This is a genomic window from Klebsiella sp. JN_Kp127 (assembly GCF_040062505.1).
In the GTDB taxonomy this organism is placed as follows: Bacteria; Pseudomonadota; Gammaproteobacteria; order Enterobacterales; family Enterobacteriaceae; genus Klebsiella; species Klebsiella quasipneumoniae.
This window is the reverse complement of record NZ_JBEAHS010000054.1, coordinates 114,216-169,869: the sequence shown is the minus strand read 5'-3', so window position 1 is coordinate 169,869 and position 55,654 is coordinate 114,216. Positions and strand designations below refer to the sequence as shown.

Annotated in this window: 56 protein-coding genes, 1 tRNA gene, 2 pseudogenes and 1 other annotated feature (2 of these 60 only partly in view); of the genes and pseudogenes, 29 read left to right on the top strand and 30 right to left on the bottom strand. The window is 57.4% G+C overall.

Annotated elements, in window-relative coordinates; translation table 11 throughout:
* On the top strand, nt 1-518 hold the 3' portion of the coding sequence (gene mscK / locus ABLV04_RS24885; RefSeq protein ID WP_044521298.1) for a mechanosensitive channel MscK. The gene continues 2,830 nt to the left of window position 1, outside the view; the window shows 518 of its 3,348 coding nt (coding positions 2,831-3,348); the start codon falls outside the window, past its left edge; it ends in the stop codon at nt 516-518.
* A gap of 35 nt (nt 519-553) precedes the next feature.
* On the opposite strand, the gene ABLV04_RS24880 is transcribed toward mscK, so the two are convergent.
* The 3 genes from ABLV04_RS24880 to priC form a co-directional block, all read right to left on the bottom strand.
* A complete protein-coding gene (locus ABLV04_RS24880; protein WP_348816261.1) occupies nt 554-1,453 on the bottom strand; it encodes an Rpn family recombination-promoting nuclease/putative transposase in 900 nt (299 codons plus the stop codon).
* Between the two features lie 67 nt (nt 1,454-1,520).
* Nucleotides 1,521-1,694, bottom strand: a complete 174-nt coding sequence (gene rsmS / locus ABLV04_RS24875) for a pleiotropic regulatory protein RsmS (protein ID WP_004204742.1) — start codon at nt 1,692-1,694, stop codon at nt 1,521-1,523.
* 12 nt (nt 1,695-1,706) lie between these two features.
* Nucleotides 1,707-2,234 (bottom strand): primosomal replication protein N'', encoded by a 528-nt coding sequence (gene priC / locus ABLV04_RS24870; protein WP_180266065.1) that lies wholly within the window; start codon nt 2,232-2,234, stop codon nt 1,707-1,709.
* A gap of 69 nt (nt 2,235-2,303) precedes the next feature.
* On the opposite strand from priC, the gene ABLV04_RS24865 reads away from it, so the two are divergent.
* From ABLV04_RS24865 to ABLV04_RS24825, 9 genes are all read left to right on the top strand, one after another.
* A complete protein-coding gene (locus ABLV04_RS24865) occupies nt 2,304-2,681 on the top strand; it encodes a DUF454 family protein (protein WP_004204740.1) in 378 nt (125 codons plus the stop codon).
* 150 nt (nt 2,682-2,831) lie between these two features.
* Entirely contained in the window at nt 2,832-3,383 is a 552-nt protein-coding gene (apt, locus tag ABLV04_RS24860; RefSeq protein WP_023288650.1) for an adenine phosphoribosyltransferase, read from the top strand.
* A 92-nt stretch (nt 3,384-3,475) separates the two neighbouring features.
* Nucleotides 3,476-5,383 carry a DNA polymerase III subunit gamma/tau gene (gene dnaX, locus ABLV04_RS24855; protein WP_072420837.1) on the top strand — a complete coding sequence of 636 codons (1,908 nt, stop codon included), beginning with the start codon at nt 3,476-3,478 and terminating at the stop codon, nt 5,381-5,383.
* Nucleotides 4,716-4,780, top strand: a sequence feature (DnaX frameshifting element). (Overlaps the previous gene by 65 nt.)
* A 57-nt stretch (nt 5,384-5,440) precedes the next feature.
* Entirely contained in the window at nt 5,441-5,773 is a 333-nt protein-coding gene (locus ABLV04_RS24850; protein WP_008805448.1) for a YbaB/EbfC family nucleoid-associated protein, read from the top strand.
* Nucleotides 5,773-6,378 carry a recombination mediator RecR gene (gene recR / locus ABLV04_RS24845; RefSeq protein ID WP_002892177.1) on the top strand — a complete coding sequence of 202 codons (606 nt, stop codon included), beginning with the start codon at nt 5,773-5,775 and terminating at the stop codon, nt 6,376-6,378. The genes ABLV04_RS24850 and recR overlap by 1 nt, the downstream gene beginning before the upstream one ends.
* Nucleotides 6,379-6,489: 111 nt before the next feature.
* Entirely contained in the window at nt 6,490-8,364 is a 1,875-nt protein-coding gene (htpG, locus tag ABLV04_RS24840; RefSeq protein WP_023288652.1) for a molecular chaperone HtpG, read from the top strand.
* Between the two features lie 222 nt (nt 8,365-8,586).
* Nucleotides 8,587-9,231, top strand: a complete 645-nt coding sequence (adk, locus tag ABLV04_RS24835; RefSeq protein ID WP_002892184.1) for an adenylate kinase — start codon at nt 8,587-8,589, stop codon at nt 9,229-9,231.
* A 128-nt stretch (nt 9,232-9,359) separates the two neighbouring features.
* Complete coding sequence (gene hemH / locus ABLV04_RS24830) at nt 9,360-10,322, top strand: ferrochelatase (protein ID WP_023288653.1); 963 nt, start codon at nt 9,360-9,362, stop codon at nt 10,320-10,322.
* 63 nt (nt 10,323-10,385) lie between these two features.
* A complete protein-coding gene (locus tag ABLV04_RS24825; protein ID WP_032454205.1) occupies nt 10,386-11,690 on the top strand; it encodes an inosine/guanosine kinase in 1,305 nt (434 codons plus the stop codon).
* Nucleotides 11,691-11,724: 34 nt separating this feature from the next.
* On the opposite strand, the gene ybaL is transcribed toward ABLV04_RS24825, so the two are convergent.
* Complete coding sequence (gene ybaL / locus ABLV04_RS24820; RefSeq protein WP_023288655.1) at nt 11,725-13,401, bottom strand: YbaL family putative K(+) efflux transporter; 1,677 nt, start codon at nt 13,399-13,401, stop codon at nt 11,725-11,727.
* A gap of 225 nt (nt 13,402-13,626) precedes the next feature.
* On the bottom strand, nt 13,627-14,847 hold the full coding sequence (locus tag ABLV04_RS24815) for an MFS transporter (protein WP_023288656.1): 1,221 nt from the start codon (nt 14,845-14,847) through the stop codon (nt 13,627-13,629).
* Nucleotides 14,848-15,216: 369 nt separating this feature from the next.
* Between ABLV04_RS24815 and ushA the strand changes: the two genes are divergently transcribed.
* Entirely contained in the window at nt 15,217-16,869 is a 1,653-nt protein-coding gene (gene ushA / locus ABLV04_RS24810; protein WP_180266066.1) for a bifunctional UDP-sugar hydrolase/5'-nucleotidase UshA, read from the top strand.
* An 87-nt stretch (nt 16,870-16,956) separates the two neighbouring features.
* Here ushA and ybaK read toward each other — a convergent pair whose 3' ends face one another.
* The 3 genes from ybaK to copA all read right to left on the bottom strand — a co-directional run bounded on the left by ybaK (nt 16,957) and on the right by copA (nt 21,064).
* Nucleotides 16,957-17,436, bottom strand: coding sequence for a Cys-tRNA(Pro)/Cys-tRNA(Cys) deacylase YbaK (ybaK, locus tag ABLV04_RS24805; RefSeq protein WP_004204728.1), 480 nt, complete (start codon nt 17,434-17,436; stop codon nt 16,957-16,959).
* A 201-nt stretch (nt 17,437-17,637) separates the two neighbouring features.
* On the bottom strand, nt 17,638-18,432 hold the full coding sequence (locus ABLV04_RS24800; protein WP_023288658.1) for a TraB/GumN family protein: 795 nt from the start codon (nt 18,430-18,432) through the stop codon (nt 17,638-17,640).
* Between the two features lie 130 nt (nt 18,433-18,562).
* The gene (copA, locus tag ABLV04_RS24795) at nt 18,563-21,064 is read right to left on the bottom strand and encodes a copper-exporting P-type ATPase CopA (RefSeq protein WP_180266067.1); all 2,502 of its coding nucleotides are present in this window, start codon (nt 21,062-21,064) and stop codon (nt 18,563-18,565) included.
* A 106-nt stretch (nt 21,065-21,170) separates the two neighbouring features.
* On the opposite strand from copA, the gene cueR reads away from it, so the two are divergent.
* Nucleotides 21,171-21,581, top strand: a complete 411-nt coding sequence (gene cueR / locus ABLV04_RS24790) for a Cu(I)-responsive transcriptional regulator (protein ID WP_004204725.1) — start codon at nt 21,171-21,173, stop codon at nt 21,579-21,581.
* Here cueR and ABLV04_RS24785 read toward each other — a convergent pair.
* The 4 genes from ABLV04_RS24785 to ABLV04_RS24770 are packed head-to-tail and all read right to left on the bottom strand — an operon-like array spanning nt 21,578 to nt 25,826.
* Nucleotides 21,578-22,294, bottom strand: coding sequence for a DUF3142 domain-containing protein (locus ABLV04_RS24785; protein WP_048334205.1), 717 nt, complete (start codon nt 22,292-22,294; stop codon nt 21,578-21,580). The genes cueR and ABLV04_RS24785 overlap by 4 nt on opposite strands.
* Nucleotides 22,264-24,432 carry a hypothetical protein gene (locus ABLV04_RS24780; protein ID WP_147733621.1) on the bottom strand — a complete coding sequence of 723 codons (2,169 nt, stop codon included), beginning with the start codon at nt 24,430-24,432 and terminating at the stop codon, nt 22,264-22,266. Before ABLV04_RS24780 ends, ABLV04_RS24785 begins: the two co-directional genes overlap by 31 nt.
* 21 nt (nt 24,433-24,453) lie before the next feature.
* Nucleotides 24,454-24,912, bottom strand: coding sequence for an NfeD family protein (locus ABLV04_RS24775; RefSeq protein ID WP_348816260.1), 459 nt, complete (start codon nt 24,910-24,912; stop codon nt 24,454-24,456).
* Nucleotides 24,909-25,826, bottom strand: a complete 918-nt coding sequence (locus ABLV04_RS24770; RefSeq protein ID WP_004204723.1) for an SPFH domain-containing protein — start codon at nt 25,824-25,826, stop codon at nt 24,909-24,911. The genes ABLV04_RS24775 and ABLV04_RS24770 overlap by 4 nt, the downstream gene beginning before the upstream one ends.
* Before the next feature lie 140 nt (nt 25,827-25,966).
* Between ABLV04_RS24770 and fetA the strand changes: the two genes are divergently transcribed.
* On the top strand, nt 25,967-26,644 hold the full coding sequence (gene fetA / locus ABLV04_RS24765) for an iron ABC transporter ATP-binding protein FetA (RefSeq protein ID WP_023288661.1): 678 nt from the start codon (nt 25,967-25,969) through the stop codon (nt 26,642-26,644).
* A complete protein-coding gene (fetB, locus tag ABLV04_RS24760) occupies nt 26,631-27,413 on the top strand; it encodes an iron export ABC transporter permease subunit FetB (protein WP_004204721.1) in 783 nt (260 codons plus the stop codon). Before fetA ends, fetB begins: the two co-directional genes overlap by 14 nt.
* Nucleotides 27,414-27,519: 106 nt before the next feature.
* On the opposite strand, the gene ABLV04_RS24755 is transcribed toward fetB, so the two are convergent.
* Genes ABLV04_RS24755 through tesA form a run of 3 tightly spaced genes read right to left on the bottom strand, consistent with a single transcriptional unit; the run spans nt 27,520 to nt 29,855 of the window.
* The gene (locus tag ABLV04_RS24755; protein ID WP_023288662.1) at nt 27,520-28,374 is read right to left on the bottom strand and encodes a co-chaperone YbbN; all 855 of its coding nucleotides are present in this window, start codon (nt 28,372-28,374) and stop codon (nt 27,520-27,522) included.
* A gap of 58 nt (nt 28,375-28,432) precedes the next feature.
* Entirely contained in the window at nt 28,433-29,242 is an 810-nt protein-coding gene (locus ABLV04_RS24750) for an SDR family oxidoreductase (protein WP_072096484.1), read from the bottom strand.
* Nucleotides 29,232-29,855 carry a multifunctional acyl-CoA thioesterase I/protease I/lysophospholipase L1 gene (gene tesA, locus ABLV04_RS24745; protein WP_050533146.1) on the bottom strand — a complete coding sequence of 208 codons (624 nt, stop codon included), beginning with the start codon at nt 29,853-29,855 and terminating at the stop codon, nt 29,232-29,234. Before tesA ends, ABLV04_RS24750 begins: the two co-directional genes overlap by 11 nt.
* Between tesA and ybbA the strand changes: the two genes are divergently transcribed.
* Together ybbA and ybbP are read left to right on the top strand one after the other, a co-directional pair.
* Complete coding sequence (gene ybbA / locus ABLV04_RS24740; protein WP_032454210.1) at nt 29,826-30,512, top strand: putative ABC transporter ATP-binding protein YbbA; 687 nt, start codon at nt 29,826-29,828, stop codon at nt 30,510-30,512. The two genes, tesA and ybbA, sit on opposite strands and share 30 nt — an antisense overlap.
* Complete coding sequence (gene ybbP / locus ABLV04_RS24735) at nt 30,509-32,923, top strand: putative ABC transporter permease subunit YbbP (protein ID WP_147733624.1); 2,415 nt, start codon at nt 30,509-30,511, stop codon at nt 32,921-32,923. The genes ybbA and ybbP overlap by 4 nt, the downstream gene beginning before the upstream one ends.
* Here the strand turns inward: ybbP and ABLV04_RS24730 are convergent.
* Entirely contained in the window at nt 32,900-33,013 is a 114-nt protein-coding gene (locus ABLV04_RS24730; RefSeq protein ID WP_032428640.1) for a hypothetical protein, read from the bottom strand. The genes ybbP and ABLV04_RS24730 overlap by 24 nt on opposite strands.
* A gap of 91 nt (nt 33,014-33,104) precedes the next feature.
* Here ABLV04_RS24730 and ABLV04_RS24725 point away from each other — a divergent pair, with 91 nt between their 5' ends.
* On the top strand, nt 33,105-34,250 hold the full coding sequence (locus ABLV04_RS24725) for a porin (protein WP_180266069.1): 1,146 nt from the start codon (nt 33,105-33,107) through the stop codon (nt 34,248-34,250).
* 117 nt (nt 34,251-34,367) lie between these two features.
* On the opposite strand, the gene mnmH is transcribed toward ABLV04_RS24725, so the two are convergent.
* The 6 genes from mnmH to ppiB form a co-directional block, all read right to left on the bottom strand.
* Nucleotides 34,368-35,444, bottom strand: a complete 1,077-nt coding sequence (mnmH, locus tag ABLV04_RS24720) for a tRNA 2-selenouridine(34) synthase MnmH (RefSeq protein ID WP_180266070.1) — start codon at nt 35,442-35,444, stop codon at nt 34,368-34,370.
* Nucleotides 35,445-35,554: 110 nt separating this feature from the next.
* Entirely contained in the window at nt 35,555-36,622 is a 1,068-nt protein-coding gene (gene purK, locus ABLV04_RS24715) for a 5-(carboxyamino)imidazole ribonucleotide synthase (protein WP_023288669.1), read from the bottom strand.
* The gene (gene purE / locus ABLV04_RS24710; protein ID WP_004151322.1) at nt 36,619-37,128 is read right to left on the bottom strand and encodes a 5-(carboxyamino)imidazole ribonucleotide mutase; all 510 of its coding nucleotides are present in this window, start codon (nt 37,126-37,128) and stop codon (nt 36,619-36,621) included. Before purE ends, purK begins: the two co-directional genes overlap by 4 nt.
* Before the next feature lie 96 nt (nt 37,129-37,224).
* Complete coding sequence (locus ABLV04_RS24705; protein ID WP_348816259.1) at nt 37,225-37,563, bottom strand: hypothetical protein; 339 nt, start codon at nt 37,561-37,563, stop codon at nt 37,225-37,227.
* Between the two features lie 107 nt (nt 37,564-37,670).
* Entirely contained in the window at nt 37,671-38,393 is a 723-nt protein-coding gene (lpxH, locus tag ABLV04_RS24700; protein ID WP_180266071.1) for a UDP-2,3-diacylglucosamine diphosphatase, read from the bottom strand.
* 3 nt (nt 38,394-38,396) lie between these two features.
* Entirely contained in the window at nt 38,397-38,891 is a 495-nt protein-coding gene (ppiB, locus tag ABLV04_RS24695) for a peptidylprolyl isomerase B (protein ID WP_004151319.1), read from the bottom strand.
* 175 nt (nt 38,892-39,066) lie between these two features.
* Between ppiB and cysS the strand changes: the two genes are divergently transcribed.
* The gene (gene cysS, locus ABLV04_RS24690; protein WP_004204706.1) at nt 39,067-40,452 is read left to right on the top strand and encodes a cysteine--tRNA ligase; all 1,386 of its coding nucleotides are present in this window, start codon (nt 39,067-39,069) and stop codon (nt 40,450-40,452) included.
* A gap of 45 nt (nt 40,453-40,497) precedes the next feature.
* Here cysS and ybcJ read toward each other — a convergent pair whose 3' ends face one another.
* Nucleotides 40,498-40,710: a ribosome-associated protein YbcJ gene (ybcJ, locus tag ABLV04_RS24685; RefSeq protein ID WP_004143016.1), complete on the bottom strand. Its 213-nt coding sequence runs from the start codon at nt 40,708-40,710 to the stop codon at nt 40,498-40,500.
* Between the two features lies 1 nt (nt 40,711).
* Nucleotides 40,712-41,578 (bottom strand): bifunctional methylenetetrahydrofolate dehydrogenase/methenyltetrahydrofolate cyclohydrolase FolD, encoded by an 867-nt coding sequence (folD, locus tag ABLV04_RS24680; protein ID WP_004143017.1) that lies wholly within the window; start codon nt 41,576-41,578, stop codon nt 40,712-40,714.
* 340 nt (nt 41,579-41,918) lie between these two features.
* Here folD and ABLV04_RS24675 point away from each other — a divergent pair.
* Nucleotides 41,919-41,995: transfer RNA gene (locus ABLV04_RS24675), tRNA-Arg, on the top strand.
* Between the two features lie 15 nt (nt 41,996-42,010).
* On the opposite strand, the pseudogene ABLV04_RS24670 reads toward ABLV04_RS24675, so the two are convergent.
* A pseudogene (locus tag ABLV04_RS24670) lies at nt 42,011-42,142 on the bottom strand (integrase); the annotation flags it as partial.
* 8 nt (nt 42,143-42,150) lie between these two features.
* Here ABLV04_RS24670 and ABLV04_RS24665 point away from each other — a divergent pair.
* Nucleotides 42,151-42,344, top strand: a pseudogene (locus tag ABLV04_RS24665) (hypothetical protein); the annotation flags it as partial.
* A gap of 705 nt (nt 42,345-43,049) precedes the next feature.
* Here the strand turns inward: ABLV04_RS24665 and ABLV04_RS24660 are convergent.
* The 3 genes from ABLV04_RS24660 to ABLV04_RS24650 form a co-directional block, all read right to left on the bottom strand.
* Nucleotides 43,050-43,457: a hypothetical protein gene (locus ABLV04_RS24660; RefSeq protein ID WP_072199144.1), complete on the bottom strand. Its 408-nt coding sequence runs from the start codon at nt 43,455-43,457 to the stop codon at nt 43,050-43,052.
* A complete protein-coding gene (locus ABLV04_RS24655) occupies nt 43,454-44,023 on the bottom strand; it encodes a Panacea domain-containing protein (RefSeq protein WP_040215292.1) in 570 nt (189 codons plus the stop codon). Before ABLV04_RS24655 ends, ABLV04_RS24660 begins: the two co-directional genes overlap by 4 nt.
* A 571-nt stretch (nt 44,024-44,594) precedes the next feature.
* Nucleotides 44,595-44,843 carry an AlpA family phage regulatory protein gene (locus tag ABLV04_RS24650; protein WP_180266072.1) on the bottom strand — a complete coding sequence of 83 codons (249 nt, stop codon included), beginning with the start codon at nt 44,841-44,843 and terminating at the stop codon, nt 44,595-44,597.
* Between the two features lie 936 nt (nt 44,844-45,779).
* On the opposite strand from ABLV04_RS24650, the gene ABLV04_RS24645 reads away from it, so the two are divergent.
* Nucleotides 45,780-46,073, top strand: coding sequence for a hypothetical protein (locus tag ABLV04_RS24645; RefSeq protein WP_032454273.1), 294 nt, complete (start codon nt 45,780-45,782; stop codon nt 46,071-46,073).
* A 394-nt stretch (nt 46,074-46,467) separates the two neighbouring features.
* Nucleotides 46,468-46,869: a hydroxyisourate hydrolase gene (uraH, locus tag ABLV04_RS24640; protein WP_008805473.1), complete on the top strand. Its 402-nt coding sequence runs from the start codon at nt 46,468-46,470 to the stop codon at nt 46,867-46,869.
* Between the two features lie 78 nt (nt 46,870-46,947).
* On the opposite strand, the gene ABLV04_RS24635 is transcribed toward uraH, so the two are convergent.
* A complete protein-coding gene (locus ABLV04_RS24635) occupies nt 46,948-47,118 on the bottom strand; it encodes a hypothetical protein (protein WP_023288674.1) in 171 nt (56 codons plus the stop codon).
* Between the two features lie 324 nt (nt 47,119-47,442).
* On the opposite strand from ABLV04_RS24635, the gene ABLV04_RS24630 reads away from it, so the two are divergent.
* Nucleotides 47,443-47,583, top strand: coding sequence for a hypothetical protein (locus ABLV04_RS24630; RefSeq protein WP_032428644.1), 141 nt, complete (start codon nt 47,443-47,445; stop codon nt 47,581-47,583).
* 45 nt (nt 47,584-47,628) lie between these two features.
* Nucleotides 47,629-48,933 carry a citrate synthase gene (locus ABLV04_RS24625; RefSeq protein ID WP_135734484.1) on the top strand — a complete coding sequence of 435 codons (1,305 nt, stop codon included), beginning with the start codon at nt 47,629-47,631 and terminating at the stop codon, nt 48,931-48,933.
* A 72-nt stretch (nt 48,934-49,005) separates the two neighbouring features.
* On the opposite strand, the gene ABLV04_RS24620 is transcribed toward ABLV04_RS24625, so the two are convergent.
* Nucleotides 49,006-49,872 carry a GNAT family N-acetyltransferase gene (locus tag ABLV04_RS24620; protein WP_180266073.1) on the bottom strand — a complete coding sequence of 289 codons (867 nt, stop codon included), beginning with the start codon at nt 49,870-49,872 and terminating at the stop codon, nt 49,006-49,008.
* Between the two features lie 509 nt (nt 49,873-50,381).
* Between ABLV04_RS24620 and ABLV04_RS24615 the strand changes: the two genes are divergently transcribed.
* From ABLV04_RS24615 to cadA, 5 genes are all read left to right on the top strand, one after another.
* Entirely contained in the window at nt 50,382-51,302 is a 921-nt protein-coding gene (locus ABLV04_RS24615) for a Kdo(2)-lipid IV(A) acyltransferase (protein WP_023288677.1), read from the top strand.
* Nucleotides 51,303-51,402: 100 nt separating this feature from the next.
* On the top strand, nt 51,403-51,675 hold the full coding sequence (locus tag ABLV04_RS24610) for a DUF1471 domain-containing protein (protein WP_002892402.1): 273 nt from the start codon (nt 51,403-51,405) through the stop codon (nt 51,673-51,675).
* Nucleotides 51,676-51,965: 290 nt separating this feature from the next.
* Nucleotides 51,966-53,534, top strand: coding sequence for a lysine decarboxylation/transport transcriptional activator CadC (cadC, locus tag ABLV04_RS24605; protein WP_065805892.1), 1,569 nt, complete (start codon nt 51,966-51,968; stop codon nt 53,532-53,534).
* 365 nt (nt 53,535-53,899) lie between these two features.
* Complete coding sequence (gene cadB, locus ABLV04_RS24600; RefSeq protein WP_023288679.1) at nt 53,900-55,234, top strand: cadaverine/lysine antiporter; 1,335 nt, start codon at nt 53,900-53,902, stop codon at nt 55,232-55,234.
* 82 nt (nt 55,235-55,316) lie between these two features.
* A protein-coding gene (gene cadA / locus ABLV04_RS24595; protein WP_023288680.1) for a lysine decarboxylase CadA crosses the window boundary here: on the top strand, nt 55,317-55,654 show its 5' portion. 1,810 nt of this gene lie beyond the right edge of the window; only the first 338 of its 2,148 coding nucleotides appear in the window; it begins with the start codon at nt 55,317-55,319; the stop codon falls past the right edge of the window.

The following is a 55,654-nucleotide window of genomic DNA, read 5'->3' as shown; positions in this document are numbered from 1 at the left end:
ATACGGTGACTATCGGCACCTTCTCCGGTACGGTAAGCAAAATCCGTATTCGCGCCACCACCATCACCGACTTCGATCGCAAAGAGGTGATCATCCCGAACAAGGCGTTCGTTACCGAGCGCTTGATCAACTGGTCGCTCTCCGACACCGTGACCCGCGTGGTGATCCGCCTCGGCGTCGCCTACGGTTCCGATCTGGATAAGGTGAAGGAGGTGCTGCTGAAGGTCGCGCACGATCATCCGAAAGTGATGCAGGAGCCAGCGCCAGCGGTCTTCTTCACCACCTTCGGGGCCAGTACCCTGGATCATGAACTGCGTCTGTATGTCCGTGAACTGCGCGATCGCAGCTACACGGTGGATGAGCTCAACCGCGCCATCGACCGTCTGTGCCGGGAGAATGACATCAACATTGCCTTTAACCAGCTGGAAGTCCATCTGCGAAATGAAAAGGGCGACGAGGTCACGGAAGTGAAGCGGGACGGAAAGGGTGACGATTTAGCGCCCTCCGTCGCGTCTTAACTGAAAAGGGGCGGCGCAAAGCCGCCCCTGCTGCATCAGGGCGTCAGCGCGGCGAGCTCTTCGTCGCTAAGCCCGGTGAGTTCCCGCACGATTTGACGTTCGAGGCCGCGCGCCAGCATTCTGGCGGCGATGCTGCGAGTGGCTTCCTGTTCGCCCTCCTGCTGCCCCTGTTTACGGCCTTTCTCTTCCAGCCATTCGGCAATGGTCATCATCAGCTCCTTATGTCTGGGCGACTGCGCCGCCAGCGCGCGGATCAGCGCCCCCGGATGTTCCGTGGTACCCGCCTGCAACATATAGCGCAGCAGCGTATTTAACTGCGCTTCTGTCAGATAGCCTTGCGTCATCAGCGCAATCAGCGGCACCTGCAGCTCGGCCAGATCGCGATGGCGGATATGCTTTTGCAACAGCTCCAGCATGGCCATACGCCGATGACGGACGATCTGATTATCTGGCATAACGGTGAGGTCCACCAGCGGAAAATCACCGCTATAGAGCGCCTTCGCCAGCGCCGGTTCGGCGAATAGCTGTTGCCAGTTGCGGGGCCAGGGCCAGGGGCTGACCTTGCCGTGATAAAACAGAATTGGCACCACCAGCGGCAGCGTGTCGTGGCCAGCGTCCAGATGACGCTGCATGGCGGCCAGCGCGTAGCGCAGCAGGCGAAACGCCATCAGCTTGTCCGGGGTACTCTGGTGCTCAATCAGCGCGTAAACATAGCCCGGTCCGTGGCGGGTGCGCAGTGAGTAAAGGATATCGGAATAGCTGGCGCACAGGTCCTCTTCAACAAAGCTACCGGAGACCAGCTGCAGTGAATCCAGCTCGCAAATTGCCAGAAACGGCGCGGGCAGATACAGCTGCAGGAAATCCTTCGCCACCGCCTGATGCATCAGCATCTGGCGAGAAACCGCATCGTGCGGGGTTTGACTGACCTTTTCCATCAATATTGCCTCCATCGGCGTCATGCGCAGAGGACCACTCTGCCAGCACGTCGTCGTGGGCAACATCTTACTTCTGCGGCGTTTGCGAGGCGCTTTCCGCGTTTTTTAACTTGTTTGCATAATCCCGCCTGACAATTTCCAGCGCGTCCAGCACCGTTTGCGCCGGGATCTGATGCGACTCCAGCAACATGATTAAATCGACGGCCAGTTTGACCTCATCGGGGGCATTTTCCAGCGACATCAGACTCTCCTGTTAGCGCGTCAGCCGCGCCAGTACGTTTTCAATCTTGTCCAGCGCCTGTCTACAGCGCGCCAGCCGCCCGCTGTAGACCTCGACTTCGCTGGCCAGCCGCTGCTGCTCGTCAAGGCTGGTAGCCTGCGTCAGCTGGCGCTGGCGTTGGTCGCGCATCGCCAGCAGGCGGCGCTCATACTCCTGATGCTGCAGGCGACGGCGCTGCCAGCGGCTCAGCGTTGGCGAGGCATAGTCCCAACTGCGCAGCGACCAGGTGGCGGTTTCGCGACGCAGCGCGGCGATTTGCGCCGCCAGCCGCTCGGCGATCCAGGCTACCTGCGGCAGCTGCTGGCGCTCGACGGCCTGGCGGAGCTGGCTGAAGTTGTGTTGGGCTTCCGCCAGATAGGCCTGCATCAGCGTGCTGCGGGTGTGGAAGAGCTGGCGGTCAAAGCGCGGGCTGAGGGTCGCGTGCTCCGCCAGCGGCGCCACCAGCGCGGCCAGCTCGCTGAGCTGATTGTTCAGCGTTTGTAAAAGTTGAGCTGTTTTCACCCGCCCCCTCCATTTTCCATCAGCCAACTGTGCTACAGTAGCCGTATCTGTTTGATAACGATTCGCATTATGCCACCTGTTATTTTAACCATTATCGGCTGGCTGGCGGTAGCGCTGGGTACGCTGGGCGTTTTCTTACCGTTGCTGCCGACGACGCCGTTTATTCTGCTCGCCGCCTGGTGCTTTGCCCGCTCATCGCCGCGCTTTCACCAGTGGCTGCTGTATCGCTCATGGTTCGGCGGCTATCTTCGCCACTGGCAGCAGTACCGCGCCATGCCCCGCGGCGCCAAACCGCGCGCCATTGCCATGATCGTGGCGACTTTTGCTATTTCACTGTGGCTGGTTAAGCTTACGTGGGTGCGCATTATGCTGTTGGTCATTCTGGCCTGTCTGCTGATCTTTATGTGGCGCATTCCGGTGGTTGACGCAAAGCAACAAAAGCACTGATGCGCAATAATGCCTGTTGCAATTGTTGCTGACAGCCAGTAAATTCTGGCGTTTTCGAGCGCGGGTAAGCCTGGTCAAAGGTTAAACAAATGTTTCTTTGGCCCCTTTTGCACGCCCGTGGGTAACACCGTTTCAATCAGGCATACACTTATGACCGCAACTGCACAGCAGCTTGAATATCTGAAGAACAGCATCCAGAGTATCGAGGATTATCCAAAACCTGGCATTCTTTTCCGCGATGTCACCAGTTTACTGGAAGACCCGAAAGCTTACGCGCTCAGCATTGAACTGCTGACCGAGCGCTACAAAGACGCGGGAATTACCAAAGTGGTAGGGACTGAGGCGCGTGGCTTCCTTTTCGGCGCACCGGTTGCGCTGGCGCTGGGCGTGGGCTTTGTTCCGGTACGCAAGCCGCGTAAGTTGCCGCGTGAAACCATCGCTGAGAGCTATGAGCTGGAGTACGGCACCGATCAGCTGGAGATCCACGTTGACGCCATCAAACCGGGCGACAAAGTGCTGGTGGTGGACGATCTGCTGGCGACCGGCGGAACCATCGACGCGACGGTCAAACTGATCCGCCGTCTCGGCGGCGAAGTACAGGATGCCGCTTTCATTATCAATCTCTTCGATCTGGGCGGCGAACAGCGCCTGGAGAAGCTGGGGGTCCACTGCTACAGTCTGGTGCCGTTCCCGGGCCACTAAGCAAATCCCTCCACATAGCCTCGCCGATCGGGCGGGGCTGTGATAGCATGACCCCTTCGTGATTTCACCTTCCAGCGTTTCAGAGCCAGCCCATGAGTTATCAGGTCTTAGCCCGTAAATGGCGCCCACAAACCTTTGCTGACGTCGTCGGCCAGGAACATGTGCTGACCGCACTGGCGAACGGCTTGTCGTTAGGGCGCATTCATCACGCTTATCTCTTTTCCGGTACCCGCGGGGTCGGTAAGACTTCCATCGCCCGCCTGCTGGCGAAAGGGTTAAACTGTGAAACCGGCATCACCGCCACCCCCTGCGGCGTGTGTGATAACTGCCGGGAAATAGAACAGGGGCGCTTTGTCGATCTGATTGAGATTGACGCCGCCTCGCGAACCAAAGTCGAAGATACTCGCGACCTGCTGGATAACGTCCAGTACGCGCCGGCCCGCGGCCGCTTTAAGGTCTATCTCATCGACGAAGTCCATATGCTGTCGCGCCACAGCTTCAACGCGTTATTAAAGACGCTGGAGGAGCCGCCGGCGCACGTCAAATTCCTGCTGGCGACGACGGATCCGCAGAAGCTGCCAGTGACGATCTTATCCCGCTGCCTGCAGTTCCACCTGAAGGCGCTGGACGTTGAACAGATCCGCCATCAGCTGGAGCATATTCTTGGCGAAGAGCAGATTGCCTTCGAGCCCCGCGCGCTGCAGCTTCTGTCGCGCGCCGCCGACGGCAGTCTGCGTGATGCCTTAAGTCTGACCGATCAGGCTATTGCCAGTGGAGAAGGGCAACTGACGGCGGCGTCGGTGAGCGCCATGCTCGGCACCCTCGATGACGATCAGGCGCTGTCGCTGATTGAAGCCCTGGTCGCCGCCGATGGCGAGCGGGTCATGGCGGGCGTCAATGACGCCGCCGCGCGCGGCGTTGAATGGGAGGCGCTGCTGGTGGAGATGCAGAGCCTGCTGCACCGCATCGCCATGGTTCAGCTGTCCCCTTCGGCGCTGGGCGCGGACATGGCCGCGGTCGAAGTGCGAATGCGCGAACTGGCGCGCACCGTACCGCCGGGCGACGTTCAGCTCTACTACCAAACGCTGCTGATTGGCCGCAAAGAGCTGCCCTATGCCCCGGACCGGCGGATGGGCGTCGAAATGACGCTGCTGCGCGCCCTGGCGTTTCATCCGCGTAAGCCGCTGCCCGAGCCGGAGGTGCAGCCGGCACTGGCCGCCGCGCCCGCGCCGCGCCAGCCGGTTTCCCCCGCAGCGCCGCCGCCGCAGCCGTCGCAGAGTTTGCCGCCGACCACCAGCCAGGTGCTGGCGGCCCGCAGCCACCTGCAGCGCAGCCAGGGAGCAACCACCCCAAAAAAGAGTGAACCGGCAGCCGCTTCCCGCGCGCGGCCGGTGAATAACGCTGCGCTGGAGCGACTGAGTTCGATTACCGAGCGCGTCCAGGCTCGTCCGGCCGCGGCGGCGCTGGAGCAGGCCCCGGCGAAGAAAGAGGCCTATCGCTGGAAGGCGACGACGGTGGTTGAAGAGACCAAAGTCGAAGTCGCCACGCCTAAAGCGCTGAAAAAAGCGCTGGAGCATGAAAAAACGCCGGAGCTGGCGGCTAAGCTTGCCGTTGAAGCGGTCGAGCGCGACAGCTGGGCGGCGGAAGTGAGCCAGCTGGCGGTACCGAAGCTGGTCGAGCAGGTGGCGCTCAACGCGTGGAAAGAGCAGGAGGGCAATCGCGTCTGTCTGCATCTGCGCCCCAGTCAGCGCCACCTCAATTCCGCCGGCGCGCAGCAAAAGCTGGCTGAAGCGCTGGGGGTGTTGTACGGTACGCCGGTTGAATTGACCATCGTGGAAGACGATAATCCCGCGATGCGCACGCCGCTGGAGTGGCGGCAGGCTATTTATGAAGAGAAGCTCGCGCAGGCGCGCGACGCGATTATTGCGGATAATAACATTCAGACCCTGCGTCGTTTCTTCGACGCCGATCTGGATGAAGAGAGTATCCGCCCCATTTGACTGCAAGTTTGACTTGCAGTCAGTACCTTTAATGATGACTGACTGAGAGAGAAGCCTATGTTTGGTGGAAAAGGCGGCCTGGGTAACCTGATGAAGCAGGCCCAGCAGATGCAAGACAAAATGCAGAAGATGCAGGAAGAGATCGCTCAGCTGGAAGTGACCGGCGAGTCCGGTGCAGGTCTGGTGAAAGTGACCATCAACGGCGCGCACAACTGCCGCCGCGTGGAGATCGACCCAAGCCTGCTGGAAGATGACAAAGAGATGCTGGAAGATCTGGTGGCTGCCGCGTTCAACGACGCCGCGCGCCGTATCGAAGAGACCCAGAAAGAGAAGATGGCTTCCGTCTCTGCCGGTATGCAGCTGCCGCCAGGCTTCAAGATGCCGTTCTGATGCAAACCAGCCCGCTGTTAACTCAGCTTATGGAAGCGCTGCGCTGTCTGCCGGGCGTCGGCCCGAAGTCCGCGCAGCGCATGGCGTTTACCCTGCTGCAGCGCGATCGCAGCGGCGGGATGCGTCTGGCGCAGGCGCTGACGCGCGCGATGTCGGAGATCGGCCACTGCGCCGATTGCCGCACCTTCACCGAGCAGGAGGTGTGCAATATCTGCAGCAACCCGCGTCGCCAGGAAAACGGCCAAATCTGCGTGGTGGAGAGTCCGGCGGACATCTACGCCATTGAGCAGACCGGGCAGTATTCCGGCCGCTACTTCGTGCTGATGGGGCACCTGTCGCCGCTCGACGGCATCGGGCCTGACGACATCGGGCTCGATCGCCTGGAACAACGGCTGGAGGCGGAGTCGATCACCGAGGTGATCCTTGCTACCAACCCGACCGTTGAGGGCGAGGCGACGGCCAACTACATCGCTGAGCTGTGCGCGCAGTATGGCGTCGACGCCAGCCGAATCGCCCACGGCGTGCCGGTGGGCGGCGAGCTGGAGATGGTCGACGGCACCACGCTGTCCCACTCGCTGGCTGGTCGCCACAAGATTACTTTCTGAACAAATGGAGGCGGCCATCGCCGCCTCCGCTTGAAAAATTTCCCCGCTGTCCCCATCTCCCACTCAACGGTTTTTTACCCATTTAAAATGGCATTGTTGAGGTTGAATCAGATGAAAGGACAAGAAACTCGTGGTTTTCAGTCAGAAGTAAAACAGCTTCTGCACCTGATGATCCATTCCCTCTATTCCAACAAAGAAATCTTTCTGCGTGAGCTGATTTCCAACGCCTCTGATGCGGCCGATAAGCTGCGTTTCCGCGCGCTGTCGCAGCCGGATTTGTATGAGGGAGACGGCGAGCTGCGCGTGCGGGTTTCGTTTGATAAAGACAACCGTACCCTGACCATCGCCGATAACGGTATCGGCATGAACCGGGAAGAGGTTATCGACCATCTCGGCACCATCGCCAAATCCGGCACCAAAGCGTTCCTGGAATCCATGGGTTCCGACCAGGCAAAAGATAGCCAGCTGATTGGCCAGTTCGGCGTCGGCTTCTATTCGGCCTTCATCGTGGCGGATAAAGTGACCGTGCGCACCCGTGCGGCAGGCGATAAACCTGAAAACGGCGTGTTCTGGGAATCCGCCGGCGAAGGGGAATATACCGTGGCCGACATCACCAAAGCCGATCGCGGGACCGAAATCACCCTGCATCTGCGCGAAGGTGAGGACGATTTCCTCAACGACTGGCGCGTGCGCTCCATCATCAGCAAGTATTCCGACCACATCGCGCTGCCGGTTGAGATTGAAAAACAGGAAGAGAAAGACGGCGAAACCGTTATCAGCTGGGAAAAAATCAACAAGGCGCAGGCCCTGTGGACCCGCAGCAAGTCTGAAGTTAACGACGACGAGTACAAAGAGTTCTACAAGCACATTGCCCATGACTATAGCGACCCGCTGACCTGGAGCCACAACCGCGTGGAAGGTAAGCAGGAGTACACCAGCCTGCTGTATATCCCGTCGCAGGCGCCGTGGGATATGTGGAACCGCGATCATAAACACGGCCTGAAGCTGTACGTCCAGCGCGTGTTCATTATGGACGACGCCGAGCAGTTTATGCCGAACTACCTGCGCTTCGTACGCGGCCTGATAGACTCCAACGATCTGCCGCTGAACGTCTCCCGTGAAATCCTGCAGGACAGCAGCGTGACCCGTAACCTGCGCACCGCGCTGACCAAACGCGCGCTGCAGATGCTGGATAAGCTGGCGAAAGACGACGCCGAAAAATATCAGACCTTCTGGAAACAGTTCGGCCTGGTGCTGAAAGAGGGCCCGGCGGAAGATCCGAGCAACCAGGAGGCGATCGCCAAACTGCTGCGCTTCGCGACCACCCATACCGACTCCTCCGCGCAGACCGTGTCGCTGGAAGAGTACGTCTCGCGTATGAAAGACGGTCAGGAGAAGATCTACTACATCACTGCCGACAGCTATGCGGCGGCGAAAAGCAGCCCACACCTCGAACTGCTGCGTAAGAAAGGGATCGAAGTGCTGCTGCTCTCCGATCGCATCGACGAGTGGATGATGAGCTACCTGACCGAATTCGACGGCAAAGCGTTCCAGTCTGTCGCTAAAGCCGACGAGTCGCTGGACAAACTGGCGGACGAAGTGGACGAGTCCACCAAAGAAGCCGAAAAAGCGCTGGAGCCGTTCGTTGAGCGTGTGAAAAACCTGCTTGGCGACCGGGTCAAAGAGGTGCGTCTGACCCATCGTCTGACCGACACCCCGGCGATTGTCACCACCGATGCCGACGAGATGAGCACCCAGATGGCGAAGCTGTTCGCGGCTGCGGGCCAGGCGGCGCCGGAAGTGAAATACATCTTCGAACTGAACCCGGCGCATCAGCTGGTGAAACGCGCAGCCGATACCCAGGATGACGCGCAGTTCGGCGAATGGGTGGAACTGCTGCTGGATCAGGCGCTGCTGGCCGAGCGCGGCACGCTGGAAGATCCGAACCAGTTTATCCGCCGTATGAACCAGCTGCTGGCTTCCTGACGCGAACCTGAATGAGTAGCCCGGCCGAGCGACGCGACGCCGGGAACGGGATAAATGCCCCGTCTGAGCGATTTGCTCCGGCGGGGCATTTCACATTGGATGGCATAAAATATCTCACCATTAACCGTTTCAGCCGCACCGCCTTCCTTGAGCCATCGCCGTTCTGGTGGTATGGTTTAGCGTTTTTGAAAAATTGAATCGACTTTTGAGGGGATTTTCGTAATGCGTATTATTCTGCTTGGCGCTCCGGGCGCGGGTAAAGGAACTCAGGCTCAGTTCATCATGGAGAAATACGGTATTCCGCAAATCTCCACCGGCGATATGCTGCGCGCTGCGGTAAAATCCGGCTCTGAGCTCGGTAAGCAGGCGAAAGACATCATGGACGCCGGCAAGCTGGTGACCGATGAGCTGGTTATCGCGCTGGTTAAAGAGCGTATCGCCCAGGAAGATTGCCGTAACGGCTTCCTGCTGGACGGCTTCCCGCGCACTATTCCGCAGGCTGACGCCATGAAAGAAGCGGGCATTACCGTTGATTACGTGCTGGAATTCGATGTGCCGGACGAACTGATCGTCGACCGCATCGTTGGCCGTCGCGTTCACGCGGCATCCGGTCGCGTATACCACATCAAATTTAATCCGCCGAAGGTGGAAGGCAAAGACGACGTGACCGGCGAAGAGCTGACCACCCGTAAAGACGACCAGGAAGAGACCGTGCGTAAGCGTCTGGTGGAATATCATCAGATGACGGCGCCGCTGATCGGCTACTACACCAAAGAAGCGCAGGCGGGCAACACCAAATACGCCAAAGTCGACGGCACCAAAGCGGTGGCTGACGTGCGCGCCGAACTGGAAAAAATCCTCGGCTGATAAAGCCTTTTCTCATCCTGCTGCGGCAGGATGAGAACTTCTCTCATTCCTACCTTTTGCTATGATTGGTTCCGTTTAGCGCCATTTCAGCTACAATTGGCTGCGATTCAAATGGTTAAGAGGCGGTAATGCATCAGACGAAAACAGGTATCTTGCTGGCCAATTTAGGCACTCCCGATGCGCCCACCCCCGGTGCGGTGAAGCGCTATCTGCGACAATTCCTCAGCGACAAACGGGTGGTGGATACGTCTCGTCTGCTATGGTGGCCGCTGCTGCGCGGCGTCATACTGCCGATTCGCTCTCCCCGCGTGGCTAAACTCTATCAGTCCGTCTGGATGGAAGAGGGGTCGCCGCTGATGGTATACAGCCGTCGTCAGCAGCAGGCGCTGGCCGCCAGACTGCCGGATACCCCGGTGGCGCTGGGCATGAGCTATGGATCGCCGTCGCTGGCCAGCGCGGTGGATGATTTACTGGCGCAGGGGGTGGGGCACATCGTAGTGCTGCCGCTGTATCCGCAATATTCCTGCTCGACGGTGGCTGCCGTCTGGGATGAGCTGGCGCGGATCCTCGCGAAGAAACGCGCCATTCCCGGTATCTCGTTTATTCGCGATTACGCCGGGCACCCGGACTATATCCATGCCCTGGCGGCCAGCGTGCGCGCCTCGTTTGCCGTTCATGGGGAACCGGATCTGCTGCTGCTCTCCTATCATGGGATCCCGCAGCGCTATGCCAATCAGGGGGATGATTATCCTCAGCGCTGTCGCGATACCACGCGGGAACTGGTCTCCGCGCTGGGGCTGCCGCCGGAGCGGGTGATGATGACCTTCCAGTCGCGCTTTGGTCGGGAACCCTGGCTGACGCCGTATACCGATGAGACGCTGAAGATGCTCGGCGAGAAAGGGACGAAGCATATTCAGGTGCTGTGCCCGGGGTTTGCCGCCGACTGTCTCGAAACGCTGGAAGAGATCGCCGTCCAGAACCGGGAAATATTCCTCGAAGCGGGCGGAAAGCAATATGAATACATTCCGGCGCTTAACGCGGACGCCGCGCATATTGAGATGATGGTCAACCTGACGGCGCCTTATCGCTGATCGCGCGCAGGGCGGGGAATATGCTACTATTTCCCGCTTGTTCCCTGTTATTTAAGCGCCACTATGAAATTTCCCGGTAAACGCAAATCCAAACACTATTTTCCCGTTAACGCCCGCGATCCGCTGCTGCAGCAAATTCAGCCGGAGAATGAATCCAGCGTCTCCTGGGTGGTGGGTATCGACCAGACGCTGGTGGATATCGAAGCGAAAGTGGATGAGGCGTTTATCGTGCGCTACGGCCTGAGCGCGGGCCACTCGCTGGTGATTGAAGATGACGTCGCCGAGGCGCTGTACCAGGAGCTGGTGCGCAATAATCTTATTACCCATCAGTTTGCCGGCGGTACGATCGGCAATACCATGCACAACTACTCGGTGCTGGCGGACGATCGCTCGGTGCTGCTTGGCGTCATGTGCAGCAATATCGAAATCGGCGGCTATGCCTATCGCTACCTGTGCAATACCTCCAGCCGTACCGATCTGAACTATCTGCAGGGCGTCGACGGCGCCATTGGCCGCTGCTTCACCCTGATCAGCGACAGCGGCGAGCGCACCTTCGCCATCAGCCCGGGCCATATGAACAAGCTGCGCCCGGAAAGCATTCCGGAAGCGGTGATCGCCGGCGCCTCGGCGCTGGTGCTGACCTCCTACCTGGTACGCTGCAAGCCGGGCGAGCCGATGCCGGACGCGACGATGAAAGCCATCGAGTATGCCAAAAAGCATGATGTGCCGGTGGTGTTAACTCTTGGAACCAAATACGTGATTGCCGATAACCCGGCGTGGTGGCAGCAGTTCCTGCAGGAGCATGTCTCGATTCTGGCGATGAATGAAGAGGAAGGAGAAGCGCTGACCGGCTTTGCCGATCCGCTGTCGGCGGCGGATAAAGCGCTGGACTGGGTCGACCTGGTGCTGTGCACCGCCGGACCGGCGGGGCTGTATATGGCGGGCTTCACTGAAGAAGAGGCGAAGCGTAAGACCCAGCATCCGCTGCTGCCGGGGGCGATCCCGGAATTTAACCAGTTCGAATTCAGTCGCGCGATGCGTCACCAGGACTGCGTCAATCCGCTGCGGATTTATTCGCATATTGCGCCGTATATGGGCGGCCCGGAGAAGATCATGAACACCAACGGCGCAGGGGACGGCGCGCTGGCGGCGCTGCTGCATGACATCACCGCCAATAACTACCATCGCAATAACGTCCCCAACTCCAGCAAACACAAATGCAAATGGCTGACCTACTCCTCGCTGGCGCAGGTGTGTAAATATGCCAACCGCGTAAGCTATCAGGTGCTGAACCAGCACTCGCCGCGCTTAACCCGCGGCCTGCCGGAACGTGAGGACAGCCTGGAAGAGGCGTACTGGGATCGGTAAGCGAGTCCCTCTCCCGACGGGAGAGGGCAGAACATCAGCCGGTGACCACTTCACCGGCGGGTGGCGTTTCCAGAAGCTGCAGCATGGCGCGGGCAATTTCCCGCTCGCCCATCACCACCTGATTGGCCCCACGGTCGATAATGTAATCCACTTCGTCATCATAATGGGCGCGGGCGATAATCTCGATATGCGGACATTTTTCCCGTGCGGAAGCGACAATCTCGCCGGCCTCATAGCCGTTGGGAATGGTCAGCAGCAGCCAGCGGGCGCAGTCGAGATGCGCCAGCTCCATGATCTCTTCATTGGCGGCATTGCCCAGCACCGCGCTGATCCCGCGCTCGCGTAGCTCATCCACGCGGGTGCGCGAGGTTTCAACCACCACCAGCGGGATCCCCTGGGCCATCAGCTTCTCGCCCAGCAGGCTGCCGACGCGGCCAAAACCGACCAGCAGCGCGTGGTTGCAGATATCGACCGGCACCTGCTTCTCGTCTTCCAGCACCTCTTCCAGGGTCTGCTCGTCGAGGGTTTCGGTTTTATCGAGATATTTCTCCAGCAGAGTGAACAGTACCGGGTTGAGCATAATCGAGATGATCGCTCCGGCCAGCACCAGGTTTTGCCCGGCCTGCGGCAGCAGGTTAAGCGCCATCCCCAGGCCGGCGAGAATAAAGGCAAATTCACCAATCTGCGCCAGGCTGGCGGCAATTGTCAATGCGGTACGCGGCGAGTGGCCAAACATACGCACGAGGAAAAAGGCGGCTGCGGATTTACCAAAGATAATGATCGCCAGCGTCGCCAGCACCGCCAGCGGCTGCTGGACCAGCACCATCGGGTCAAACAGCATGCCGACGGAGACAAAGAACAGCACCGCGAAGGCGTCGCGCAGCGGCAGGGTGTCATGAGCGGCACGGTGGCTCAGCTCGGATTCGTTAAGCACCATGCCGGCAAAGAAGGCGCCGAGGGCGAAGGAGACATCAAACAGCTCCACGGCGCCGAAGGCGATGCCCAGCGCCAGGGCCAGCACCGACAGGGTGAACAGCTCGCGCGAGCCGGTGGCCGCGCTGCGCGACATGATCCACGGCACCAGCCGACGGCCGACCAGCATCATAATGGCGATAAAGGCCACCACTTTGCCAATGGTGATCCCGAGGTCGAGGGCCAGGGAAGCGAAGCCGAGGTTGCCTTTCTCCGCCATACCGGCCACCGCCGGCAGCAGGACCAGCGTCAGGACCATCACCAGGTCTTCCACAATCAGCCAGCCGATGGCGATCTGCCCGCGCTGACTGTCAATCAGCTGTCGTTCCTCCAGGGCGCGCAGCAGCACCACGGTACTGGCGGTGGAGAGGCACAGACCAAAGACGATGCCGGTCATCAGCGACCAGCCAAGGGCGGCAGAGAGCGCCATACCCAACAGCGTCGCCACGGCTATCTGGGCGATGGCCCCGGGAATGGCGATCGACTTTACCGCCATCAGATCCTTGAGGGAGAAATGCAGGCCGACGCCGAACATCAGCAGGATCACGCCGAGCTCCGCCAGTTCCGGAGCCAGTTTGGTGTCAGCAACAAAGCCAGGGGTGAAAGGTCCGGACAGCACGCCCGCTAAGAGATATCCCACCAGAGGAGAAATACGTAGCTTATTGGCAATCATGCCGAGAATAAAGGCGAGCACGAGGCCGCCGACAATGGTGGTGATTAGCGGTGTTGCGTGGTGCATTCCGTCTCCTTTCCAGTGGTGAATCGGTCCATTTTGCTACCCTGTCCGCGTAATAGTTTATGACAAAAACGTTCACTTTGTTTATGAATAATTCTTGAATTGTGCAAAAAAATGCAATTGGCCGCTGAAAAGGCACAGAAGGAAAAATCGAGAGAGGAATGCGCGCATCAGGCCGATGGCGCAAGGGGTAACGGCGGCCAGCGTTACACTTTGGCCGCCGGATAATCAGGCTTTTTGCCGGTTATCAGGAAGAAATATCGTCAGGAATCCCAGCAGCGGCAGGAAGGCGCAGATTTTATATACCAGGTCGATGCTGGTATGGTCCGCCAGCAGGCCCAGCACCGCGGCGCCAAGGCCGCCCATACCAAAGGCAAAGCCGAAAAACAGGCCTGAAACCATGCCGATACGTCCCGGCAGCAGCTCCTGGGCATAGACCAGAATAGCGGAGAAGGCCGAGGCGAGGATAAAGCCAATGATCACCGTTAAAATCCCGGTCCATTCAAGGCTGGCATAGGGTAAAACAAGGGTGAAAGGCGCCACGCCGAGGATAGAGCCCCAAATAACATATTTTCGTCCAATCTTATCGCCAACGGGCCCGCCAATCACCGTCCCGGCGGCCACCGCGAACAGGAAGGCAAACAGATGCAGCTGGGCGTTTTGCACCGATAAGCCGAACTTATGCATTAGATAAAAGGTGTAATAGCTGCTGATGCTCGCCATATAGAAGTATTTCGAGAAAATCAGCATCAGCAGAATACCTACCGCCAGAATCACCTTATTGCGCGGCAGCGGATTGACGATCGCCGGCTTCGGTTTGCCCTTATTCATCCGATGCTGCGCGGCGTACCAGCGGCTGATTTGCGACAGCACGACGATAGCCAGCAGGGCGGCCAGCACGAACCAGGCGACGTTGCCTTTACCATACGGGGCGATGATCACCGCCGCCAGCAGCGGGCCAAGCGAACTGCCGAAGTTGCCGCCGACCTGGAACAGCGACTGGGCCAGGCCGTGACGGCCGCCGGAGGCCATCCGCGCCACGCGGGATGATTCCGGATGGAAAACCGAGGAGCCGGTACCCACCAGCGCGGCGGCCAGCAGCACCATACCGAAGCTACCGGCCAGCGCCAGCAGGATCAAACCGCAGAGGGTAAAGCACATGCCCACCGGCAGCGACCACGGCATCGATCGTTTATCGGTGATGTAGCCAATCACCGGCTGGAACAGCGATGAGGTGAGCTGGAAGGTGAGGGTGATCATCCCAATCTGCACGAAGGTAAGGGAGAACTCGGCCTGCAGCAGCGGGTAGATAGCGAGTATGAGCGACTGGATCATATCGTTAAGCAAATGGGACAGGCTGATCGCGCCTAAGATGCCAAACGAGGTGCGCGCTTTTTGCGGCGGCGCGTCGGTACTGGGTAAGGTCTGAGCGGATTGGTTGGTTGTCATAGGTTCACTTCAGCGAGTTCGATTTGTTGTAGAGAATGCAGGTTGTTACCCTAAATAATTCGAGTTGCAGGCAGGCGGCGACGCAGCGAATCCCCAGGAGCTTACTCTCGTAAGTGACTGGGGTGAGCGAGGACAAATTCGTCAGGAACGAATTTGAACGCAGTTCACTGCGCCCGTAAGGGCGAGGCCCAGGGATGGGCCGAGTTATTGCCAACGCACATGCAACTTGAAGTATGACGGGTAGAATTATTATCCGACTAACATACCTGCAGATAAGGTTTGAAGGAAGTCGCAATTCTGAAAACATATTTGTCAACGCGGCTAACTCGCTATACTTTCGGCACTTGGGATTAAGTCAGGGAGTGAAGCATGCATTATTTCAAACACGGCGTGGCGCTGGCGTTATTCGCCGCTTTATCGCTGGGCAGCCTGTCCGCGCAGGCCTATGAGCAGGATAAAACCTATAAAATTACCATCCTGCACACCAACGATCACCACGGCCATTTCTGGCGCAATGACTACGGCGAATATGGCCTGGCGGCGCAGAAAACGCTGGTGGACGGTATTCGTAAAGAGGTGGCGGCCGAAGGCGGTAGCGTTCTGCTGCTGTCCGGCGGGGATATCAATACCGGGGTGCCGGAGTCTGATTTACAGGATGCAGAGCCCGATTTTCGCGGCATGAACTTGATCGGCTACGACGCGATGGCGGTGGGGAACCATGAGTTTGATAATCCGCTGAGCGTGCTGCGCCAGCAGGAAAAGTGGGCGAAGTTCCCGTTCCTGTCGGCCAATATTTATCAGAAAAGCACCGGCGAACGGCTGTTCAAACCCTGGACGCTGTTTAAACGCGGCGGGTTAAAAATCGCGGTAATTGGCTTAACCACTGACGATACGGCCAAGATTGGCAATCCGGAATATTTCACCGATATCGAATTCCGCAAACCGGCGGAAGAGGCGAAGCTGGTGATCCAGGAGCTGCAGCAGAATGAAAAGCCGGACGTGATCCTGGCCACCACCCATATGGGCCACTATGACAACGGCAACCACGGGTCTAACGCGCCGGGGGATGTCGAGATGGCACGCAGTTTACCCGCGGGCTCGCTGGCGATGATCGTCGGCGGTCACTCGCAGGATCCGGTGTGCATGGCGTCGGATAATAAAAAACAGGTCGACTATGTGCCAGGGACGCCGTGCGCCCCGGATCGCCAGAATGGCATCTGGATCGTCCAGGCGCATGAGTGGGGCAAATACGTCGGCCGCGCCGATTTTGAGTTCCGCAACGGCGAGATGAAGCTGGTGCACTATCAGCTGATCCCGGTCAACCTGAAGAAAAAAGTGACATACGATAACGGCCAAAGCGAGCGGGTGCTGTATACGCCGCAGATCGCGGAGAACCCGCAGATGATGTCGCTGCTGACGCCGTTCCAGAACAAAGGTAAGGCGCAACTGCAGGTCAAGATCGGCAGCGTGAATGGTCATCTGGAGGGCGATCGCAGTAAAGTGCGCTTCGTACAGACCAATATGGGCCACCTGCTGCTGGCGGCGCAGATGGCGCGCAGTAACGCGGATTTCGCGGTGATGAGCGGCGGCGGGATCCGCGACTCCATCGAGGCGGGCGATATCACCTACAAGGATGTGATGAAGGTCCAGCCGTTCGGCAATGTGCTGACCTATGTCGATATGAGTGGCAAAGAGGTGGTGGATTACCTGACCGCCGTCGCGCAGATGAAGCCGGATTCCGGCGCCTATCCGCAGTTTGCGAACGTCAGCTTTGTGGCCAAAGACGGCAAGTTGAACGATCTGAAAATCAAAGGCGAACCGGTGGATCCGGCGAAGACCTACCGGATGGCGACGCTGAGCTTTAACGCCACCGGCGGCGATGGCTATCCGAACATCGCCGATAAACCCGGGTATGTGAATACCGGCTTTATCGATGCCGAAGTGCTGAAAGAGTATATCGAGAAGAACTCGCCGCTGGATGCCGCCGCCTATGAGCCGAAAGGCGAGGTGAGCTGGCAGTAACCCTGAGGGGAAGCCCGGATAAAGCGCTGCGTCGCTATCCGGGCGCTTTCCCGGTGGCGCTGCGCTTACCGGGCACGGGGCGCGTCATCAATCGCGGCGGGCGATATCGGCGAACTTCGCATCCAGCAGCTGCGCCAGATCGCTGGCCGCCAGCTCAATATCCAGCCCGCGTTTGCCGCCGGAAATGTAAATGGTGGCAAATTCCTGCGCCGGGGCGTCAATCACCGTCGGCAGGCGCTTCTTCTGCCCCAGCGGACTGATGCCGCCCACCAGATAGCCGGTGATACGCTGCGCCACCATCGGGTCGGCCATGTCGACTTTCTTGGCGCCCAGCGCTTTCGCCACTTTCTTCAAATCCAGCTGCCCGGCGACCGGGGTGACGGCGACCGCCAGATGCTTCATATCGCCATTTACGGCGACCAGCAGGGTCTTGTATACCTGGTCGGCATTGAGGCCGAGCTTGCGCACCACTTCATCACCGAAGTTGGTCTCATTGGGATCGTGATCGTAACTGTGGATCTGAAAGGGGATTTTGTTTTTTTCGAGTAATTTAACGGCGGGAGTCATAGCTATCCTTCTTACCAACCGGTTTTGCGTGACGTCAGAATACGCCCGCAGGTTGTCTAAAAAATAGTACCATCTTGCGCAATAGTGTTGGCAGTGATGGTCACTTTGAGCGACAATCAGACGATCCGGGATGCAAATCCCGGGATAATAATAATGATGAAATTCCTCTTTGACGGGCCAATAGCAATATTGGCCATTTTTTTATGTCAGCATATCCGGCAGATTCCCTTCGCCATACAGATGCAGCGCGCCGACGGCGACCACGTAGCGGCCCGGCGGCAGGGCCAGCAGCGTCTCGCGCCAGGCGAGATTGCGCTGGTGCATCAGCACATCATATAAAGACTGGCTGAAGGTCGTCGGCAGCGATACCGCGCCGCGCGACGGCGGTTGCTCCAGCCACCAGCCGATCATGACCTGCAGTAAACGGGCGTTGGTGCGCCAGTGGGTCAGCGTATCCTCCAGCAGCGCCATTCCGCCATCGGGCAGGTCGCGCAGCAGCGCGATCTGGCTGTCGGCGCCTTCCAGCTCCATCACCGCTATGTTGCTCTCGCGGGCGGCCATCAGCAACTGATAATCGATACCGTAATCCGGCCGCAGCCCCAGCTTCTGCGCCTGGGTGGCCTGCAGAACCATCGCCACCTGCCACAGCGGCTGGCTATCGAATAGCGCGACCGACAGGCCGAGTTCACCGGCTCGCGTCTGTAGCTCGCTCAGCTGCGCGTCGCTCAGGCGCTCTGCCAGCGGCGGATAAGCGGGGAGATGGCTAAACGGGGTTTCATTGCCGCTGATATCGGCCTCAACGATTAACGCATCGGCCTGGCGTATTTTTTTCAGCAGCTTCGCTGGCGGCGGCGCCATATCGCGGGTGCCCATATGGATGCTGCCGACGAGGTGCAGATAGCGTTCGCCGGGCAGGACGATATCCATCGCAGGCCAGGAATAAGACGAGCCGACGGCGGCTCGCCACAGCATTTTTATCCGGTTTAACAGGCCCATACGCGCTCCGAAGTGTGAGGCATTCATGCTAGCGCATATGGTGATACACGTCACCCTTCCGGCGGGCTTTTCTTGTCCCGGTAAAAAAGCGGGCGCCGACCCTGTCAGCGCCCGCTTTCCTGGACAGCGCTTACGCTTTTGGTTTAAAGCGCAGCAGGCGGTTAGCGTTACTCACCACGGTAATCGACGACAGCGCCATCGCCGCGCCGGCGACCACCGGATTGAGTAGCGTGCCGGTCAGCGGCCAGAGGATCCCGGCGGCAATCGGGATGCCCAGCGAGTTGTAGACAAAGGCCCCCAGCAGGTTCTGCTTCATATTGCGTAAGGTCGCCTTCGAAATCGCCAGCGCATCGGCCACGCCGTGAAGACTATGGCGCATCAGGGTAATCGCCGCCGTTTCAATGGCGACATCGCTGCCGCCGCCCATGGCGATCCCGACATCCGCCTGCGCCAGCGCCGGGGCGTCGTTAATCCCATCGCCCACCATCGCCACTTTGTGCCCCTGGCTCTGCAGACGCTTAATGGCGTCGGCTTTACCGTCCGGCAGCACGCCGGCAATCACCTCATCAATGCCGGCTTCTTTGGCGATAGCATTCGCGGTAGTGGGGTTATCCCCGGTGAGCATCACCAGGCGGTAGCCCTGACGATGCAGGCGCGCCAGAGCGTCGACGCTGTCTTCGCGTAGCGGGTCACGGATGGCGAACAGCGCGGCCGCCTGACCATCTACCGCCAGCAGCACCGGCGTAGCCCCGCGCGAGGCCTGCGCCATCATCTCGCTTTCTATATCGCCGGTGGCGATATGTTGCTCGTTGAGCAGCGCCTGGTTACCGAGCAGCAGGCGATGGCCTTCCGCTTCGCCGCTGACGCCCAGGCCGCGCAGGGTGCGGAAGCCGCTCACTTCCGGCAACGGGCTGTCTCCGGCTTTATCAAGGATCGCTCGCGCCAGCGGATGGCTTGAACCCTGCTCGAGCGCGGCGGCAAGACGCAGCGCGGTCATCTCATCAACGTCTGCGAAAGTTTTCACCGCCACCACCTGCGGCTTGCCTTCGGTCAGGGTGCCGGTTTTATCGAATACCAGGGTGTCGAGTTCACTGGCGCGCTGCAGAGCATCGGCGTCGCGCACCAGTACGCCGTACTCCGCCGCCCGGCCAACGCCGGAGATAATCGACATCGGCGTCGCCAGGCCTAAGGCGCACGGACAGGCGATAATCAGTACCGTGGTGGCGATCACCAGGGTATAGACGATCTGCGGCGCCGGGCCGAAGAAGTACCAGATCGCAGCGCTAATCAGCGCAATGGCGACCACCGCCGGGACAAACACCGCGGAGATTTTATCCGCCAGCTGGCCGATCTCCGGCTTGCTGCTCTGCGCCTGGCGCACCATGCGGATAATACGCGCCAGCGTGGTCTGGCTGCCGACGGCGCTGGCGGTGAACAGCACGCTGCCGTCCTGCACTACGGTGCCGGCGTGAATGGCGTCGCCATCGCCTTTTTGCTGCGGTACCGGTTCGCCGGTGAGCATCGCTTCATCAAACCAGGCTTCCCCCTGGCTTATCACGCCGTCGACCGGGACGCGGTCGCCGGTCGTCAGGCGCAGCGTCATGCCGGCCTGAACTTCAGCGAGCGGCAGTTCTTTCTCGCCCTCGGGCGTGACGACCCGCGCCGAAGGCGGCGTCAGGTCGAGCAGTTTTTCCAGCGCTTTTGAGGAGCGCTGGCGGGCGCGGGCCTCCAGCATATGGCCGAGGTTAATCAGACCGATAATCATTGCGCTGGCTTCGTAATAGAGATGGCGGGCTTCCATCGGGAACCACTGTGGCCACAGGTTGACGCTCATCGAGTACAGCCAGGCGACGCCGGTACCGAGCGCCACCAGCGTATCCATGGTGGCGGTGCCGTTTTTCAGGCTTTTCCACGCGCTGCGGTAGAAGTGGCCGCCGGCGAAGACCATTACCGCCAGGGTGACGAGGCCGATGACCAGCCACAGCGAACGGTTGTCGTCGCTGACCATCATGTTATCGCCGATCATGCCCCAGACCATCACCGGCACGCCGACCAGCAGGGCGACAATCGCCTGCCAGCGAAAACGTTTCATGGTGGCGATGGCGGTTTCCTGCTGCCGTTCGCGGCGTTCCAGATCGTCCTCGATCGCCTCCGCGCCGTAGCCCGCTTTCTCCACCGCCTGCACTAATTCTGCGGCGGACGCACTGCCCATCACCAGCGCCGTGCGTTCCGCCAGGTTAACCCGCGCCTGTGAGACGCCCGGCACCGCGGCAAGCGCGTTCTGTACCCGGGAGACGCAGCTGGCGCAGCTCATGCCGTTGATCAGCAGCTGTTGACTGTCATCTTCGTCATGGGCTGCCGGAAGCTCAGGAGTGGCCGCTGTCAGTGCTTCCGACGGGATTGATGATTCTGCCAGCGGTTTAGCCTTTGGGTGGCTGAGCTCCGCGCCGTATCCGGCTTGTTTAACGGTTTCAATCAGCGCTTGTGCGCTGGCGCTGCCCGTCACATGGGCTTCAGTGAGGGTGACTTCCGCTTGCTCAACGTCAGGACGCTGCTCCAGACTCTCTTTCACGCGTTTAACGCAGTGGCCGCAGGAGAGGCCATCCAGCGTCAGGTCGATAGTGTTAGACATAAATAACTCCTGAATAATTTTCCGGTCAACGATTGACCAGAACCACTCTTTCATCGAGTATTAAGAAGGTTAAACCTTCCAGCAAGGGGAAGGTCAAGGAGAAAAAATGAATATCAGCGATGTGGCGAAAAAAACCGGCTTAACCAGCAAAGCGATTCGTTTTTACGAAGAGAAGGGGCTGGTGACGCCGCCGTTGCGGAGCGAAAACGGCTACCGCACCTACGGTCAGCAGCATCTCGATGAGCTGACGCTGCTGCGCCAGGCGCGGCAGGTGGGGTTTAATCTGGAAGAGTGCCGCGAGCTGGTGGCGCTATTCAACGACCCGTCACGGCACAGCGCCGATGTGAAAAAACGCACGCTGGAGAAAGTGGCGGATATCGAGAACCATATCCGCGAGCTGCAAAATATGCGCGCGCACCTGCTGGCGCTGGCTGAATCCTGCCCCGGCGACGACAGCGCGGAGTGCCCGATTATCGATAATCTTTCCGGCTGTTGTCATCGCAAGGCGCAGGCTTAATGCCGGGCTGGGTTGAGCATAAAGACCACCGTACCGCGATAGTAAGGGGAGCGTTGCAACTGGGTTTCCGCCAGTTTGTCGCGCCTACCGTTTTGGACCAGTCCGAGCTTGAACGGGATACGCAATCGGCTGAGCGCGGGCAGATAATCCTGATAATTCGCCACCGTGCGCCGTCCCTGGTAGCTTTGTACCACCAGTTCATCAACCGCCAGCGCATTGAGCGTGGCAATATCGCCGGTTTTGGCCCAGTCCAGCAGGCCAGTTACCCCCAGCGCGAATTCGGGCGGCAGCTGTTGGCGCAGTTGGCGTAAAAAGCGGGCGTAATCGGCGAGCTGATAAGTGCCGGCGTCAAAATCAATTTGCAAGCCAACCACCTGATTGCCCGCCGTCTGCCAACGTTGCATCAGGCGCACAATGCGCGGCACAATCGTCGGCGGCACATCAAGTGTGGTAAAGCGAACGGTAAGCCAGATTGAGGGAAATGTCAGGCGGCTCACCGGTAGGCCGAGGCGTTGAAATACCACCTCGCCCGCTTGCTTGAACACCTCGCCCTGATGCAGGTAGACCGTTTGCGCATTTCGCAGTTCGTCACTGGCCTTCACCCCGGACCACAGCCAGAAAGCGGAATGCTGGCACGCATCAACGCGCTCTGCCGCCTGCGCGTACCCGACCAGTAGCGCGATTACCAATAGTATTTGAGTTTTTGCGCCCACTGGCTTCCCGGATATTGCGTTTTCAACTGTGTGAACCAGCCTTTGCGCTGCAGCTTATCGACATCTTCGCCGCCGCACTCGTTGCTACCGGAGGGGGCGTAACAGAGGATCGCCCGGTACAGCGCATAGCTTTTGTCTTCCGGCTCCGCTTTCGGCGAGGTGATAATCTGCTGGTAATAGCTCTGGCGATCGTATTGCCCCAGAGGCTGCTGGCGATCGATGGCGTCCTCCAGTACATCGTTGCCGGCGGCATCTTTCCACAGATCGACATGCGTTTGGGTGGTGCGGAAGAACTCGCCGAGGCAGTTAAGCGCATGGGCATCATCGGCGTTTTTACTCAGTACAGCGACCGTATCATCAAGGCTCCGACAGGCATAACCTGCTTCAGTCGCCTTGCCGTTCCAGTCGAAGCTACTCAGGTTGACGTCGTTAAAGGCCTCGCTGATAACCGGTTGGGTAATGGCGCTGGCGAGCGTTTTGTCTTTCAGCCAGTCGCCAAAGCGATTCTCGGTGAGATCCCGCACCAGCAGCGTGTGCAGAGCGATGGTACGCTCTTCATTATTGGGGCCACTGACGGCCTGCTGGCGTAGCAATTCAGGCGAGGCCTGGGTTTTCAGCACGCGGGAGCGAAAGCGCAGGTTGGTCACCGGGCTATCGGCGGCAAAGATTGCCGCAGCGTTACCGCTGTAGACCAGCGTTGCAGCAAGCTTCGCCTGGATAAACTGTTGCTGTTCGCGGTCCTGGCTGAGTTGGAGCAGTTGCCGCCAAAAATCGACCGCTGCCGGCCACTGCTTTTGCGCCATTAGCGCTTCGCCGTAGAGGACCTGTTCGCTGAAGGCGAGAATATCGTGCGCCGGCAGCGTTTTCGCCGGCGTGACCGCCTGCAGGATGGCGGCATCGTTGCCCGTCACGTTCCATAGCTGCAGCTGTAGATTGCGCCACAGCGGCAGCTTTCCGCTCTTCTCAAACGCCGCTTTGCTGGCGTCCAGCTGCGCCTGGGTTAAGGCCGGTTTACTATCGGCATTCAGGCGCAGGGCGCGCAGAAGCTCGACATAACTAACCTGCGGCGCATCGGGGAATGCCGTCTGAACGGGTTGATCGTAGAACGGCATGCCGAAGACATTATCATATTCACTCACCAGACGACGCAGTTCTCCGGCATCGCTCGCCTGCTGGAAGGCCTGTTCATAGAGACCAGCCAACTGCGGCCACGCCTGCAGATACCAGTTAATGCGGCGCAACATGTTGCGCGCGGAATCGGCATACACCCCTGTTGGCCAGCGCTGCAAGTAAGTTTGCGCCTCTTTTTGCGCCAGGGCGGCATCTTCACGATTGATGCGTGCGATATCAAAATCGCCGTACTGCCCAACGCTGTTCTGGCTACTCTTGTTGAGCGCCGTGCGCATCAGCATATATTGCGCGGTCTCGGCCAGCCAGGGTTGCTTACTTTCCAGCAACAAGGTGAAATCCTGGGTCGCGGCGGTGAAATTGCCGCCATAGAAGTGGGCGATGCCGGAAAGGTAATAAGCGAATAAGTCGGCGTCCGTATCTGCCGGGAAGCTATTGAGAATATCAAGGACTGCGGTGATATTGGCGCCATAAAACAGTTTCAACCGCGCCAGCGCCAGGTCATGACGCTGCTGTGGCGTCACAGAGGGGGCGGCCAGCAGGGCGGTGTTGAACTGGCTGACGGCGGCAAGGGTGTTGCTGACAAAGCGGTTTTCCAGTTCATCGTCGGAGGTTCCCAGCCGTTCAGCCGAATCGGCTGGCATCACCTGTGCGGGATCGATATTCAGCGCCGCCATTTGTCGGGTAAAGGTTTCGTCTTCGCTTTGCGCAGGCGGTGCGGCAGGCGGCGGCGCGCTATCCCACTCAGGATGATAAGCGAAGTAAACCTCGCGTGAGCGGCTGACATCGGCGGGAATGTTCTGAACGGGCAGGGCGAAAGATTTCTCTTCGCTCAGCAGGCGCAGCAGGTTGTCGCGCGAGTCGTTTCCCGGCGTCAATACAGGGTCGCCTTTTAGCAGACACAGCGTGTCGCTCCAGGAGCAATCTTCGATATCAGAAGAAGCAAACGCCTGAGGGGCCGCCACCAGCAGAGCGCACAGTGTAAGATTAAAGGTTGTCTTCCTGACCATAACGGATGTCCTGTGAAATGATTATCGTGAAACGACTCTAATATGGAGCGTAATCCCTTCGACGGCGACCACTTCGACCTTGCTGCCCGCGGCGAGGTCTTCGTCAGCAATTACCGGCCAGGAGCTGTCGCCCACGCGCACGTGGCCGCGGCCGTTTACCAGCGGGGTATCCAGCGTCAGACGGCGGCCAATCAGCTGTAGCCCGCGCTGGTTGAGTTGAGCATCGGCAGGACGCTGCAGTTTGACGCGCTTGCGCAGCCACTTCGGCCACAGCCACGCCGCCAGCAGAGTGAGGACGGCAAACAGCGTGCCTTGCCATTCCCAGCTCAGCGGCAGGAGCCAGGTCAGGGCGCCGGTCACCACGCCGGCGACGCCGCTCCATAGCAGGTATCCGCTGCCGCCCAGCATCTCGGCCGCCAGCAGCAGCCCGCCGAGGCTAAGCCAGAACAGATGGGGGTGGGCGAGGATCATGTCGATCATGATTTTTTCCGATCGCCAGCGCCTTCTTTGATCAGCTCGCTGATCCCGGCGATCGATCCCATCAGGCTGCTGGCATCCAGCGGCATCAGCACCACTTTACTGTTGTTGGCGGCGCCAATCTGCTGCAGCGCATCGGTGTATTTCTGCGCCACGAAGTAGTTGATCGCCTGAATATCGCCTGAGGCGATCGCCGAGGAGACCATCTGGGTGGCGCGGGCTTCCGCTTCAGCGGAGCGCTCGCGGGCCTCCGCCTGCAGGAACGCGGACTGCCGCTCGCCCTCCGCCTTGAGGATCTGCGACTGCTTTTCCCCTTCCGCTTTCAGTATTTCCGCCTGACGCACCCCTTCGGCCTCGAGAATATAAGCGCGCTTGGTTCGTTCGGCTTTCATCTGGGCGTTCATCGAGGCGATAAGCTCCGCCGGTGGGCGAACGTCGCGAATTTCGACGCGGGTGATTTTCACCCCCCACGGGTTGGTGGCGTCGTCAACGATATGCAGCAGACGGGTGTTAATGCTGTCGCGCTGGGAGAGCATTTCGTCCAGCTCCATCGAGCCGAGCACGGTACGGATGTTGGTCATCGTCAGGTTGACGATCGCCTGCTCAAGGTTGCTGACCTCGTAGGCGGCCTTTGGCGCGTCAACCACCTGAATAAAGCAAACGGCGTCGATAGTGACGTTGGCGTTATCCCGGGAGATCACCTCCTGTGACGGGATGTCGAGCACCTGCTCCATCATGTTCACTTTGCGGCCGATGCGGTCCATAAACGGCACGACTAAGCTTAATCCCGGCTGCAGCGTCTGGGTAAAACGCCCGAAGCGCTCCACCGTCCACTGGTAGCCCTGCGGGACGATTTTCACCGCCGCGGCCACAATGACCAGCGCGACGAAAATAAGGATAGGAATAAAAATCAGCATCAAAAACCTCCTGTCTTGTTGCCTGGTGGGGCGCTACAAGGAAATAGCGCATGTTTAAATTGAGTATATCTTTCTCCTCATCCTGGAGAAAGGAAAGTGGGGTAAACTAGCGGTGTTTCAGAAAATAATCAGGAAGACTCATGAAGGAAAATAACGCGCTTTTGCGTCTCGAGGATGTGGGATTTAAGACCGACGACGCAGTTATTTTACATAATATCAACCTTCAGCTCAGACCCGGGGAATTCAAGTTGATTACCGGGCCTTCCGGCTGCGGGAAAAGCACCTTGCTGAAAATTATCGCCTCGCTGCTCAGCCCGACCTCCGGACGTCTGTTTTTCGATGATGCCGATGTCGCGACGCTGTCGCCGGAAAGGTATCGCCAGCAGGTCTCTTATTGTGCGCAGACGCCGGCGCTGTTCGGGGATTCGGTTTACGATAACCTGATTTTTCCGTGGCAGATCCGTAATAAACAACCGGATCCGCAGGCGCTGGTGGCCGATCTGCAGCGCTTTGGTCTTGGCGAAAATATGCTGGAAAAATCGATTAACGAACTGTCGGGCGGTGAAAAGCAGCGCGTATCGCTGATTCGCAATTTACAATTTCTGCCGCGCGTGCTGCTGCTGGACGAAATTACCAGCGCGCTGGATGACAGTAATAAACAGAATGTGAATGACATTATTCATGGCTACGCGACGGAAAAACAGGTCGCTGTTCTATGGGTCACCCACGATCGCAATGAAATTTCGCATGCCGATGAAGTAATTACGCTGCAACCTGCCGGCGGAAACATGCAGGAGGCACAGCATGAACGGGCATAACATTACAAACGAATCGCTGGCGCTGTCGATGGTGCTGGTGCTGATCGCTATTCTGGTGAGCTATCGGGAAAAGCTGGCGCTGGAAAAAGATATTCTCTGGAGCATCTGCCGGGCGATCGTGCAGCTGATTATCGTCGGCTATGTGCTGAAATATATCTTTAACGTCAACCATGCGGTTCTGACGCTGTTGATGGTGCTGTTTATCTGCTTTAACGCGGCGTGGAATGCCAAAAAGCGCAGTAAATATATCGATAAGGCGTTTGTCTCGTCATTTATCGCCATCACCACCGGCGCTGGGCTGACGCTGGCGGTGCTGGTGTTCTCCGGCTCGATAGCCTTCGTGCCGATGCAAGTGATCCCGATTGCCGGGATGGTGGCCGGGAACGCCATGGTGGCGGTGGGGCTGTGCTACAACAATATGGGCCAGCGCTTCAGCAGCGAGCAGCAGCAGATTCAGGAGAAGCTCAGCCTCGGCGCGACGCCGAAGATGGCCTCGGCGCGGCTGATCCGCGACAGCATCCGCGCGTCATTGATTCCCACCGTCGATTCAGCGAAAACGGTCGGCCTGGTGAGTTTGCCAGGGATGATGTCGGGACTAATTTTTGCCGGTATTGACCCGGTGAAGGCGATTAAGTACCAGATCATGGTAACTTTTATGCTGCTGTCGACCGCCAGCCTGTCGACGATTATCGCCGGCTATCTGACCTACCGGAAGTTCTTCAACGCCCGCCATCAGCTGGTGGTGACGCAGCTGAAAAAACGCCCGTGAACGATCCCGGGTTGCGGCGTTCACGCCTCACCCGGGTTACTAAGGCTGCGTTGCGCCTCGTTCGCATAGCCCGGATAGCGCAGCGCTATCCGGGGCAGGCAACGAATTAGTACAGCAGCGAATAGAGCTGACGGCGGTATTTGGCGGCCAGCGCATCGCCGGTACCGAGGGCGGCGAGGATCTCCTGCAGCATCTTGCGCGCCTGGCCGTCGCCGGCGCCTAAATCCTTCTGCAGATGGCTGAACAGCAGCGCCAGCGCTTCTTCGTTACGCCCGACCTGATGCAGCTGTAGTGCCAGCTGGGAGGCCAGCAGCGCATCCTCCGGATTCTGTTCCACCTGCTGCTGCAGCTGCTGGATTTCCGGCGTGTCGGCGGCCTGTTTGAGCAGCTCAATCTGCGCCACCAGACCCTGATAGTGGGTATCCTGATCCTGCAGCGGGATGGTTTTCAGCACGCTTTCCGCTTCATCGGAACGGTGCAGGGCAATCAGCGTTTCCGCCAGCAGCAGGCCAATCTGGCTCTCCTGATTCGACAGCTGCCAGGCTTCCTTCAGCAGCGGCAGGGCATCGGCGTATTTTTCTTCCTGCATCAGGGCCAGCGCCTGCTGAGCTTTCAGCTCCTCTTCGCGGGGCAGGACTTTATCCAGCAGGGCGCGGATCGCTTCTTCCGGCTGCGGGCCTTCAAAACCGTCCACCGGCTGGCCGTTCTGGAACAGATAAACCGTAGGGATGGCGCGCAGACCAAACTGTGAAGCGAGCATCTGCTCAGCGTCGCAATCGACCTTCGCCAGCGTAAACTGGCCATTGTATTGCGCGGCCAGACGCTCAAGAACCGGGGTCAGCTGTTCGCAGTGCTGGCTGCGGGCAGACCAGAAGTAAAACAGCACCGGGACGTTCATAGACTGCTGTAGCGTCTGCTGCAGGTTCGCTTCGCTAATGTTGACAATATTCTGTTCGGACATGGGCATTTCTCGTTAGTCGATTTCTGTTTTACATGGGGGCGGCATTCCGCGCTTCAACTCAGCCGTGGATAATTTTGTCCATCGCGCGGGCTGGCAGCAGGCGTTTGAGCAGCGCCACCGCGTGGGTGACCAGGGTGACCGGGTAGCGCAGCTTCGGCTTATCGCTGGTAAAAGCGTGGCGCACTTTTTCCACCACCGCCTCCGGCCCGAGGGTAAAACGGGCGGCGATGCCCGGGTTTTCAACGGGCTTGTCGCTTTGCGTCTGGTTGACGTTATCGGTAAAGCGGGTGCGGATCGGGCCCGGTTCAATCAGGCTGACCTGAATACCGCTGTGGCGCAGCTCCATGCGCAGCGCATCGGACCATGCCTCAAGGGCATATTTGCTGGCGGCGTAGGCCCCGCGGCCGGGGCTGGCGATAAGCCCCATCACCGAGGAGGTCATCACGATGCGCCCTTCGCCGTGCGGGGTCATCGCCGGCAGCAGCAGCATGGTGAGCTGATGGGCGCCAAAAAAGTTGGCGGAAAACTGCTGTTCCATCTGCTGGCGGCTGATGGTGTTCAGCGGGCCATAGACGCCGTATCCGGCGTTATTGAACAGGCCGTAGAGACGATTATCGGTCAGCGCAATCACCTCCGCCGCCGCGCGCTCCACGCTCTGCGGGTCGTCCAGATCGAGCAAAATACCGGTTAGCCCCAGCTCCTGCATCCGCGCCACATCCTCCGCTTTGCGGCAGGCTGCCAGCACGCGAAAGCCCTCGCGGGTTAAATCCAGCGCGCTTTCCAGACCAATTCCGCTGGAACAGCCTGTCACTAAAACCGTTTTTTGCATAACTTTACCTGTCAGCGACCCCTGGCGTTCAGGAGTCATGATTAACTAAGGGAGCCAGCCGGTTCGCCATCCAGTCGGCGATAAACGGCTGCGCGTCGCGATTCGGGTGAATGCCGTCGTCCTGCATCCACTGGGGTTTCAGATACACCTCCTCCATAAAAAAGGGCAGGAGAGGAATAGCGAACTCTTTGGCCAGGGCCGGGTAAATCGCGCCGAAGGCTTCATTATAGCGGCGGCCATAGTTCGCCGGCAGGTGAATTTGCATCAGCAGCGGCTCGGCGTTGGCCGCTTTGATCGTCTGAATGATGGTGCGCAGCGTCTGCTCGGTCTGCTGCGGCGGAAAGCCGCGCAGCCCGTCGTTGCCGCCGAGCTCAACCAGCACCCAGCGCGGCTGATGCTGCTTAAGCAGCGCTGGCAGACGGGCCAGTCCCTGCTGGGAGGTATCGCCGCTGATGCTGGCGTTCACCACCGGCGTTTTCGCCTGCCACTTCTCATTGAGCAGCGCAGGCCACGCGGCGTTGGCCGCCATCCGATAGCCAGCGCTCAGGCTGTCGCCGAGGATCAGCAGTGTGTCCGCCGCCATCGCGCGGCAGGTAAACAGGAACAAAAACAGGAAAGGCACATGCCAGCGGAAAACATACTTGAAGTTCATCATCTTAAGAAGTCCGTCGGTCAGGGGGAGCATCAGCTCACCATCCTTACCGGAGTTGAGCTGGTTGTCAAACCGCGGCAGACCATCGCCCTGATCGGCGAGTCGGGCTCTGGTAAATCGACCCTGTTGGCGATCCTCGCCGGCCTGGACGATGGCAGCAGCGGGGAAGTATCGATGCTGGGCAAACCGCTGCATCGGATGGATGAGGAGGCGCGGGCGGCGCTGCGGGCGCAGCACGTCGGTTTTGTATTTCAGTCGTTTATGCTGATCCCAACGCTCAACGCCCTGGAGAACGTCGAGCTGCCGGCGCTGCTGCGCGGCGCCAGCGATAGCCAGAGCCGGGGCGATGCCCGGGCGCTGCTTGAGCAGCTGGGGCTTGGCAAACGCCTGCACCACCTGCCGGCGCAGCTCTCCGGCGGCGAACAGCAGCGGGTGGCGCTGGCCCGGGCCTTCAATGGGCGTCCGGCCATTCTGTTCGCCGATGAGCCCACCGGCAACCTCGATCGCCAGACCGGGGACAAAATTGCCGATCTGCTGTTCTCGCTTAATCGCGAACACGGCACCACCCTGATCCTCGTCACTCACGATCCGCTGCTGGCGGCGCGCTGCGACCGCCGTCTGCGCCTGGTGGATGGCCAGCTGCGGGAGGAAGCATGATCGCCCGCTGGTTCTGGCGCGAATGGTGCTCGCCGTCGCTGCTGATCGTCTGGCTGGCGTTAAGCCTCGCCGTGGCCTGCGTGCTGGCCCTGGGGTCGATAAGCGATCGAATGGAGAAAGGTCTCAGCCAGCAAAGCCGTGAGTTTATGGCGGGCGACCGGACGTTGCGCAGTTCGCGCGAGGTGCCCGCTGAGTGGATCGCGCAAGCGCGGAAGTCAGGGCTGAGCGTCGGCGAACAGCTGAGCTTCGCCACCATGACCTTTGCGGGCGATACGCCGCAGCTGGCGGACGTCAAGGCAGTGGATGACCGCTATCCGCTGTATGGCACTCTCGAGACGCAGCCGCCGGGGCTGAAGCCCCGGGCGGGCAGCGTCCTGCTGGCGCCAAGGTTGATGGCGCTGCTGAACCTGAAAACCGGCGATACGATTGACGTTGGCGACGCCACGCTGCGCATTGCCGGGGAAGTGATTCAGGAGCCGGATGCGGGGTTTAACCCCTTCCAGATGGCGCCGCGGCTGATGATGAATATGGCCGACGTGGCAAAGACCGGCGCCGTGCAGCCCGGTAGTCGCGTCGCATGGCGATATAAGTTCGCCGGCGACGCTGAACAGCTGGCCCGTTATGAGCAGTGGCTGCTGCCGAAACTCGGCCCGGAGCATCGCTGGATTGGTCTTGAACAGGACGACAGCGCGCTGGGCAAATCCCTCGAACGCTCGCAGCAATTCCTGTTGTTATCCGCGCTGTTGACGCTGCTGCTGGCCGTCGCGGCGGTGGCCGTGGCGATGGGCCACTACTGCCGCAGCCGCTACGATCTGGTCGCCATACTCAAGACGCTGGGCGCCGGACGGGCGCAGCTGCGCAAGCTGATTGTCGGTCAGTGGCTGCTGCTGCTGGCGCTGTCGGTGATAACCGGCGGGGTGGCGGGGCTGGCGCTGGAGCGCCTGCTGCTGCTGGTGCTCAAACCGGTTCTTCCCGCCGCGCTCCCGCCGGCCAGCGGCTGGCCGTGGCTGTGGGCGGTGGGCGCGACCGGCGTGATTTCCCTGCTGGTGGGCCTGCGGCCGTATCGGCTGCTGCTGGCGACCCTGCCGCTGCGAGTGCTGCGCCAGGACGTGGTGGCCAGCGTCTGGCCGTTAAAAATCTGGATCCCGACGGTCAGCGCCGTGGTGGTGGGCCTGCTGGCGTGGCTGATGGGCGGCAGTCCGCTGCTGTGGTCAGTGCTGGCCGGGGCGGTGGTGCTGGCGTTGCTGTGCGGCCTGGTGGGTTGGGGATTGCTGTGGCTGCTCAAACGCCTGACGCTCAGAGCCTTGCCGCTGCGTCTGGCGGTGAATCGCCTGCTGCGCCAGCCTTGGTCGACCCTCAGCCAGCTGGCGGCGTTTTCCCTGTCGTTTATGCTGCTGGCGCTCCTGCTGGTGCTGCGCGGCGATCTGCTCGACCGCTGGCAGCAGCAGCTGCCCCCGGAGAGCCCGAACTACTTCCTGATCAATATCGCCCCTGAGCAGATAATGCCGGTGAAGACCTTCCTCGCCGAACATCAGACGCGGGCGGCGGAATTCTATCCGATCGTCCGGGCTCGTCTGACGCAGATCAACGGCCAGTCCACGGACGGGAATAAAGACGAAGCGCTGAATCGCGAGCTTAATCTCACCTGGAGCGAACAGCGTCCGGATCATAATCCGCTGGTGGCCGGCAGCTGGCCGCCGAAGCAGGGCGAGGTATCGATTGAGGAGGGGCTGGCGCAGCGATTGGGAGTGACAATCGGCGATACGGTGACCTTTAACGGCGATACGCAGGAGTTCAGCGCGAAGGTGAGCAGCGTGCGCAAAGTCGACTGGGAGAGCCTGCGGCCAAACTTCTTCTTTATTTTCCCCACCGGGGCGCTGGACGGGCAGCCGCAGAGCTGGCTCACCAGCTTCCGCTGGGATAACGGTCCTGCGATGTTGACCCAGCTGAACCGCGAGTTTCCCACCGTCAGTCTGCTGGATATTGGCGCTATCCTGCGCCAGGTCGGCCAGGTGCTCTCCCAGGTCAGCCGGGCGCTGGAGGTGATGGTGGGCCTGGTGACGGCCTGCGGCGTGCTGCTGTTGCTGGCGCAGGTGCAGGTCGGTATGCGTCAGCGTCATCAGGAGCTGGTGGTCTGGCGCACGCTGGGGGCCGGGAAATCGCTGCTGCGCGGCACGCTGTGGGCGGAGTTTGCCCTGTTGGGGCTGGTCTCCGGCCTGGTGGCGGCGATAGGCGCCGAAGTGGCGCTGGCGATGCTGCAGACCAAAGTCTTTGATTTTCCCTGGGCGCCGGACTGGCGGCTGTGGGTGATGCTGCCGATGACGGGAGCGGTGTTGTTATCCCTGTGCGGCGGCGGGCTGGGGCTGCGTTTATTAAAAGGGAAAGCGCTATTCCGTCAGTTTAGCCAGTAAGAATATTACATGTTGATGATGCGCCGCCGTTTTTGGCGGCGCTTTTATTTTAAGCGCACAAATTGATAAACCATTGATTTTTAAGCGCACAAAACATTAAAAACCCAGCAACACGCTGTGCTGATTCGCGGTTAATATTCAACTGGAAAATATAAGGTTGCTTATTAATCAAGGAAAAACTATGGCACACACAATAAAAACGCTGGCGATCTCGATCGGCGCAGCATTAGCGTTAACGTCATTGGCTGCCCACGCGGAGATCACCCTGCTAAAACAGGATCCGCAGGCGGGGGATCCGTTAAGCCGGCTTAACTTTACCGTCGGCGGAAGTATCCGCCCGCAGTTCAACATGATGACCGGCGACGGGGATAAAGGCTCCTATAAGCGCAACGGTTTTGACGGCGGCACCCGCTTCCGTTTCGCCGCGGATTACTATCTGTTCGATGATATTAGCTGGATCAGCTACTACGAGCTGGGGGTGAATATTCCGGCGCTGTTCGACTGGGATAATCACTACGCGGAAGGGGCGAACAATACCACCCGCCGCATGCTGTATACCGGCCTGAAAAGCGATACCTGGGGGACGTTAACCTACGGTCAGCAAAACAGTATTTACTATGATGTGGTCGGGGTGAAAACCGATATCTGGGACTACGATATGATTGCCCAGGCGCCGGGCAACGGTATTAACGGCGATTACGATGGTTCTTATCGTTCCCGTAATATGCTGAAATATAAGAAAACCGTTGGCGATGTCGATCTTTACGGCTCCTATCTGTTCGAAGACAGCGAATACCTGCCGGGTAATGGTCTGCGCTATAAACGTAAAGGCGGCGGTTCTGTTGGCGCGGACTACCACATCATGAAGGATCTGACCTGGGGGACCGCGTGGAACTACACCCGCGCCGAAATGCGCGACCCGTCAAGTTCCGACAGCAAAACCTATGACCAGAACATCGTCGGTACTGCGCTGAGCTGGACCCCGGATCACTGGACTTTCTCCTTTGGCGGCGGCTGGTATCAGAACTTCCTCACTACCAAAAAAACCGATGTCCATAATTACTTCGCCGGCGACGCCTGGGGGATTGAATATTTTGCGGGCTATAAATTCCCGATCAATCAATATGCCGTTAAATCTATTCAGCCGTACTTTATGGGCGACCGCCTGGAATATGTGAACGGCCGTAACTACCAGCGTATTGATAACGGTCTGGGGATCAGCTTCCAGCTGGATTATGGTTTCCGCGTTGACTACGAGCACGTGTTTACCTCCAGCACCGACAACCTGGGCGATATGAACCTGGTGCGTCTGCGCTACGACTTCTAAGCGGTAACCATTCCCCGGTGACGCTGCGCTTACCGGGGCTACAGGTTCACCGCCGTCTGCGGACCCGTAGCGCGGCTAAGGCGTTTACGCCGCAAGCCGGGACAAGAGAGGGTGTGATTACTCCGCCAGCCAGGCGGCGACCTCCTGCCAGTTGCCGCGAAAAATAATCTTCCCGGCTTTTTTCCCCAACTGATAGCGATACATCGGGTCGTAGTATTCTTCCAGCAGCGGCACCAGCCAGGCGAAGTGCGCCTCGGTGCTGGTGGTGCGCTGCTGCTGCGCCAGCGCCTCATCGAGGCGTTCAGTGAGCTGAGCAAAACGCTGCAGTCCCAGGCGACGGCGGATGGCGAACAGGCCGTGATGCAGATACTCGCCATATGCCTGCCAGCCTTTCTCTTCGCCATAGGCGGCGATAAAGTCGCGATACATGCGATCGAAATACTCCTCGCGCAGCCGTTCGAGGCGAATGTCAAACGGATCTTCCACCACCGCCAGCGGCGATTGCGCCATGCGGATGCGCAGGCACTCCGGCAGATGGTTGGCGCCGATCATGTGGCCTTCATCTTCCAGCACCCAGCGAGTCTGCTGTTCGGCTTTTTTGAGCAGGCTAACCGCCAGATGGTTTTCAAAGGTGGCCTGCGGATGCTGCGGCTGTAGCGTGCGGCCAAACGAAGAGCCGCGGTGGTGGGCATGGCCTTCCAGATCGATACCGTCCGGGCGCGAGCAAACCAGCTGGGTTTTGCCGTTGCCGGTGCAGCCGCCAATCAGCACGATCGGTCGCTGTACCAGCGCGTCGGTGGCCTGGATCGCCGCCTGGCGTAGCGCTTTATAGCCGCCGACGATCAGGGGGTAATCCACACCAGCTTCTTTCAGCCACTGCTGGACGATATGCGAGCGCTGGCCGCCGCGAGCGCAGCACAGGAAACCGTGCGGGTAACGGGCGCACGCTTCCAGCCAGGCCTGGATCCGGCTGGCGCGCAGGTCGCCCTGGACCAGCTTATGGCCGAGCGCCAGCGCCGCTTCCGGCCCCTGGCGCTTGTAGCAGGTGCCGACCGCGGCGCGTTCTTCATCATTCATCAGCGGCAGGTTGATCGCCGCCGGCATCGCGCTTTGGCTAAACTCCACCGGGGCGCGCACGTCAATCAGTGGCGTATCGCTGGCGAGAATGGCGCGATAATCCGTCCCATTGGTCATGGGGTATCCTCTGAAGTCAAAACAGAAATGGGCTTTACAGCAAGGGGGGATTGTACGCGCCTCAAGGTGTGCCGGGGAAGGGGATAGATCAAATCCCCGGCACGAAGGGCTTAGCTGAGCTGCGCCTGCGCCCAGACGATACCGCTGGCGTATTCCGCTGGCAGCAGCGGCTTCAACGCTTCCAGCGTCGCGCTCAGACGGTCTGTATCGCTGTCGGTCAGGTTCAGGTGGCCGACTTTACGACCCTGGCGCACCTCTTTATCGTACCAGTGCAGGTGGACCAGCGGCAGCTTCAGCCAGTCGTAATTGAGATCGGTGCCGATCAGGTTGATCATCACCGACGGGCTGTTAACCACCGGCGGCGGCAGAGGAAGGTCGGTCATTGCTCGCAGATGCAGCTCAAACTGGCTGATGGAGGCGCCATTTTGCGTCCAGTGGCCGCTGTTGTGTACGCGCGGCGCCAGCTCGTTAATCAGCAGCCCCTCGGCGGTGACGAAGCACTCCATCGCCATCACGCCGACGTAGTTCAGCTCGTTCATGATCGCCGTCAGCATGCTTTCCGCTTGCTCCTGCTGGCGGGCATTGGCCTGCGGGAAGGCGACGCTGGCGCGCAGAATACCGTCCTGATGCAGGTTGCGGGTCAGCGGGTAGAAGACGGTGCTGCCGTCCTGGGCGCGGGCGCCTACCAGCGACACTTCGCCGGAGAAGTTAATCCCCTGCTCGACGATGCACTCGCCGTAGTTATCGTCCGGTAGCTGATCGATCTCGTTTTCCCGCAGACGCCACTGGCCGCGGCCGTCGTAGCCGCCGACGCGACGCTTAACGATCGCCAGTTCGCCAAGGCGGGCAAACACCGCCGGCCACTCGCTTTTATCCGCCAGCAGCTGCCACGGGGCAGTGGCGAGGCCCAGCTTATCGAACAGCTGCTTTTGCGTCAGGCGATCGGCGATAATCGGGAAGACGTCGCGGTTGACGAACGCCGGGTGGCGGGCCAGCTCGCGGGTGAGGGCGGTTTCCGGCCAGCGTTCAATTTCTGCGGTGATGACGCTCTGCTGGAACGGCACCGCTTCCGGATCGGCTTCCAGCCCCACCGGCCAGACGGCGATACCCAGCGGCTCGCCGGCCTGGCGCAGCATACGGCCTAACTGGCCGTTACCGAGCACGCATACCTGTTTCATGCCGCACCCCGCGGGTCCGGGTTATCCAGCACTTCATCGGTTTGCGCCTGACGCCAGGCGCTCAGGCGCTGGTGGAGTTCAGCATCATGCTGGGCGAGGATCTGCGCGGCGAGCAGACCGGCGTTTGCAGCCCCGGCTTTGCCGATGGCCAGGGTACCGACCGGAATACCGCGCGGCATCTGCACAATGGAGTAGAGGCTGTCGACACCGCTTAAGGCCGCGCTCTGAACCGGTACGCCGAGCACCGGCACCAGGGTTTTCGCCGCAATCATGCCCGGCAGATGCGCCGCGCCGCCTGCCCCTGCAATAATCACCTGATAACCGTGGCTTTCGGCGCTTTCAGCGAAGCTGAACAGCTTATCGGGCGTGCGATGGGCGGAGACCACTTCGACATGGTACGGAACGTTCAGGGCATCAAGGATTTCTGCGGTAAACTGCATGGTAGCCCAGTCGCTTTTGGACCCCATCACGATGGCGATACGCGCCGAATTATTGCGGGAAGACATGCGTCTTAAAACTCCTGTGGGTGTGTTTCACACTGCTTTAGAGGCCACAGAGAATAGCATGAACTGCCGGCAAGGAAAACGGTTGCGTGCGCATGGTTAGCCGTCTTTTGTCTCGCTTATCGAGGACGGCGATCGCGGCTTATCGACACTTCTCTCATTCATGATACAGGTGATTAGCAGCACGAGCCCCCAGGGGAGCATCAGGGCGCCCATGATCAGTAAAAAGATCTGTACTGACCGGCTCTCGTGAGGGCGGGTGCAGAACAAATAAATGGCATAGAAATAGATGGCCCACGCCAGCAGGGCGCACCAGACAAACGTCAGCGTGTTGCCGAGAGCGACGCCGATTAAGGCGATATAGCTTATCCCTAACGGATTGAGGAGCGCGATGATCATTCCCCAGATCAGCGGCTGGCTCCACTTTTTCCTGTTCATGCTCGTTCCTTGAGAGTGATGTCGAGGAAGACTAGCATGCGGAATGCCGGGAGGCGCATACCTCCGCCCAGGCAAAAGGCGGTTTCGGAATTATGCTCGCGCAGGAATTAGAACGGAAAGTGGATCAGTTCGACGTCGTCCGGCGTCACCTTGACCATCGATCCTTCGCTGTGCCAGGCGCCGAGCACCACGCGCCATGCGGGCTGGCCGTTGGCCTGCAGGTCATGGACCGCCGGGCGATGGGTATGGCCGTGGATCAGCCACTGCACGTGATGCCGCTCCATCACGTCAACCACCGCCTGCGGATTCACATCCATAATTTCCATTGATTTGCTGCTGTTGGCGGCTTTGCTGTCGGCGCGCATGCGGGCGGCGATACGGCGGCGGATAAACAGCGGCAGGGCCAGGAACAGGCGCTGGATCCACGGGGTGTGGACTTTCGCGCGAAACGCCAGATAGCCCGGGTCATCGGTGCACAGCGTGTCGCCATGCATAATCAAGACTTCACGGCCATAGAGGTCCAGTCGCTCTTCTTCGGCGAGCAGGAGCATCCCGCTCTGGCGGGCGAAGCGCTGGCCGACGAGAAAATCGCGGTTGCCGTGAATGAAGTAGCAGGGCACGCCGGCGTCGACGACGGCTTTGATTGCCGTAGCGATTTGCTGATGCAACGGGTTCGGATCGTCATCGCCGATCCATGCCTCGAACAGATCGCCAAGGATATACAGGGCGTCCGCCTGACGGGCTTCCCCCTGTAAAAAACGCAGAAAACCGGCGGTGATCGCCGGTTCTTCTGTTTGCAGGTGCAAATCTGCAATAAAAAGTGTCGCCACGAATTACTCGCTGACGGTGACGCTTTTGATGATCACATCGTCTTTCGGCACATCCTGGTGCATGCCGCTGCGGCCGGTGGCAACCGCTTTGATTTTATCAACCACATCCATGCCTTCAACCACTTCCGCGAAGACGCAGTAGCCCCAGCCCTGCAGGCTTTCGCCGGAGAAGTTCAGGAAGTCGTTGTCAACCACGTTGATGAAGAACTGCGCGGTTGCAGAGTGCGGCGCCTGAGTACGGGCCATCGCCAGCGTGCCGCGGGTGTTTTTCAGACCGTTGTTCGCTTCGTTCTGAATCGGAGATTTGGTCGCTTTTTGTTTCATGCCAGGTTCAAAACCGCCGCCCTGAATCATGAAGCCGTTGATAACACGGTGGAAAATGGTGTTGTCGTAGAAACCTTCGCGGCAGTAGTCCAGGAAGTTTTTAACTGTTTCCGGCGCTTTGTCGTCAAACGTTTTGATTACGATATCGCCATGATTGGTGTGGAAAGTAACCATTTTTGCATCCTGTTCCGATGAGTGTGGTGCCAGCACCCGGTGTCGGGTGAGATATAGGGGGGTGTTATAGCATAACCGCGGGGGTCGATGCACCTTGCAATGTGTGCTGCGTCCTGTGTGAATTATGGGTATTATAGAGGCTTCATTACCCACACACGTCTACACGGAATCTTCGATGTTAAAAATTTTTAATACACTGACGCGCCAGAAAGAGGAATTTAAACCTATCCATGCCGGGGAAGTCGGCATGTACGTGTGTGGTATTACCGTTTACGATCTCTGTCACATCGGCCATGGGCGTACCTTCGTCTCCTTTGACGTTGTGGCGCGTTATCTGCGTTTTCTCGGCTATAAGCTGAAGTACGTGCGCAATATCACCGATATCGATGACAAAATCATTAAGCGCGCTAATGAAAACGGCGAAAGCTTTGTCGCGCTGGTCGATCGGATGATCGCCGAAATGCACAAGGATTTTGACGCCCTGAATATTTTGCGTCCCGACAGCGAGCCGCGCGCGACGCATCATATTGCGGAAATCATCGAGATTACCGAGCAGCTGATCGCCAAAGGCCATGCCTATGTGGCGGATAACGGCGACGTGATGTTCGATGTGCCGACGGACCCGAACTACGGTTTGCTGTCGCGTCAGGATCTCGATCAGCTGCAGGCGGGGGCGCGCGTCGACGTGGTTGACGTCAAGCGTAACCCGATGGACTTCGTTCTGTGGAAGATGTCGAAAGAGGGCGAGCCAAGCTGGCCGTCGCCGTGGGGCGCGGGCCGTCCGGGCTGGCATATCGAGTGCTCGGCGATGAACTGCAAACAGCTGGGCAACCATTTTGACATCCACGGCGGCGGTTCCGATCTGATGTTCCCGCATCACGAAAACGAAATCGCTCAGTCCACCTGCGCCCATGACGGCGAGTACGTTAACTACTGGATGCACTCCGGCATGGTGATGGTCGACCGCGAGAAGATGTCGAAATCGCTGGGCAACTTCTTTACCGTCCGCGACGTGCTGAAGTATTACGATGCGGAGACCATTCGCTACTTCCTGATGTCCGGCCACTATCGCAGCCAGCTGAACTACAGCGAAGAGAACCTCAAGCAGGCGCGCTCGGCGCTGGAGCGTCTGTACACCGCGCTGCGCGGGACCGACAAATCCGTCGACGCGGCGGGCGGCGAAGCCTTCGAAGCACGCTTTATCGAGGCGATGGACGATGACTTCAACACCCCGGAAGCCTACTCGGTGCTGTTCGATATGGCGCGCGAAGTAAACCGCCTGAAAACTGAGGACGCGGCCGCGGCGAACGCCATGGCGGCCCACCTGCGTAAGCTTGCGTCGGTGCTGGGGCTGCTGGAGCAGGAGCCGGACGCCTTCCTGCAGAGCGGCGCGCAGGCTGACGACGCGGAAGTGGCGGAAATTGAATCGCTTATCCAGCAGCGTCTGGACGCGCGTAAAGCGAAAGACTGGGCGGCGGCGGATGCGGCGCGCGATCGTCTTAACGAGATGGGGATCGTGCTGGAAGATGGCCCGCAGGGCACCACCTGGCGCCGGAAGTAAGTCATAAAAAAACGCCCGCTTAAGCGGGCGTTTTCCTTTTCGCGGTCAGGCCGTGACGGTTACGCTCTGGCCTTCAAAGCTCACCGTCTGACCGGCGACGATTTTGCAGCGTTTGCGGGTTTCCACCGCGCCGTCGACTTTTACCAGCCCGTCGGCGATGGCGATCTTCGCCTGGGCGCCGCTTTCGCTCCAGCCTTCCAGCTTCAGCAGATCGCACAGCTCAACGTGCGGGTGTTTTCCTAAGGAAAATGTCGCCATCTCAGGCCTCCTCAACGTCGTGGTACTCTTCGCACGCCTGCAGCGTGTTCTGAATCAGGGTGGCGACGGTCATCGGGCCAACGCCGCCGGGAACCGGGGTGATGTAGGATGCGCGTTCAGCGGCATCTTCATACACCACGTCGCCGACCACTTTGCCGCTTTCCAGACGGTTAATGCCGACATCGACCACAATCGCCCCTTCTTTGATCCATTCGCCAGGAATAAAGCCCGGTTTACCCACCGCGACGATCAGCAGGTCGGCGTTTTCGACATGATGGCGCAGGTTTTTGGTAAAGCGGTGGGTGACGGTGGTGGTGCAGCCGGCCAGCAGCAGCTCCATGCTCATCGGGCGGCCGACGATATTGGACGCGCCAATGACCACCGCATTCAGGCCGTAGGTGTCGATATTGTAGCGCTCCAGCAGCGTCACGATACCGCGCGGGGTGCACGGACGCAGGCGCGGCGCCCGCTGGCACAGGCGGCCAACGTTGTAAGGATGGAAGCCGTCGACGTCTTTATCCGGCGCGATGCGCTCGAGAACTTTGACGTTATCGATCCCTGCCGGCAGGGGCAGCTGAACCAGAATACCGTCGATGGTCTTATCGGCATTCAGGGTGTCGATAAGCTCCAGCAGCTCGGCTTCGCTGGTGGTTTCCGGGAGATCGTAAGAGCGGGAGACGAAGCCCACTTCTTCACATGCTTTGCGCTTGCTGCCGACATAAATCTGCGAGGCCGGGTTGCTGCCGACCAGCACGACGGCCAGCCCAGGGGCGCGTTTTCCGGCCGCAACGCGAGCCTTCACTTTTTCCGCAACCTCAGAGCGTACCTGCTGCGCAATCGTTTTACCGTCAATAATTTTTGCTGCCATCAGAGAGAGGATTCCATCTGTATCTTTACGAAAGGGGGATGAGGATATTTTGTCAGAAGCCGGCCTCGCTGTCAGTCCTCGTTTGCTGTTTTATCCTGTCTGGGGCAAATTTAGCCGGTTTTTGACCATTTTCATTGCATGGTTATTGGTGTATTGCGCCTGGCCACTCAGTCGATTTACTGGCGTAAGAGCCCCGGTGGTATGCTTCTTGTACAGTTGGCGGAGGATATTTCGCCAGCGTCGTATAAGCCCCGCAGTTTCCTGGCAAAATGGATTGACTCAACCGACGTGGACCGTATAATTCCAGGCGTTTCACTCCGCGAAGCACTCGCTTCTCAGGGCGCCCTTAGCTCAGCTGGATAGAGCAACGGCCTTCTAAGCCGTAGGTCACAGGTTCGAATCCTGTAGGGCGTGCCATTTTGAATCAACCACTTATAAACTTCCTCCAGTCGCTGATTTTTCCTTGTGGGACATATTTGGGACATCTCCCTCAAAAATTGAGTCAATTTGACGTGCGTGCTCAGTTAAATGGTTAGGTACCAGATGGGCATATCAACGAACCATCCCGGTACTTCCCTGAGGCCTTTAAAGGGAAGATAGCCCGCGGCTTTAACGCCCGTCAGTTTTCTGAAGTACTGAGGAAAGCTGGAATGCTGGCGCCGCCGACGTTAGGTCGCGGCTTCCAGAGAAAATCACCGCGTATTGATGGGCGACAGATTAGGGTTTATGTCCTGCAGTATCGCCGGACGATGAGCTGCCAGAGTAAAAGCATTCTTTCATATGTGTGGTTTAGGTGTTGCTTCAACTGGTTCAGTAGTTGTAAGAAACGTGTACCTGCAGGCCCGGGAAGGTGATGCAAAGGCCGGAGATTTTCTCTGTTTTGGTATCAACCATACACCGTTTCTCAATCTACTTGGTGTGCGTCAGGGAATAGACAGTCTTATTCTGAACGCATGCAGGAATGGTTATCATCTGGTTCTCTTGAGTGCTATAAGTAGCGTTTACAAGCAGATCAGGGTAATACCTTTATGTTACCGCCGTCGCAATTCATGTGATGGAAATAATAATGATTACCAAATATATTGCTTGCGCTCAATTTTGTTACCAGCAGAAGCAAAGTTCTATGATGGTCAACAGCTATACCAATATGTCCAAGAGTATAAAAAACTGAGCAAGGGGTTCGCAGCATGCCTGATAACAGGCTTCAGGCTAGCGTATTCATGGGATATTTGGCATCAATGATTGATGCCTATGGTAATGAAGGGGCTCCGGTTTTTTGCCAGCCTTTTGGACGTTTACAGACATATGCTGATGTTGTTTATAAATACTTAAACGATAACCCTGACAAGCGAGTTAACTCAGCTGAGAGCTTGGTCATAGCTGCTATCCAGGCATCGTTTCGTAGTAACGAGCCGCCAAAGCTGAATAGTAAAAACTAGCGTGACATGTCACAAAGGCCGCTTTCTCGGCCTTAAATGCAGTGTGCCCTATAGAATTTTAATATCTTCGGATTAGTGAAATCGGATGCTTCAAAACCGCTCAAGACCCTTTGAAGTACGTTTTCTTCCATATCGGCGTGAGGAGTAAGTTCTCCACTCTGCTCTCGCGAAATAACATTCGGTACTTTCCAAACGATAGCATCTTCGTAATAAACGAAACTGTCATGGAAGACAAAGGGATGCTCCCCTGAATGAAGGATACATGCAGGGTCACTGTAAGCTGGTGGTGGATAAACAGAAGAAATATTCACTACCAGAACACAGTCGCAACCATGTATCGGGTAGTGAACCGGATCATTACAAATGATATGTAAATGATCGCTGCCGCCAACAGGCGCTAAGACCGTTCCTTTCCTGTAAGGGGCATATTGTTGCGTCATGCAAGTTGCCTGCTGAACTGTTTCAGTGCATCTCTCTCACGCATATGGCGAATTAGCTCATCAGCTTCTGATTCACTTTTACCCCCAGCCATAAGAATATCTTTAGGGCTGATTGGAACTGATGAACCATGCGGATTTTGCCATTCAGCGCACACTCGATGTGTCAGATCACAAAGTTCAAATCGTTTGTACTGACCATATTCGTCAAATACTTTATCAAGAATGCGTTTGTTTGCCTTGCTGAGCTCATCGAATGCGTCATCGTCATCGAGTCCGTTAACTCGTTTCTTCAATGACACTTCAAAATCTGCCTCACCGGCAATCCAATCATCCCAGGGGGATTCTTCCTCCGGGCTACCTGATTTCAGCAGGTCATACGTTCTTGACAGAACAGGTCCATTATTCATGGATACGGCACGATCACCAGTCATGGAGTCGCCGTAAGTGATCATGTATTCTCTGTCAGCAAGATACAGCAACTTCATGAGCTTGATGTATGCCATGCGTCCACCACGTTTAAGCAGCAGATAGCCAGCCATTTGCGCAGTTTTGCTTTCGCTATACATACTCAACCTCCAGAGTAAACAAGGTGTTTACCGTGTAGCAAGCTTACTCAAATTTGATGAGTTAAGCAAAGTGAATAGATATAAAAAGAAGCGAACACATAGAACATCTAACCAAACTAAGAAGCGAATGCCTGCGCCAGCAACCTCTAACCAAACTAAGAAGCGAATGCCTGCGCCAGCAACCTCAGTAACCCTTGGCCTTAGCTATCACGTACTGTACGTGCGTCTCGATTTCTCACAGCACTTGCTGACGCCAGCTATGTAGCAGAACATAGTCGTTAACTCCGCCGCGGCGCCGGCACCCTTATGCCCGTCGGCATCCATCTTGTTCAGCATATCCATCAGCATGGAGTGCTCAACAAGACCGTTAACTCCCTCGGGGCTGTGGATGTGCTCACGGTAGTTTGTCTTCAGAGGGTAGTGATAGGTCTGCTTCTCTTCCGACTTTATGGTCTCTAGGGTGGCCGGCATCAAACTGGCTACTACCTTCTGCGTTATATCCGCCGGCGAGAGCTCCTCGCTAACGTATCGCCCGGTGCAGAGGATTTGCATAAGCAATGTGCCAACTGCATCACGTTGCCTTACTTACCGGGTGAGAAACTCTCTTGTCAACAGGTGGCTTTTTCCCACCAAAATTACCGGTGTTTGCGGCCTTTCTTTCGTCAAGCCACTGTTCGACTTCATCTCCATCCCAGGCACAGCGTCCGTCGGTAATATAAAAGCGTTTTGGGAACTGACCTTTGTGTTCAAGGCGGTCGATAGTACTCATCGATAACGGCACCACCAGCAACAACTCTTTCCTACCAAAAGCTTTTTTCATTAATTAATTCAACTATATGTATTAAAAATGGTGGTGTTTTTAGCAAGTGGCGCATCAGAAATGCAGAGGATTACTCCTGGTTATGTACCGATGTAGATTCAATCGTCCAGATATCATCCACTTGTTGTCTAATGATCAAGGAGTGGCGTAAGAGAATCAGTGATTAGCGGCAGAACGTATGATTTTGGCGTTTGAAACATCGCAAATGTTGGTTCACTCAGCTAAATGTTGGTTCAAAATCTGGAAGTGTTGGTTCGGTTTTTTGATAAATATCCAAATAAAACAATGGACTTTACGTTTTGAGGCAACTGAACCAACCGAACCAACACATTTTGCATGTATATAGATAAATTTTTCCGCACATAAATTTGGGCGCGATTTTGTACCGGTGGGTGTTACCAACATGTGAGAAGGTACCCTGAGCCCAAAATTGCACGATAAATAGTCAATTCTCATCCACAGAAAAATATATGGGGGTACATTTGGGGGTATGTAAGATTTTTATAACCAGAATAGTTAAATAAAATCAGTTCATTATGTGTTTATATCGAATCCTGTAGGGGCCATTTTGAATCAAAGCGTTATACCAATCTTCATCCAGACTATTTTCCTCTCTGTGTCGTCTTTGTGTCGCTGGCGGCAAAAATGGCGTCATTGTCATGGAGCTAGCGTCTCACACGTTACTATCCTGGATAGCGATTTTCCGTAATCTGGTCGCCTTATTGATTAATTTCATTTTCTGAAAAATATTTCCTCCTGCAATAAATGTTTGCAGGCAAATAATAAACAGGCTAACACTCTTCATAACTTTAATTTATGCTACCGGGGCTAGGTATCGCATTTTAAGCTGGCGCGAATGACAGTTGCTAAAGATCAATATTCAATGCTTTTTGAAAGCATACCCTCGATGTTCATCTTCGACCTGGAAAGATCCAAATGAACATCAAATTCGTCACCATCTCCGTATTCGCTGTTGTGTTTGTCTTTGCATCAGATATTTCTATCGCCAAATCGAATTCCTTAAGCGATGATCAGGTCAGGCAAAGAATTATTGATGACTCTGTCGCATCCTACCCGGGCACCTGTGCCTGTCCCTTCAATACCGCGCGGAACGGCAGCTCGTGCGGTGGCCGCAGTGCCTGGAGCAAAGCGGGTGGGTATTCACCCATTTGCTACAAGAAAGAGGTAACAAAGGAGATGGTGAAGGCGTGGCGACAAGAGAATCAATGATAACAATTAATATCTGCGCCAGGTGATTACTTCCACTGGAATAGTCGTTTAAATAATATTAAATGATTATTTCGAATACGGCAGGCCATTTTCAGTGAGCACTGTTTCCGTTAGAGGGGGGAGAGGCCACGGCGTATATTCTTTAACCTTGTGATATTTGACCCGAGCTAATCTATTTCCCCTCTCTGACAGTTTAAGTGCCCCGTATCCTGTTACGCAGAGCACGGGGTTACTTACACATAAGACACTTACTCTTCTCACGACAAAACCGGTTTGGCGTGTTGTGTATGGAGACAGTCCCCATCACCGCAATCTGATAACAAAAAGTTTAATTTTTTTCCCCGCCGCGCTGACTATAGTTAGGGCACTTTCACTTGCCCAAAAGGTCACGATTATGAAATTAGTTATCGCCTCCGTAATTTCCCTGCTCAGCTTCAGCGCGCTGGCGGCGCCAGAGGGCACGCTCAGCGTACACATTCTTAATCAGCAAACCGGGCTCCCTTCGCCGGGGGTGCAGATTGAGCTGGATAAGCAGCAAGGGGAGAGCTGGCAGCATATCGCCACCGGCAAAACGGATGCCGATGGGCGGATTAAATCGCTCTATCCGCAGGCGGAAAATATGGAGCCGGGGGTGTATAAAGTGACGTTTAAAACTGGTGACTATTTTAAAAGCCAAAACATGAATACGTTCTTCCCGGTGGTTCCGGTTATTTTCAATGTCACAAAGCAAAATCAAAAACTGCATATCCCGCTGCTGCTCAGTCAGTACGGATACTCTACCTACCGCGGCAGCTGATAACTCAAGCCGTTATCCAGCCAACGCCTGCGCGTCTCCCGCAGGCGTCACCCTTTCCCCGCACAACGACGCCCACGCCTAACGCTTGGTCTCTTTCTCTTTAAAATGGTTAACGGCTTCGTCGTACATCGCCAGCAGGCCGGAAATATCGCCTTCATATTGCGGCACGCGCTGGGCGCGAACGAGCTCAATTATCAGCGCATAGGCTGCTTCTTCCGGGGCCGCATGTGGGTTGATCAGTCCAGACATATCACCTCCTTAACAGTGGGCCTTTAGCCTACCCCTCGCCGGGAAACCGCAACAGCCTGATATGCGACCAGTACTTCTTGTATGACTCTGCTGAAACTTCAGAGGCGAAGACCACGGCGGAAATCCATTGAATGAGGCGTTATCCAGGCCACTGGCGTGGCGGTTAGCGCTGCGTCTATACCGGCAGCAGGCTCATCATCAGCCAGGCGATAGCGATGCAGATGAGGGTCATCGACAGCACAAAATTCATGGTAGCTCCTCTTCACCCTTTCTTTACTCAGCGTAAATTTTGACAGCGCTGATCGCCTTTATCCTTGGCGATTTGTGCCGCTATCCAGCGGTGGGGTGGGGAAAGACGGCCTGTTTCCCCGGGAAGGCCAGCAAAATATCCTCTTTGTCAGCGTTATAGTGATGACATCAATGAATAAGCTGCATCACATTGGTTATGTTGGTCTTTCCGCCTGAAGAATGACTTCAGGTCGCTGATAAGCTGCTGGGGGAACTGACAGGATGAGCACCACACCGTTAACGCTTTCTATTGCCGGGCAACCGACGCCCATCACCCTGCCGCAGGTGCCGGGAAGCCGGGGCCATGTGGGGGTCGACATACGCGAGCTGAATCAGTCCGGATTCTGCAGCTACGACCCCGGCTTCGCTAACACCGCCGGATGCCAGTCGGCGATCTCGTGGATCGATACGGAAAACAGCGTGCTGCTGCACCGCGGCTATCCGGTGGACCAGCTGGCCCGCCAGTGTGATTTTCTCGAGGTGGCGTACATTATGCTGCGGGGCGACGCGCCGGATGAGGCCAGCTATCAAACGTTTCGCGAAACCATCACCCGCCATACCCTGGTGCATGAGCAGATAGCCCGCATGTGCAGCGGCTTTCGTCGCGATTCGCACCCGATGGCGCTGATGTGCGCCCTGGTGGGGGCGCTGGCGGCGTTCTATCATGATGTCCTGGATGTGGAAAATCCGGAGCACCGGGCGCTGGCCGCCACGCGGCTGCTGTCGAAAATGCCCACTATCGCCGCCATGAGCTACAAGTACACCATTGAACAACCCGCCGCGTATCCGCGCAACGATCTCTCCTATGCCGGCAATTTCCTGCAGATGCTGTTTGCTATCCCGGCCGAGAAATACGTCCTCAATCCGGTCATCGAACAGGCGATGAACCAGATCCTGGTCCTGCATGCCGATCACGGGCAGTGCGCCTCCACCACCACGGTGCGCGCGGCGGGCTCCTCCGGGGCGAACTTATTCGCCTGCGTCGCCGCCGGGCTAGCGTCGCTGTGGGGACCGATGCACGGCGGCGCCAATGAGTCGAGCATGCGGATGCTGGAAGAGATTGAAAGCGTCGATCAGGTTCCGGCGTTTCTGCGTCAGGCAAAACGCGACCCGCAGGCATTTCGCCGCCTCGGTTTTGGCAACTCACGCTACCGCCACCGCGACCCGCGCGCCGATATCCTGCGTGAAACCAGCCATCGGGTACTGGCGGAGGTAGGAATGTCCGACCGTCTGCTGCAGGTGGCGATGGCCCTTGAGGACGTGGCGCTGACCGACCCCTACTTTGTGGAAAATGGCCTGTCGCCGAGCGTGGATTTTTATACCGCGGTGATCCTCAAGGCGATGAATCTGCCTTCGTCGATGTTTGCGGTGGTCACCGCCGTCGGACGGACGGTCGGCTGGGTGGCGCACTGGAACGAGATGCACCAGGCGCCGCTGACCATCTACCGGCCACGGCAGATTTATGTTGGCGAGGACTATCGGGATTACGTCTCACGGCGCGGCGAGCCGCCGAGCGGCTCGCGTTGACAGCGGGCGAGGCGAACGCCAGCGCGACCTTCGTGGTGACCTATAACTGATCGGCCTGACGGCGCGGCGCCGTCAGGCATGCGCCAGTAAAGGAAACATCAACTTCCTGTCTTTAAAAAGGTTTTCCTTGTGGTCATAGACAAAGAGGATATCTTCTCCCTCAATCTTCTCGTACTCGCCGAGCCGGTCTTCATGGGGGGTAAAACCGAGGATGGCCTGGTAAACATGGTCATCGGCCAGCTCGTTGACCAGCGTCGACAGGCTTTTGCCCGTGTCGCAGAACAGGTCAAAGCAGATCAGCACCGGGCCGTTTTGCATGGCGATGACCACCGCCTCATTTTTTGCCGAATAGTAAACGAAATGCTTCATAAAGGCGGAGCAGTAAAACATCAGCAGGCCAAAGTTGTGCTCCACCCGCAGCGGTGAGAACGGGTTGGATTTTTCATAGTAATGGCGGAGCAGGGCGACATCGTCCGCGCGGTCCATATCCAGTTTGCGAAAATCACCGGCGCGCGGAGAGACCGGCATAATATATTGATGCTCTTCGCTGCGGGTGAAACCAAATTTGGGGTAAAAATCCACCGTGGTGGGATTGGCAAATAAAAAGAAGGCGTCTGCCTCCTGCTGCCAGTCCTGCAGGATGTGATGGATAAGCTGACCGGCTAATCCCTTATTACGGTGGTCCGGTTCGGTCATCACGGTGCCAATCTGAATATAACGCCGGGGTTCGCCCTGCCAGCGCAGATCGATGATGTTGGCCGAGGCGTTAGCGATAATTTTATTTCGTTCGACAAAGGCGTAGGGGATATAGGAGTCAGTCCAGTAACCTTGTTGATACCACTCTTCAAAAGACAGGTCGAAAGTCTTAACGGCAAGGTCAATGAAGCTTTTTCTTAATGTGTTATTTTCTCTGACTTGCTTCACTAATTGATAATTCATTGTCATAGTTCCTTCTCACTATGGCTTCTGAAAGCGACGACGTCGGCAAAGGCACTTGCGTCGAATGAGCGCTGTAAACGTAGCATATCTGGGAAAAGGATCCGCATTGGTGATGCTTAACCTTTGCCCGAGTCACAAATAACCGCATGCTGGCCATGTTAGACCGGGCGAAACGGCCTGTTTGCGTTGACTATCGCCATAATAAAGCGTGAGTAAAAAAGGCTTTGGGCGAGAGGCTGAGGATAAGGCACTGGCGATTTTATCGGCAATCGGCCGCGTCGTAGAGGTTAGGTTTATTTATTTATGCACAAATCAGGAAATTTTACGCTAAGTGTCTAATACGAGAGTAACCCCAGCGCAAGGGCTGAAATTATCATGGAATCGGCTTATAATAACGCGCTTTGTGACTGAGTATTACCGCACGAATTGGAAAAATATAACCTGCAGGATCCGCTACTTTATTTCGCGGTTTTTGCTCAGCTATTATTGAGTGAATTAACAGGATTACTATGTCAAATTTACCCAAATTTTCCCGCGCGCTATTGCACCCGCGTTACTGGCTATTATGGCTGGGAATTGGCTTGTTATGGCTGCTGGTGCAATTACCGTATCCGGTGATCTACCGACTGGGCACGGCGCTCGGGCGGCTGGCAATGCGGGTGATGAAAAGTCGCGCGCGGATTGCCAGACGTAATCTGGAACTCTGTTTTCCCGCGATGAGCGTCGCCGAGCGTGAGGCGCTGCTGGTGAAAAACTTTGAATCGCTGGGCATGGGGCTGATGGAGACCGGCATGGCCTGGTTCTGGCCGACGCACCGGGTGGCGCGCTGGACCGAGACCAGCGGCGTGAACGAGGTGGTCGACCTCCTCGAACAAAAGCAGGGCATCTTACTGATCGGCATTCATTTTCTCACCCTCGAGATGGGGGCGCGGATGTATGGCATGTTTACCCCGGGCATCGGCGTCTACCGGCCCAATGATAACCCGCTGATTGACTGGCTGCAGACCTGGGGACGCTTGCGCTCGAACAAGACCATGCTGGATCGAAAAAATCTGAAAGGGATGGTCAGGGCGCTGAAAGAGGGGGAGATCCTCTGGTACGCGCCGGATCATGATTACGGCCCGGCCAGCAGCGTTTTTGCGCCGCTGTTTGCCGTCGAGCAGGCGGCGACCACCACCGGCACCTGGATGCTGGCGAAAATGTCCGGGGCGACGATTGTGCCGTTTGTTCCCCGACGCAAGCCCAACGGTAGGGGATATGAATTGATCTCCCTGACGCCGGAGCGCACGCCGCCGCTGGCAAGCGCCGAGGTGACGGCGGCGTGGATGAACCAGATTATCGAACAGTGCATCCTGATGGCGCCCGAGCAATATATGTGGCTGCACCGGCGTTTTAAGACCCGCCCGGAAGGGGTGCCGCCGCGTTACTAAACGCTGCGGCCAAAAAATCAGCGCATCGGTAGCACGCTTAGTAAATCGCCGTCTATACTGAAAGGGCCTGACTGAAGGCCTATTCCAAGGAGATTTTAGGATGAAAAAAGTGATAGTCGCGTTAGCCCTTTCAGCCGTTGCATTTGGCGCCTCCGCCGCGCAGTTGATCACCAAAGAAGAAGTGAAACACTTCAAACTGACCAAGGTCGGACCGATCTCGGTGGGGCCGTCCGGCGGTGAGTTCTCTTCGCCCTCCGATCTGCACGATCAGCTCTCTAAGCTGGCCGATGAGAAAGGCGGAAAGTACTACGTGATTACTGCTGCGCGTGAGCATGGCCCTAACTTTGAAGCCACAGCGGAAGTGTATAAATAATCGATTGTGCCGCTGCCGTAACGGCACGCCACTGACTGAGCCTGGAGCGCGTTACGCCTCCGGGCTTATTTTTTTTCCGCCGCCCGCGCTCCACCGGCTAAGCGACAGCGAAAACGCATTTTTATCGCTATATATAGTTTTGATGATCACGATGTTAATGAAATATTGCTTTTTATTGTCGCTAAAAGGCGAATTCCAGCCTAATGCCTGAGGGAGTGACCCCTGGCAAAAATAGGTAGGACAAATGTGTTATCATCGCGCCTTTCCCTTTTTGTCTGGGGCTTTCTTGTATGCTACAACCTGTTGTTCGCGTCGGTGAATGGCTCGTAACCCCCTCTGTAAACCAAATCAGCAGGAAGGGGCGCCAGCTTACCCTTGAACCGCGTTTAATCGACCTCCTGGTCTTTTTTGCTCGCCATCCGGGGGAAGTGCTTAGCCGGGACGAGCTTATCGAAAACGTCTGGACCCGGAACGTTGTGACCAGCCACGTCGTCACGCAGAGTATTTCCGAACTGCGCAAGTCGCTCAAAGACGGCGACGACGTTAGCCTTGAGTACATCGCGACGGTACCCAAACGGGGGTATAAGCTCACGGTGCCGGTGATCTGGTGCACCGAAGAGGGGGAGGAACTCGCCCCGCAGATGGAGGCGCTGACGCCTTCGCCATCGGTCGCCGCTCCCGCGCCGCCGGCTGCCGGTGCGCCGCCGGACGCGCCCGTCTCCACCGCCGATCCCGCCGCGCCAGCTCCCGCGCCGACAGGTGCCAGCGCGCCGTCAGTGCGTAAACGGCTCACCACCGCCCTGGTGTGGGGGCTGTTTCTGCTGGCGCTGGGCACCTGCGTGGCGCTGGTGGCGCTGTCGAGCATGGAATCGCGGCCGCCGGTCAACAAGGCGCGCCTGCTACTCAACCCGCGCGATATCGATATCCACCTGGTCAATGGTAACTCCTGCACCAACTGGTCTTCGCAGCACTCCTACGCGGTCGGCCTGGCCAGCCTGATCACCACCTCGCTGAACACCTTCTCGACCTTTATGGTGCATGACAAAACAGACTACAACATCAATGAGCCGAGCAGTTCCGGTAAAACGCTGACCATTGAATTCGTCAATCAGCGCCACTACCGGGCGCAGCAATGCTTTATGTCGGTCCAGCTGGTGGATAACGCCGACAGCTCGACGATGCTCGATAAGCGCTACTTTGTGACCAATGACAACCAGCTCACCATCCAGAACGATCTGATGAACAGTCTGTCGGACGCGCTGGCGCAGCCGTGGCCGGCGCGAATGCAGGCGATGCTCAGGCAATATCAGCCCTCGCAAAGCGTGGCGTTAACCTATTTCTACCAGTCGCATCAGCTGTTAATGAAGGGCGATGTTGACTCATTAAGCAAGGCCAGCAGCCTGCTGGATGATGTGATTAAGCGGGCGCCTGATTTTATTTACGCGTATGCCGAAAAAACGCTGGTGGATGTATTACGCCATTCGCAACAGCCGCTGGATGATAAACAGCTGGCAGCCCTTTACAGCGAAGTTGAGCGGGTAGGGGAGATGCCGGGTATAAAAGATATGGCGATTTATTATCAAATAAACGCAGTGGATTTGCTGGGGAAGGGAAAAGTTGACGAAGCGAACACAGCAATTAACCACGCGATCGATTTAGAGATGTCGTGGCTGAATTATGTGCTGTTAGGCAAAGTCTATGAGATGAAAGGTGAGAACCGGCTGGCAGCGGATTCTTACATTACGGCGTTTAATTTACGACCCGGTGGAGACACGTTGTACTGGATTGAAAACGGAGTTTTCCAGACGTCGGTCAACCGGGTTGTTCCGTATCTCGATAATTTCCTCTCTTCAGAATAAGTAAACCCTCATCATGCGAAAGGTTTTTGGCATGATGAGGTTAAATTTATGTTTCTCATGAAGCCTCCTGTTGTTATTTATATTTAGCATTCAGGAGGCTTTGAATAACAGTTCAGTAACACATCACATCTCATCTAAGTTCATGTAAAACAACAATGTTTATCTTTTTCTGACACCCTGTTGTCATGTTTATATGTTAAGCGAAAAAGGTCAAAATATCATTTGTCTGATGTTTGTTGTTATTTCACTTTATCTTTAGGACTTATCTCGTACAAATCAGTAATCTTGTTGGCAGTTGGTCGGGTCAATTAATGGTTCTGTATCATGATCTGTACCTCCCAAATAAACTTAGGAGAAAAACAACCATGAGTTCTGCCAAGAAGATCGGGCTATTTGCCTGTACCGGTGTCGTCGCCGGTAATATGATGGGGAGCGGTATTGCATTATTACCTGCGAACCTGGCCAGCATCGGTGGTATTGCCATTTGGGGCTGGGTAATTTCAATTATTGGTGCGATGTCTCTGGCTTATGTTTATGCCCGACTGGCCACTAAAAACCCGCAGCAGGGTGGTCCCATTGCTTACGCAGGGGAAATATCTCCGGCATTCGGTTTCCAGACCGGTGTACTTTATTATCACGCAAACTGGATTGGTAACCTGGCTATCGGGATTACCGCAGTTTCTTATCTGTCTACGTTCTTCCCTATTTTAAATAACCCGGTGCCAGCAGGGATTGCCTGTATTGCCATCGTGTGGATCTTTACTTTCGTTAATATGCTCGGCGGGACCTGGGTCAGCCGTCTGACCACCATTGGTCTGGTGCTGGTGCTTATTCCGGTAGTCATGACCGCGGTCGTCGGCTGGCACTGGTTTGATGTCGCTACCTATCAGGCGAACTGGAACACCTCCAGCACCACCGATAGCCACGCGGTCATCAAAAGTATCCTGCTCTGCCTGTGGGCCTTCGTTGGCGTAGAATCCGCCGCCGTGAGTACCGGGATGGTGAAAAACCCGAAACGTACCGTGCCGCTGGCCACCATGCTGGGTACCGCGATGGCCGGTATCGTCTACATCGCCGCGACTCAGGTTATCGCCGGTATGTATCCTGCTTCTCAGATGGCAGCGTCCGGTGCGCCGTTCGCGATTAGCGCCTCCACCATCCTCGGCGGCTGGGCTGCGCCGATGGTATCCGCTTTCACCGCCTTCGCCTGCCTGACTTCTCTGGGCTCGTGGATGATGCTGGTTGGCCAGGCGGGTGTGCGTGCCGCCAACGATGGCAACTTCCCGAAAGTGTATGGCGAAGTCGATAGCAACGGTATCCCGAAAAAAGGCCTGCTGCTGGCCGCGGTGAAAATGACCGCGCTGATGGTGCTGATTACCCTGATGAACTCCGCCGGTGGTAAAGCCTCTGACCTGTTCGGCGAACTGACCGGTATCGCGGTACTGCTGACCATGCTGCCTTACTTCTACTCCTGTGTTGACCTGATTCGTTTCGAAGGCATCAACATCCGTAACTTCGTCAGCCTGATTTGTTCGGTACTGGGTTGCGTGTTCTGCTTCATCGCGCTGATGGGCGCAAGCTCCTTCGAACTGGCCGGCACCTTTATCGTTAGCCTGATTATCCTGATGTTCTACGGTCGCAAAATGCACCAGCGCCAGAGCAACGCATCGGATAGCAACAGCCCCGCTAACGCGCACTAATCAGTAACCCTTTTTCCTGAGGCTCCTTCCATCACCTGTCATAGCGCGACGGGAGGGGCTTTCTACATCTGGAGATTTGACTATGAACGTTATTGCAATCATGAATCACATGGGGGTTTACTTCAAAGAAGAACCCATCCGTGAACTGCATCGTGCTCTCGAACGCCTGGACTTCCGCATTGTCTACCCGAACGACCGTGACGACTTATTAAAACTGATCGAAAACAACTCTCGTCTGTGCGGCGTGATCTTCGACTGGGATAAATACAATCTCGAGCTGTGCGAAGAAATCAGCAAAATGAACGAGTACATGCCGCTGTATGCGTTCGCTAACACCTACTCCACGCTGGACGTTAGCCTGAACGATCTGCGCATGCAGGTTCGCTTCTTCGAATATGCGCTGGGCGCTGCGGAAGATAT

Bases quoted from the DNA above. Each gene is read 5' to 3' on its own strand.
- ABLV04_RS24880 (WP_348816261.1), bottom strand. From the start codon at position 1,453: ATGGAAAAGGTCAGTCAAACCCCGCACGATGCGGTTTCTCGCCAGATG.
- rsmS (WP_004204742.1), bottom strand. From the start codon at position 1,694: ATGTCGCTGGAAAATGCCCCCGATGAGGTCAAACTGGCCGTCGATTTA.
- ABLV04_RS24865 (WP_004204740.1), top strand. From the start codon at position 2,304: ATGCCACCTGTTATTTTAACCATTATCGGCTGGCTGGCGGTAGCGCTG.
- apt (WP_023288650.1), top strand. From the start codon at position 2,832: ATGACCGCAACTGCACAGCAGCTTGAATATCTGAAGAACAGCATCCAG.
- dnaX (WP_072420837.1), top strand. From the start codon at position 3,476: ATGAGTTATCAGGTCTTAGCCCGTAAATGGCGCCCACAAACCTTTGCT.
- ABLV04_RS24850 (WP_008805448.1), top strand. From the start codon at position 5,441: ATGTTTGGTGGAAAAGGCGGCCTGGGTAACCTGATGAAGCAGGCCCAG.
- recR (WP_002892177.1), top strand. From the start codon at position 5,773: ATGCAAACCAGCCCGCTGTTAACTCAGCTTATGGAAGCGCTGCGCTGT.
- htpG (WP_023288652.1), top strand. From the start codon at position 6,490: ATGAAAGGACAAGAAACTCGTGGTTTTCAGTCAGAAGTAAAACAGCTT.
- adk (WP_002892184.1), top strand. From the start codon at position 8,587: ATGCGTATTATTCTGCTTGGCGCTCCGGGCGCGGGTAAAGGAACTCAG.
- hemH (WP_023288653.1), top strand. From the start codon at position 9,360: ATGCATCAGACGAAAACAGGTATCTTGCTGGCCAATTTAGGCACTCCC.
- ABLV04_RS24825 (WP_032454205.1), top strand. From the start codon at position 10,386: ATGAAATTTCCCGGTAAACGCAAATCCAAACACTATTTTCCCGTTAAC.
- ybaL (WP_023288655.1), bottom strand. From the start codon at position 13,401: ATGCACCACGCAACACCGCTAATCACCACCATTGTCGGCGGCCTCGTG.
- ABLV04_RS24815 (WP_023288656.1), bottom strand. From the start codon at position 14,847: ATGACAACCAACCAATCCGCTCAGACCTTACCCAGTACCGACGCGCCG.
- ushA (WP_180266066.1), top strand. From the start codon at position 15,217: ATGCATTATTTCAAACACGGCGTGGCGCTGGCGTTATTCGCCGCTTTA.
- ybaK (WP_004204728.1), bottom strand. From the start codon at position 17,436: ATGACTCCCGCCGTTAAATTACTCGAAAAAAACAAAATCCCCTTTCAG.
- ABLV04_RS24800 (WP_023288658.1), bottom strand. From the start codon at position 18,432: ATGGGCCTGTTAAACCGGATAAAAATGCTGTGGCGAGCCGCCGTCGGC.
- copA (WP_180266067.1), bottom strand. From the start codon at position 21,064: ATGTCTAACACTATCGACCTGACGCTGGATGGCCTCTCCTGCGGCCAC.
- cueR (WP_004204725.1), top strand. From the start codon at position 21,171: ATGAATATCAGCGATGTGGCGAAAAAAACCGGCTTAACCAGCAAAGCG.
- ABLV04_RS24780 (WP_147733621.1), bottom strand. From the start codon at position 24,432: ATGGTCAGGAAGACAACCTTTAATCTTACACTGTGCGCTCTGCTGGTG.
- ABLV04_RS24775 (WP_348816260.1), bottom strand. From the start codon at position 24,912: ATGATCGACATGATCCTCGCCCACCCCCATCTGTTCTGGCTTAGCCTC.
- ABLV04_RS24770 (WP_004204723.1), bottom strand. From the start codon at position 25,826: ATGCTGATTTTTATTCCTATCCTTATTTTCGTCGCGCTGGTCATTGTG.
- fetA (WP_023288661.1), top strand. From the start codon at position 25,967: ATGAAGGAAAATAACGCGCTTTTGCGTCTCGAGGATGTGGGATTTAAG.
- fetB (WP_004204721.1), top strand. From the start codon at position 26,631: ATGAACGGGCATAACATTACAAACGAATCGCTGGCGCTGTCGATGGTG.
- ABLV04_RS24755 (WP_023288662.1), bottom strand. From the start codon at position 28,374: ATGTCCGAACAGAATATTGTCAACATTAGCGAAGCGAACCTGCAGCAG.
- ABLV04_RS24750 (WP_072096484.1), bottom strand. From the start codon at position 29,242: ATGACTCCTGAACGCCAGGGGTCGCTGACAGGTAAAGTTATGCAAAAA.
- ybbA (WP_032454210.1), top strand. From the start codon at position 29,826: ATGCCAGCGGAAAACATACTTGAAGTTCATCATCTTAAGAAGTCCGTC.
- tesA (WP_050533146.1), bottom strand. From the start codon at position 29,855: ATGAACTTCAAGTATGTTTTCCGCTGGCATGTGCCTTTCCTGTTTTTG.
- ybbP (WP_147733624.1), top strand. From the start codon at position 30,509: ATGATCGCCCGCTGGTTCTGGCGCGAATGGTGCTCGCCGTCGCTGCTG.
- ABLV04_RS24725 (WP_180266069.1), top strand. From the start codon at position 33,105: ATGGCACACACAATAAAAACGCTGGCGATCTCGATCGGCGCAGCATTA.
- mnmH (WP_180266070.1), bottom strand. From the start codon at position 35,444: ATGACCAATGGGACGGATTATCGCGCCATTCTCGCCAGCGATACGCCA.
- purK (WP_023288669.1), bottom strand. From the start codon at position 36,622: ATGAAACAGGTATGCGTGCTCGGTAACGGCCAGTTAGGCCGTATGCTG.
- purE (WP_004151322.1), bottom strand. From the start codon at position 37,128: ATGTCTTCCCGCAATAATTCGGCGCGTATCGCCATCGTGATGGGGTCC.
- ABLV04_RS24705 (WP_348816259.1), bottom strand. From the start codon at position 37,563: ATGAACAGGAAAAAGTGGAGCCAGCCGCTGATCTGGGGAATGATCATC.
- ppiB (WP_004151319.1), bottom strand. From the start codon at position 38,891: ATGGTTACTTTCCACACCAATCATGGCGATATCGTAATCAAAACGTTT.
- cysS (WP_004204706.1), top strand. From the start codon at position 39,067: ATGTTAAAAATTTTTAATACACTGACGCGCCAGAAAGAGGAATTTAAA.
- ybcJ (WP_004143016.1), bottom strand. From the start codon at position 40,710: ATGGCGACATTTTCCTTAGGAAAACACCCGCACGTTGAGCTGTGCGAT.
- folD (WP_004143017.1), bottom strand. From the start codon at position 41,578: ATGGCAGCAAAAATTATTGACGGTAAAACGATTGCGCAGCAGGTACGC.
- ABLV04_RS24660 (WP_072199144.1), bottom strand. From the start codon at position 43,457: ATGACGCAACAATATGCCCCTTACAGGAAAGGAACGGTCTTAGCGCCT.
- ABLV04_RS24655 (WP_040215292.1), bottom strand. From the start codon at position 44,023: ATGTATAGCGAAAGCAAAACTGCGCAAATGGCTGGCTATCTGCTGCTT.
- ABLV04_RS24650 (WP_180266072.1), bottom strand. From the start codon at position 44,843: ATGAAAAAAGCTTTTGGTAGGAAAGAGTTGTTGCTGGTGGTGCCGTTA.
- ABLV04_RS24645 (WP_032454273.1), top strand. From the start codon at position 45,780: ATGAACATCAAATTCGTCACCATCTCCGTATTCGCTGTTGTGTTTGTC.
- uraH (WP_008805473.1), top strand. From the start codon at position 46,468: ATGAAATTAGTTATCGCCTCCGTAATTTCCCTGCTCAGCTTCAGCGCG.
- ABLV04_RS24635 (WP_023288674.1), bottom strand. From the start codon at position 47,118: ATGTCTGGACTGATCAACCCACATGCGGCCCCGGAAGAAGCAGCCTAT.
- ABLV04_RS24625 (WP_135734484.1), top strand. From the start codon at position 47,629: ATGAGCACCACACCGTTAACGCTTTCTATTGCCGGGCAACCGACGCCC.
- ABLV04_RS24620 (WP_180266073.1), bottom strand. From the start codon at position 49,872: ATGAATTATCAATTAGTGAAGCAAGTCAGAGAAAATAACACATTAAGA.
- ABLV04_RS24615 (WP_023288677.1), top strand. From the start codon at position 50,382: ATGTCAAATTTACCCAAATTTTCCCGCGCGCTATTGCACCCGCGTTAC.
- ABLV04_RS24610 (WP_002892402.1), top strand. From the start codon at position 51,403: ATGAAAAAAGTGATAGTCGCGTTAGCCCTTTCAGCCGTTGCATTTGGC.
- cadC (WP_065805892.1), top strand. From the start codon at position 51,966: ATGCTACAACCTGTTGTTCGCGTCGGTGAATGGCTCGTAACCCCCTCT.
- cadB (WP_023288679.1), top strand. From the start codon at position 53,900: ATGAGTTCTGCCAAGAAGATCGGGCTATTTGCCTGTACCGGTGTCGTC.